This is a genomic window from Bradyrhizobium sp. USDA 4473, from assembly GCF_054063335.1.
In genome coordinates this window covers 4112313-4168808 of the sequence record NZ_JBSSGE010000001.1, presented here as the reverse complement: position 1 = coordinate 4168808, position 56496 = coordinate 4112313, and the positions used below count along the sequence as shown (strand labels likewise).

Below are 56496 nucleotides of genomic sequence, written 5' to 3'. Positions count from 1 at the left end.
GGGAGACGTATCCGGCGGCGTCGGCATCGGCGGGATGCGCCAGCCGTCGTTGTTGCGTGCGGCCTCGCGCATGTTGGCGATCGCCACCTCGTTGAGATCGAACAGCGACTGGCCGTCGCGCGGCACGAAGGCGTCGATATAGATCATCTGCGCGATGCGCTCGCGAACGCGATCGGCGACGCCGGTCGCGACCATGCCGCCATAGGAATGGCCGACCAGCACGATGTCGCGCAGATCTTCATATGAGATGACGTTCAGCATGTCCTGGATATGCGCATCGAGGTCGAGCCCCTGATGCGCGAGATGCGTGCGCTCGCCGAGCCCGGTGTAGCTCGGCGTGATCAGCCGGTGCCCGGCGGCTTGCATCAAGGGATGCATCTTCTTCCACGCCCAGCCCGCCGACCAGGCGCCGTGACAGACCAGAAAGGTTTTGGGCGAATGCGCAGTCATGGTGATGCTTCCATTTCGATTATCGTTGATGAGCCGCGATTTTGAAGTGTACCCACGGCTGTCGTCGTGTAAACGTCCCGGCAAAACACGTCCGTCATTCCGGGGCGATGCGTTAGCATCGAACCAGGAATCTCGAGATTCCCCGGTGCGCAATTGCGCACCTGCGGTCTGGTCCTTCGGACCATCCCGGAATGACGATGAAGGGAGAATGCAACTGACCCCGGCAAGCTACGCGGTCCTGTTCTTCGGCGCGCTTGCCGGCGGTTTCGTCTCCGGCCTTGCCGGCTTCGGCACCGCGCTGATGGCGCTCGGCATCTGGCTCTATGTGCTGCCGCCGACGCTCGCAGTGCCGCTGGTGCTGGTCTGCTCGGTCATCGCGCAGGTCTCGACGCTGCCGTCGATCTGGAACAGCATCGATTTCCGCCTGGTCTGGCCGTTCGTGATCTGCGGCCTCGCCGGCGTGCCGATCGGCATTTGGCTGATCGCCCGCGCCGACCCCGAGGTCTTCAAGCTGACGATCGGCGTCTTCCTGCTGGTGTTTCCGACCCTGCTGTTCCTTCAACGCAAGCCGATGTCGATTTCGTTCGGCGGCAAATGGGCCGACGGCGCGATCGGATTTGCCGGCGGCATCCTCGGCGGCCTCGCCGGACTGTCCGGTCCGCTGCCGATCCTGTGGGCGAGCGTGCGCGGCTGGGGCAAGCAGCAGCGCCGCGGCGTGTTTCAGATCTTCAACTTCACCATCCTGGCGGCCGCATTGCTGGTCCAGATCGCAAGCGGCCTGGTGACGACAGAGCTGATCTGGCTGACTGCGTGCGCCTTTCCGGGAACGTTGCTCGGCGCCTGGCTCGGCTCACGGCTCTATCACGCGCTCAGCGACCGCAATTTCTCCGATGTCGTGCTGGTGCTGCTGTTCCTGTCCGGCGTCGCGCTGGTGTGGAACGGACTGGTGCCGAAATGATGAACCGCCGTCGCCAATTGGCTGAGCCGGTCATCCGACCGGCTCAAGACCAGCGCGTTCCGGCGCGACGTCGCGCGCCGGCGGCGCGAGACGCTTGCTGAGTTCGCGACGCAGCAGCCACACGCTCAGACCGGCCTGCAACGACGTCGATACGATCGACAGGTACCACACATACTCGATCCGGAAGCCGGGCCGCGTCGAGAGCCAGATCACCGGCACCGCATAGGTGACGAGCCGCACAACCGAGCTCAGCAGCACCGGCCTGGTGTTGCCGAGGCCCTGGAACATGCTGTTGCAGGTGAAGACCAACCCCTGCGCGACGAGGTTCATGGAGACGAAGTGCAGGAACTGGGCGGCGACCGCCATGGTCTCGCGATCGTTCGAGAAGCCGTCGAGCAACAACCCGGGTTTCCAATGCGCGAGAACGGTGAAGACGATCATCACGATGGTGCCGATCGACACCGCCTTGATGAAGGTCTCCCGCACGCGGGCGCCGTTGCCGGCGCCGAAATTCTGGCCGGCGATCGGTCCGGCGGCGAGCGCGACCGCCAATGCCGGCATCTGGATCAGGCCGAGCACGCGCGTCCCGATGCCGAACCCGGCCTGGGCTGCCGGCCCGAAATCGCGCAGCACGTAATAGATCACGCCCATCCAGGCAAAGATCAGCGCGAACTCGCCGCCGGCCGGCAGGCCGACATTGAGGATCCGCGTCCATTGCCGCAATTGCGGACGCCATTGCGCGGGATCGAACCCGACATAACGCTCCAGCTTGCGGAAATACACGAACAGCATCAGCACGCCGATCAGAACGGCGATCGAGCTCGCCAGGCCTGCCCCGGCAACCCCGAACGCGTGGCCGGTGCCCCAGCCGGCGATCAGCACCGGCGCCAGTGCGATGTTGATGATGACCGCGACCGCCTGCACCAGCATGCTGGGCCGCACGATGCCGGTCGCCCGCAGCGCGGACGCCATCACCTGAATGAGGAATTGCAGCGCCAGGGCCGGCATGAACCACAACAAATAGGTGGTGCCCGCGTCGATGGTGGCCTGGTCGGCCGCGACCGAGCGCATGTAAGGGCGGGACAGCACGACGCCTGCAACCAGCGTCAACAGGGCGCACAGCACCGACAGTACCATCGACTGGTTGAACACGAGGTTGGCGTCGGCACGATCCGTGCGTCCCACCGCGTGCGCGATCAGCGCGACGGTGCCGACGCCCAGCACCTGCATCAGCGCGTTGACCAGGAAACCGGCGTTGCCGGCCGCAGCCACGCCGGCGACGGCGGCCTCGCCGAGACCGGCGACAAAATACAGGTCGACCAGCTGGCAGATCATGATCGTGATCATGCCGACCACGATCGGGGGAGCCATGGTCAATATGTGACTCACGATGGAGCCGCGCGTAAGATCCTTCATCTCAATTCCATTCTCGAAATCGATTGTCGTATCCATTCCGGCGCGTGGCCGGCGGGACATCGCCCGCCGGCCACGCGCTCTCGCTTACTCCGCCGCCGCCTGACCGAACTCGGTCGCCTGACGCTCGAACAGGCCGCGGTAGATGCCGCCCGGGCGAGCGGCCAGCAACTCATGCGTGCCCTGCTCGACGATCTCGCCGCGATCGAAGACCAGGATGCGGTCCATGCTGCGCACGGTCGACAGCCGGTGCGCGATCACGATCGAGGTGCGGCCCTTCATCAGCCGTTCCATCGCCTGCTGGATCAGCGCCTCGGATTCCGAATCGAGGCTCGAGGTCGCCTCGTCCAGGATCAGGATCGGCGCATCGGCCAGGAAGGCGCGCGCCAGCGCCACGCGCTGCCGCTCGCCGCCCGACAGCTTGACGCCGCGCTCGCCCACCAGCGTGCCGTACCCCTTCGGCAGCCGCATGATGAAGTCGTGCGCATTGGCAAGCCGCGCCGCCTGCTCGATCGCCTCCCCGCTGGCGCCGGGCCGGCCATAGGCGATGTTCTCCGCCAGCGTGCGGTGAAACAGGATCGGCTCCTGCTGCACGATCGCGATCTGGCTGCGCAGCGATTGCTGCGTCGCCTGGGCGATGTCCTGACCGTCGATCAGGATCTTGCCGCCGGTGACGTCGTAGAGCCGCTGCACCAGCTTGACGAACGTCGTCTTGCCGGAGCCGGAGCGCCCGACCAGACCGACGCGCTCGCCGGCATCGATGTCGACCGACAACCCGTCATAGAGCGGCCGGCGATGGCCGCCATAGTGGAAGGTGACGTCGTCGAACACGATGCGGCCACCCTGGATGTCGATCGGCCCGGCATCGACGGCATCGACGATGCCGAGCGGCTCGCCGTGGATCTGCACCAGCTCCTCCATGTCGTTCACCGAACGCTGCAGGTTATTGATATGCATGCCGACATCCCGCAAGTACGCGTGGATGATGTAGTAGCTGGTCAGCACATAGGTGACATCGCCCGGCGTGGCGCGGCCGGCCGCCCACAGCAGGATCGCGCCGCCGATCACCGAGGCACGGAAGCACAGCAGCACCACGAGCTGCGCCGTCGAGGTGTGGTTGTAGCGCAGCCAGGTCCGCCGCACCCGCCGGCGCCAGCGGCTGATGACGCCGTCGAGCCTGACGTCCTCGCGCGTCTCGGCGCCGAACGACTTCACCACCGCGTTGCAGGTCAAGGCATCAGCCAGCGTGCCGCCGACCTTGGTGTCCCACGCATTGGAGACGCGCGCGGCCGGCGCGACATAGCGCACCTGGAACACCATGGTCATCGCGACATAGATCACCGAGCCGACCGCGATCACCGCGCCGAGCTGCGGCCAGTGCACGCCGAGCAGGATCATCGAGCCGAGCAGCACCACGACCGACGGCAACAGCGCCATCAGGATGGTGTCGTTCAGCAAATCGAGCGCCCACATGCCGCGCGTGATCTTGCGCACGGTGGAGCCGGCGAACGAATTGGCGTGCCAGTCGGTCGAGAAGCGCTGCACGCGCATGAAGGCCTGCTGCCCGACATCGGACATCGTCTTCAGCGTGAACGGCACGATGGTCTGGATGCCAACGAGCCGCAGCAGCAGCGACAGCGCTCCGAGCCCGACGATGGCGCCGAACGCCAGCATCGCCGCATGGCGCGCGGCGGCATCCGCCGAACCCGCGGTCAGGGCATCGACCAGATGGCCGGAGAACACCGGCATGAACAGATCGGCCGCGGTCGCGCCGAGGAATCCGGCGGTCACGGCGGTGGCGCGCAGCGGCTGCTCCAGCCAATGGCGGAACACGAATGGCAAGACGATCCGGATCGCGGCCGGCCGCTTGGTCTCGAGAGAGCTCATGACACATTCCGGCCACGCGAACATCGCGCCGGCCGGCTCCATCTGGGGCGACGTGCGGGCGGACTCCGGCCGCGGGTGTCGCGTGAAATTGTCGATAACGTATTGGGAAGTTTGGGTGATCGGGGATCAGGCCCGATCAGCGCTGGGACCTAGTGCGCGAGCGCGTCCAGCAGCATCGAACGCGGGCGCACGGTCTGCGAAACAAACGACATCATGTGCATCTCCCCGGTTCGTGAAACGATGCGCCGCTTATAAATGCATCACGCGCGATTGGCAAGATGACATAAGCGTGAGTGCGTCAATGTGTCGATCAGGCAACGCTGATCACGCCACCGGGCGCACAGCGCGCAAGGCGAAGCCCTCAATGCGCGTCGCCGCCGGCTGCGGTCATCGAGGGCGGCTTGTTGACGAACAGCACCAGCAGGCTGAGCGCGACGTAGAACAGCGACAGCATGAAGAAGGCATCGCCGTAGCTCATCACCTGGGCCTGGCGGTGCACGAGCTGCGACAGCTGCTTCATCGCCATCAGGGTGGAGTCGCCCATGCCCTGCAGGCGCTGGGCGAAGTTGTTGAGGGTCTCGACCGCCGTCGCGTTGCCCCAGGTCACGCGGTCCTGCAATCGCGAGATGTGCAGGTCGGTGCGATCGTTGAGCACCTCGTTGATCACGGCGAGCCCGACCGCGCCGCCGAGGTTGCGCATCAGGTTGAACAGGCCGGAGGCGTTCTTGACGCGATCCTGCGGCAGCGTGGCGAGCGCGATATTGTTGGTCGGCACCATCGCGCACATCATGCCGATGCCGCGCAGCACCTGAGGCAGCAGCAGTTCGTAGAAATCGTACTCGCGGGTGATCCAGGTCATCTGCCAGGAGCCGAGCGCGAAGGTGACGAGGCCGAAGGCGATGATGTAGCGCAGATCGACCTTCTGCATCAGCCGGCCCACCACCGGCGCCATGAAGAACATCGTGATGCCGGAGATGAACATGGTCTCGCCGATCATCAGCGCGCTGTAGCCGCGGATCTCGGCGAGATAGCGCGGATAGACGTAGGTCAGGCCGTACAGACCGATGCCGATGCAGAACTGCAGCACGCAACCGACCGCGAAATTGCGGTTGGAAAAGGCGTAGAGATCGACGATCGGCTCCTCTGCGGTCAAGACCCGCCAGAAGAAGGCGATCGCCGACACGAAACAGATCGCGGCGCAGACCGCCACCGAGGTGTCCTGCAGCCATTCATATTGCGGGCCTTCTTCGAGCACATATTCGAGCGAGCCGAGGAAGCCGCCCATGAAGATCAGGCCCCACCAGTCGAAGCGCTCGAGCAGCGCGAAGTTCGGCTGGTCGAAATCGACCAGGATCAGCACGCCGGTCGTGATGATGACACCGGGCACGATGTTGATGAAGAACAGCCAGTGCCACGACATCAGATCGGTGATGTAGCCGCCGACCGTGGGCCCGACGGTCGGTGCCAGCGTCGCCACCAGGCCGATGATCGGCGCCACGATGTAGAACTTGGAGCGCGGGAAGATGGTGTAGGCCGAGGCGAACACGGTCGGGATCATGCCGGCGCCGAGAAAGCCCTGCAGCGCGCGCCACAGGATCATCTGCTCGATCGAGGAGGCGAAGCCGCACAGCAGGCTGGACGCCGTGAAGCCGAACGCCGAGATCGCAAACAGCAGCCTGGTGCCGAGCGCACGCGACAGGAATCCCGACAAGGGAATCGCGATCACCTCGGCGATCAGATAGGCGGTCTGCACCCACGACACTTCGGTCGACGACGCCGACAGGCCGGCCTGAATCTCGGTGAGCGAGGCCGAGACGATCTGGATGTCCAGGATCGACATGAACATGCCGAACACCATGATGATGAACGCAACCACCCGCCTGGGCTGGAGCCGCTCGGACTCGGAGGCGCCGGTCATCATCGAGGGCGAAGCAGTGGTCGCGTCGGCCATGGGCTCATCAGGCTCCGAGCTTCGGACTGAGTCCGAGGCCGCAAGGCATCACTGCGGATGGATCATCATCGGCGAGTCGAGATCGGTGTCGGCATCGGCCGCACCCTCGCGGGTATCGACCGTGGTGTAGACCGACATGCCGGCGCGCAGCAGGCCTTGCCTGGCGACGCTGGCGGGCACGCGGATGCGGACCGGCAGGCGCTGCACGATCTTGGTGAAGTTGCCGGTGGCATTGTCGGGCGGCAGCAGCGTGAACACCGAGCCCGCCGCCGGCGAGATGCTGTCGACGATGCCGGTGAACTTGCGGAAGCCGTAGGCGTCGACCTTGATCGTCACCCGCTGGCCGGTGCGGATCCGCTTGAGCTGCGTCTCCTTGTAGTTTGCGTCGATGAAGACGCCGTCGAGCGGCACCACATTGCCGAGCCGCTGGCCGACATTGATGTAGTCGCCGGTGTTGACCAGGCGGTTGGAGAAGGTGCCGTCGACCGGTGCGCGCACCTTGGTGAAATCGAGATCGCGCTCGGCCTTGGCGAGCTGGGTCTGCAACTCGGCGAGCTGGGCGCGGGCCTCGGCTTGCTGCGCCTTGGTCACCTCGACATTGTCCTTGGCGGCATCATAGGCCGCCTGCGCGGACCGCACGCTGGCGGCGCCCTGGTCGCGGCCGGCTTCGGACACTTCAAAGGTGGCGCGCGAGGCAAAACCCTTGGTGCTCAGCGCCTGCTGGCGATCGTAATCGAGATCGGCGCGCTTCAGGCCGGCCTGGGCGGAGACCAGCTGGGCCTGCGCCTGCTCGACGGCGCTGACGGCGGCGCCGACCTGGCGGCCGATGCGCTCGATGGTCGCCTGCTGGGTCGCGATCCGGGTCCGCGCGGCATCGACCGCAATCTGATAGTCGCCGTCATCGATCCGGAAGATCACGTCGCCGGCCCGCACCAGCGCGTTGTCGCCGGGCAGGATCGCCGCGATGTGGCCCGCGACGCGCGCGCCGAGCATGGTGTTGTTGGCGCGGACATAGGCGTCGTCGGTCGAGATGTAGAAGCGCCCGACCATCAGGTAGTAGGTGGCATAGCTTGCGGCGGCGAGCGCGAGCAGGCCGACCACGCCCATCATCACGAATCTGCGCTTGCCGGATTTCGGTGCTGCGGCGGCGGGCGCAGCCTTCGGCTGTTCTGGCGCAGCAGCGGGCGGCGCCTCGGCGGGACGCTTGACCTCGTCACCGCGGCCCTGCTCGCCGAGATCGGCGGATGCGTCGCGCGCCTTCGCGTCCTCGGCCATCTCAGGCTCGGAACGAACAATGCGTGCAGCCTGATCCCGTGCTGCGGCCATAGCCGAGGCTCCCCACCAAAAACTCGATGCCCGCGATGGCGGAATAAGGGCCGTGCGGCGCATCGTCACCCCTAGGGATACCATTGACCGAACGGTTCGGTCAATCTACATTCCCATCGGATAGATTATAAGGCTTCGATTCTTCCCTTTCCCGTTCTGGGTTGAGTTCTTTCCCGAGAAGCTAAATCAATGGTTGCAGCGCCCCGCCCCTCCCTCCAGCCCATCGGCGAGGAGGAATCCTCGAAACGCCGCCAGATCCTGGACGGCGCCCGTAAGGTGTTCCTGGAGCTCGGCTTTGACGGCGCCAGCATGGGCGAGATCGCGCGTGCCGCCGGCGTCTCCAAGGGCACGCTCTACGTGTATTTCCCCGACAAGGCCGGGCTGTTCGCGGCGATCGTCGAGGAGGAAAAGCTCGAACAGGGCAAGGTCGCCTTCAACTTCGATCCGGCCCGCGACGTCGACACCACCCTCCCCGAATTCGGCCGCGCCTATGTCGCGCTGCTGTGCCGCCCAGGCGGCGGCTCGGCGATCCGCACCGTGATGGCGATCGCCGAGCGGATGCCCGAGCTCGGCAGCCGGTTCTACACCCATGTGATCGCCCACACCGTCGACCGCTTCGCCGCCTATCTCGAGGCGCGCGCCGCGCTCGGCGAGCTCGTGATCGACGACACCCAGCTCGCGGCCTGGCAATTCATGCAGATGTGTCAGGCGACGTTGTTCCAGGCTTTCATCTTCCAGGCCAATCCGTCGCCCTCGCCGGAGCGGATCGCGACCGTGGTCGACAGCGCGACGCGGGTGTTCTTTGCGGCGTACCGGCCGAAGGCCGGGTGAGGTCGACGCTTTTTTCGCGGACCAGCGTACTCTTCGTCCCGTCATGCTGAGGTGCTCGCGTAGCGAGCCTCGAAGCATGCGCGGCCCGGCTGGTGGCCGTCGCGCTTCGAGACGGCCGCTGTGCGGCCTCCTCAGCATGACGGACTGAGAATTTAAAGCGAGCAGCCTCCCCCACGCCGTCGTCCAGGATGATGCTGAATACATTCACACTCTCAGCATGACGGTGATGGACGTCGGCTCCTTAGACCGCCACGGGGGATTGTTCTCCGGCCGTCGATGTGCACGATCAATAACTCCGGCACGACGAGACCATCGACCATGAGCGACCTCACCATCCGGCATATGCGCCCCGACGAGATCGCGCTTGCGATCGACTGGGCCGCGGCGGAGGGATGGAATCCCGGTCTCGCCGATGCGCCCTGCTTCGCTGCCGAAGACCCGCAGGGCTTCTTGATCGGCGAGCTCGACGGCAAGCCGGCCGCGGTGATCTCCTGCGTCAATTACGGCGCGCGGTTTTCCTTTCTCGGCTTTTACATCGTGCGTCCGGATCTGCGCGGCCGCGGCCATGGCCTGAAGATCTGGAACGCGGCCGTCGCGCATGCGCGCCCGCGCGTGATCGGGCTCGACGGCGTGGCGGCGCAGCAGGCGAACTACCGGAAGTCGGGCTTCACGCTCGCCTACGCCAATGTGCGCTACGGCGGCAGCGTCGCCGCACCGCCCGCGCCGAGCGCGAACATCGTCGCGCTGACCGATCTGCCCATGGCGCTGATCGAGGCCGACGACGCCACGGTGTTTCCGGCACCGCGCCCGGCCTTCCTGCGCGCCTGGATCAATACGCCGGGACATATTGGACGCGCGCTGATGCGCGACGGCGCTCTCGCCGGCTGGGGCGTGATCCGCCCGTGCCGCAGCGGCTGCAAGATCGGTTCGCTGGTCGCCGACGACCGCGCCGGCGCCGAGGCCATTGTCTCTGCATTGCTGGCGAGCGCGGGCGGCGGCGACATCTTCCTCGATGTCCCCGCGGTCAATCGCGACGCCGTTGCGCTGGCGCAAGGCCTCGGGCTGTCACCGGTGTTCGAGACCGCACGGATGTACACCGGCGCGATACCACCGTTACGGATCGGTCGCGTGTTCGGCGTCACCACGTTCGAGCTCGGCTAGCGCCGCCGTTCTGATCCCGCCATCTCTAGTTCGCCGCGGCGTTGACCTGCGGCGCGGCGAAATTGTCCTGCTCCAGCTCCTCGGGCAGTCCGGCGAAGCGGCGCAGCGCCTTCGCCATCTTCACCCGCCCGGCGACGCCGGTGATGATGACGTCGACCATCACGAACGACGAGTGGAAGTGGCCGTTGCCCTTGAGCTGCTCGACCTTGACGCCGGCTTTGGCGAGCGCGTCGCCATAGGCATCCCCCTCGTCGCGCAGCGGATCGAACTCCGCGGTGGCGATGAATGCCGGCGGCAGGCCTTCGAGCTTGCCGCGCAGCGGCGCGACACGCGGATCGGTACGGTCGGCCGGCGAGCAGTACAGGTCCCAGAACCAGAACATCAGGCCGCGGGTCAGGAAATAGCCGGCCGCGTTGTCGATGTAGGACTGCCGGTCGAAGGAGGAGTCGGTGACCGGGCAGATCAGCAGCTGGCCCGCGATCTCCGGCCCGCCGCGATCGCGCGCCAGCTGGCAGGTGACGGCCGCGATGTTGCCGCCGGCACTCCAGCCCGCGACCAGCACGGGCCCTGCCCTGCCGCCGAGTTCGGCGGTGTGGGCCGCGATCCAGCGCGTCGCCGCATAGCCGTCCTCCGCCGCGGCCGGGAAGCGATGCTCCGGCGCGTGGCGATAACCGACGCTGACGATGATCATGCCGGTGCGCCGGCACAGATCGCGGCAGAACGGATCGTCCGACAGCTCGTCGCCGAGCACCCAGCCACCGCCGTGGAAATACACCACGATCGGATGCGGCCCCGGCGTCGCCGGCCGGTACAGTTTGTAGGGCAGCGGACCGTCCGCGCCCTGCAGCATGCCGGTGCCGACCTCGCCGACCGGCCGGCCGAACGGACGGCCCTTGTTGAACTCGGCGAGGAAGTCGCGCGCGCCCTGCGCGCCCATCGTCTCGATCGGCGGCAGGTTCATCTCCGCCAGCATGCCGAGCACCAGCTGCACATCCGGCTGCAGCCGCACCACCTCGCCATCATTGCATTGCTCGGCAACGCCAGGACCCGTGAGCCTGAAGCCGAGCATGCCGCGCCCGACCACCTCGTTGCAGATGCTGCGATACGGACCGACGCCGCCGGTGTAAGGCATCACGCCCTGCGGCTTGCCGGGCACGTTGGCGCCCGTGTACCAGGTGTTGGCGAGCCGGTGCAGCGTCAGCATCGCGCAGTCGGCCATGTGGCGTTCCCAGCCGGCCTGCGCGGTTTCGGTCGCCTCCATCGCGGTGAAGCCGGCGTCGCGCAGCGCCGCGATCCGCTCGACCACCCAGTCGACATGCTGCTCGATCGAAACCGCCATGTTCGACAGCACCGACGGGCTGCCGGGACCGGTGATCATGAACAGGTTGGGAAAACCCGCGACGGTGACGCCGAGATAGGTCTGCGGTCCATGCGCCCAGACATCGGACAGCGACTTGCCGCCGCGGCCGGAGATCGGATGCACCGCCATGATCGCGCCGGTCATCGCGTCGAAGCCGGTGGCGAACACGATGATATCGACATCGAAGCTGCGCTTGTCGGTCGAGATGCCGCCGGCGGTGATCGCCTTGATCGGCTCCTGCCGCAGATTGACCAGCGTGACGTTCGGACGGTTGTAGGTCGCGTAATAGTTGGTATCGAGGCAGGGACGCTTGGCGCCGAACGGATGATCGTGCGGCGCCAGCGCGGCGGCGGTCTCCGGATCCTTGACCACGGCGCCAATCTTCTCGCGGATCAGATCGGCCACCAGTTTGTTGCCGTCGACATCGACCGCCTGGTCGGCCCAGAGCTGGGTCAGGATGTGGACGAGATCGCCCGCCGCCCACGCCTTCTCGAACCGCTCGCGGCGCTCGGCTTCGCTCAATTGCCAGCTCACCACGGTCTGCTGCGGATAGGGCACGCCGGCCATCGACCAGCGCGCCTGCTCGCGATAGGCGGCGCGGTCGGTTTCGAAATAGGTCTTGCGATCCTCCGGCGCCGGGCCGTTGCCGGCAGGCAGGGCGAAGTTCGGCGTGCGCTGGAACACGGTGAGCTGCGCGGCCTGCTCGGCGATCAACGGGATCGACTGGATGCCCGACGATCCGGTGCCGATCACGGCGACGCGCTTGCCCTTGAGATCGACACCCTGGTGCGGCCAGCGGCCGGTGAAATAGATCTCGCCCTTGAAATCCTTGACGCCGTCGATCTCCGGCGGCTTCGGCGACGACAGGCAGCCGGTCGCCATGATGTAGTAGCGGCACGAGACGTTGGCGCCGTTATTGGTCGAGATCAGCCAGCGCGACGTCGCATCATCCCAGGTCGCCTGCGTGACCTTGGTGCCGAAGCGGATATCGCGGCGCAGATCGTAGCGATCGGCGACGAAGCCGAGATAGCGCAGGATCTCCGGCTGGGTCGCGTATTTCTCCGACCAGGTCCAGGCCTGATCGAGCTCGGGATCGAAGGTGTAGCTGTAGTCGATGGTCTGGATGTCGCAGCGCGCCCCCGGATATCGGTTCCAGTACCAGGTGCCGCCGACGTCGCCGCCTTCTTCGAGCGCCACCGCTGAGAAGCCCGCCTTGCGCAACCGATGCAGCAGATAGAGACCGGCGAAACCGGCACCGACCACCGCGACGTCGACCTGCTGCGTGGTTCCGCTCTGCGTTGAGTCCGAAGCGCGTGCTGCAACTGCTGCGTCTGGCATGCAATCCTCCCGGTTGTTTTGATTTGACGGAAGGCTAGCCCTGACCTTTCGGTTTGTCATCACGACAAACGCAATCTGAGGTCGCCGCAATTGTGACGTGCGCGCCCTGGAGCAGGATGCGCAGCGTGTGGACGCAAGTGGTGCGGTTCATGTTGCGGCAACGCATGTCAAAGTCGCGCGCTCGACTTCAGACCCGTCACCCTGAAGAGGCCGCGCAGCGGCCGTCTCGAAGGGTGGGCGGCCCCGACTGCAGCATCGGGGGCCGTGCATCCTTCGAGACGCGCGCAAGAGCGCGCTCCTCAGAGGGTGTGATTTTTTTGGGGTTTCAGCGAGCATTATAGCCGAAAGCCGGCGCGGTGTGATTCTCTGGCGATGATGGATTCGCGGGAGGTGATGTTGGCTGCCGATGAGTTGTTTGGGGACCTGCCGGAGCAGGCGAAGCCACCAGTCGAAGCGGGCTTGCCCGGCGCTCCGCGGCTGCGTGAGCCCCAGCGCGACCAGATTGCGCTGCGAGCGGTTGATATTGAGAGCCTGATCGGGGAAGACCATCCGGTGCGGCTGATCTGGTCTTATGTCGAAGAGCTTGATCTGAGTGAGTTGGAGGACCGGATCAAGGCTCGCGGCGATCGTCCCGGTCACCCCGCGACCTCGCCCCGGCTTTTGCTGGCGCTGTGGCTCTATGCCGCCAGCGAAGGCGTTGGCAGCGCGCGGGCGTTGGAGCGGCTGTGCGAGAGCCACGATGCCTATCGCTGGCTGTGCGGCGGGGTGTCGGTGAACTATCACCTGCTGGCAGACTTCCGGGTCGGCAACGCCGATCTGCTTGACCGACTGCTCAGTGAGCATCTGGCAGCGTTGGCAAAGGCCGGTCTCGTCGATCTGGAGACCTTGGCGCAGGATGGCATGCGGGTCCGGGCCAGCGCCGGGGCCGCCTCGTTCCGGCGCGAGGCGACGCTGGATAAGCATTTGGCGCAGGCTGAGGCCGTGGTGGAAGACCTCAAGCGCGAGGTCGACACACGCTCGGACGCCAGCAATAAGCGTGCCCGGGCAGCCAAGGAGCGGGCCGCGCGGGAACGCAGCGCGCGGGTGAAGGCGGCGCAGACGGCGCTCGCCGAGATCAAGCAGCAGCGCAAGGAGCGCGAAGAAAGTCGCGGCAACGGCAAGACGCCGAAGGAGCCGCGGGCCTCCACGACGGACGCCTATGCACGGGTCATGAAGATGGCGAACGGCGGCTTCCGCCCCGCCTACAACGTGCAGGTGACGAGCGTGGCCGGCGAGCAGATCGTCGTCGACACCAGAATTTGCAACATCGGATCCGATCGCGGCCTGATGCGTCCCATGCTGGAGCGGCAGCGTGCGCGGCCCGGAGGGTTGCCCAAGGACCATCTCGTCGATGGCGGCTTTGGCAGTGCCGAGGACATCGAATGGGCCTATGCCGAGGGCATCGATATCTTTTGTCCGCCCACTCAATCCAAGCACGGTACCGATCCCTATCTACCGCGGCGCGGCGACGGTCCGGGGGTGTTGGCCTGGCGTGCGCGAATGGCGAGCGAAGAGGGCAAGGCCCGATACAGGTCCCGGTCGATCTGCGAGTGCATCCATGCCCGCTGGCGCAATTGGGACCTGCGGCAATTGACCGTGCGCGGCATCGAAAAGGTCCGTGCCGTCGTGCTCTGGTACGCCCTCGTCAACAACATCCTGCAAGGCAACCGCCTCTCCAGAGCCTAAACAACGGGTCATCGCCGAACTCGAACTCAAACCTGCCAATTGCTGCGACGAACAGCCGCCAAAAACTCCGCAGGAGCCGAATCCGTCACAAGCTCTCAGGATGACGGATTCGCAGTCGTGTTTTATATCGACCGCATCAGACCGCCATCGACGCGGATGTTCTGGCCGGTGATGTAGCCGGCGCCGTCGGACACGAGAAAGCTGATGGTCGCGGCGATCTCCTCGGCCTTGCCGTAACGCTTCATCGGCACGCTGTCGCGGCGCGCGTCGGTGGCCGGCAGGCTGTCGATCCAGCCCGGCAGCACATTGTTCATGCGGACATTGTCGGCGGCGTAGCTGTCGGTGAACAGTTTTGTGAACGCGGCGAGCCCGGCGCGGAACACCGCCGAGGTCGGAAACATCGCGCTCGGCTCGAACGCCCAGGCGGTCGAGATGTTGACGATCGCGCCCGATTTCTGCGCCTGCATGTGCAGTGCGACCAGCCGCGTCGGGCGGATCACGTTCATCAGGTAGACGTCGAGGCCGGTGTGCCACTGCTCGTCGGTCAATTCGAGCACGCCGGCACGCGGGCCGTGGCCGGCGCTGTTGACCAGCGCATCGATGCGGCCCCAGCGCGCCATCACCCCGTCGACGGCGCGCTTCAGATCCTCGTTCGAGCGGTTCGAGCCGGTGAAGCCGAGGCCGCCGAGCTCGGCCGCCAGGGCTTCGCCCTTGCCCGACGACGACAGGATCGCAACGTGAAAGCCATCGGCCGCGAGCTTGCGCGCCGCCGCCGCGCCCATGCCGCTGCCGCCTGCGGTGACGAGTGCGACCTTCGCTGCTGCCATGACTTGATATCCCTGTTGATGATCGATCAGACGGCTGGCCGGCGTGATTGCCTGAGCGGCGCGGACGTCAGGCCGGCGCGCCGTTCTTGAGCAGCTTCGCCACCGCCGCAACCAGCTCGTCGGGCGAGAACGGCTTGTTCAGCAGCACGCTGTCGGGCACGCCCCTGGTCGGCCACTCGTCGCCGCCGCCGCCGGTGATGTAGAGCACCGGGAACGACGGATCGATTTCGCGGGCGCCGCGCGCGACGCGCCAGCCGTCGAGCCGGCCGAGCAGGCGGATGTCGGTGACCAGTGCGGAGTATTTGGTGCGGAACGCCTTGAGCAGCGTCAATGCTTCTTCGCCCGAACCCGCGATCGCCGGCTCGTAGCCGCCGTCCTTCAGGGCGTCCTCTACCATCATCTGAAGATCACGATCGTCTTCGATGACGAGAATGATCGGCGCGTCTTGCAAAGCTATCCCCCGGAAATCAGCCGGGAGCGCCCCCGGCTTCGAAGCATATGCAACATAAAAGTGGCCACCGTTTGCACGGTGTCACCCAGTACAAATACGGGTATCAGACGCGTCCTATTCGTCGGCGAATTCGTCTTCTTCGTTGACCCCCGCTTTACCCCGCGGAGCCGGCTTTCTGCCGCCAAGCGATCCTGTGACATAAGGTTCGCGCGTTGCATAGGGGTTACGGCCGCCGGCGCGTGCCGCGACCTCTTCGCCGGAGACGGCGGCAGGCTGGCAGATCAGGCGCCGGCTGGCCCGGCGCATCAGATCCACATGGATGTGGTCGTAGTGATAGACGTTGGAACCCGGCGCCAGCACCGTGGTGAATTGCTGGCAGGCGGCGGCCTGCACATCGCGCAGGAAGCCCTGCTCTTCCGGCAATCCCTTCCAGCCATCCTTCACCGAGATGCGGCGGCCATCGGCGAGCGTGAAGGCTGCGATATCGAGCGCATTGCCGAACGCGTGCTCGGAAATATGCGCGTGCGAATTGCCGTTCATGCCGCGGCAGGAATAGGCCGAGATCTGCTTGATCTCGACCACGCGCGCGCCGAACCAGCGCTGCGCCGCCGGCTGCACGGAATCGGCGAGCCAGCGCTCGAGCACCGAGACGATCGGGCACGCCAGCGTCGCCGCCGGCTTCACCGCGACTGGGCCGACCGTCCCCACCGGATTGCCGCTCGGCGGACCGAGCCGCGGCGGCGGTGCGTCCAGAGGCTGCTGGGAATACGGCGCCGGTGAATAAGGCGCGGCCGCACCCTCACGCTGAGGATTGCGCGGCAGGCCCGGATAATAAGGTCGCTCGCCGCTCGCTTCGGGTGAGCCGTCCGGCGGCAGGTCGATCTCGCCCTGCTGCGGCGGAACGCCGGGCGCGGACAGCGAGACCGGTCCATTGGACTGGCTGCCATAGTTCGGCTGGCCGACGGCCTGATCGGAATACGGCGCCTGCGCGGGCGTCTGGGGCTGACGATTGATCGGCCAGCGCGGCTGGTTGCCGACCGACGCCGGCGGACGCAGGCTGTCGTCGGCAAATCCGTAAGCCGAGCTGGCTTCACCGAGCGCTGCGACCTTGAGCGGGAACTCGGCACCGCAGACGCCGGGGCCCGTGATCGGATCGATGCGGACCAGATCTGGTCCTTCCTTGACCGCGCCCGATTTCAGGCATGCGGCCTCGGCCTCGGCCCGCCACGGTTCGCGCTCGGCGGTCTGGAACAGACCGCGGCCACAACCAGCAAGCGACACAAGGACCAGGGAGCCGACGAGATACAAACGAACTCCACGCGTCATGGCGCGGAGGTTCTGCGAATTTGATTAAAGACTCTTCAACGCGATTCGACTGATTGGTTTGAGGCGTTCTTAACCATGCGCTGGAACCTGGAAGGGCAGCGCGCTTCCGAGTTGCGCTTGACGTGTGACCGAGCGACTGCGCTCGCGACTGAGCGAGGTGATCCATCCTTGCTTCGCGCTCATCGAGATTCTCATCGTGATTGAGAATGCCCCAGGCGTTTCGACATCCCGCATCCGCCCCATCGAATCAACTCCAGATCGTATTGATGAACGGCGTAATCGTATTTGTGGCTGATCGGATCGAATGCGGGAGCAGCGACGCAACCCCATTCGCGCCGCCCGCGAATATATTTGCGGGCGCTTCAACGTCTTGATTCGGCGCCTGTTTGAGCCGCGCACCGCAATGCGGCATCGCTCGGGAACTTGGGGCCGGACAGCAGCGCTGACTTTTTCACTCGGAAACCCCTTGCTAGCTTCGGCGTTAATGCGGGCAGCGTTGTGAACCGAGGGAGTTTCCCAATGGACTTCGCGAGTCCTCTGCTGAGCAAGCTGAGCATTGTGGCCGCGTACATCGCGTTAGCCTTCGTCGGCGCCATCATTCTCGGCGTGTTCTAGACCAAACGACAGGCAATGAGTTCAGCGCCCGGCGGAGGCACGCCGGGCGCTTTGCTTTCAAGGACAACCTCCGTTGTCCAAACCGTCACCCCCGCGCAAAGGCTTCGCCTTTGTCGCTGGAGGAGCGCGCATCGCGCGCGTCTCGAAGGGTCGACGGCGACGATTTTGCAGCTCGGCCGTCGATCCTTCGAGACGGCGCTGCGCGCCTCCTCAGGATGACGGGTCAGGCAGAGCGCCGTGCCGATCTCAAAACTTCGAGGAGCTCGATCCGGCAATCACACGCGCCCGCGAATGCGAGACGCGCACTCAATCGGCGCCGGTGCAGTAGAAGCGGCCGATCGCGCAGGCCTCGACCCGCATGCTGACCGCGCCTTTCAATTCGACCGTCCCGTAGCGGATGCGGCGGCTGTCTTCGCTATAGATGCGGCCGTTCCAGCGCATCCTGACGGCGCAGTGATCTCGGTCACCGTGGCAGGCCAGCCGCCTGCGCCGTCAACGTGATGCAGGTCACTGAACAGGCTCCCGAGGCCGCGTAGCGTCCGGGTCCATCGCTGCACCCCGCCCAAATGCCAGGGAGATTTCAGATGAAGAAGCTCGTTGCGATCGCCGCGCTGCTGATGGCCACCACCGCGGCGCATGCCGGCGGCACCGGCATCACCTTCGAGATCGATGGCCAGCGCGTCCATGTCGAGGCGCCGCGCAATTGCAGCGCGCTGTCCTGCATCCGCGTCTCCGCGCCGGGCTATAGCGGCACGATCGGCGGCATCAGCAAGAATCTCGGCTCGAAATCCGATGATGATGACGATGTCGCGTCGTCAAACACACCGCCCCCGGCGCCGCCGCCCGCTCCCGCACCGGTTCAGGCCGCCGCACCGCGGCCGCAGCCAGCCACTGCCGCCGTCCCGCCGCCTCCTGCGCCCCCGGCGGCACCGGCCAATGTTGCGACCGCGGCCCCGACACCGGTCGACGCGGCCCCCGTTGCGCCCGCACCGGCCCCGGTCGCCGCACAGCCTGCACTGCCTCCGCAAACCGCGCCAGTTGCCGCCGCACCGGCACCGGCGACCGGACCGATCGGCGTCTGGGCCACCGAGGAGAACAAGGGCAATGTCCGCGTCGAAGCCTGCGGCGCCAATCTCTGCGGCTATTCGGAGAAGAGCAACGAGCGCATCCTGATCAACATGAAGCCCGACGGCAGCAAATGGAGCGGCCGCATCCACGATCCCGACTCCGGCCGCAACTACGACTCGACGATCGCGATGAAGGGCCCGAATGCGATGCGCGTGCAGGGCTGCGCCTTCGGCGGCATGTTCTGCGACGGCCAGACCTGGAAGCGAGTCAGCTAGGGTTTCGATCTCTGAGATCGACCCGCTTGGCATAACTCATCACAACTGTCGTCCCTGGAAAGCAGGAACCATAATCACGAATGGGCATTGTTGCGCGATGCTGGAACGACGAGTCTTGTTCATCACATCCGCCGCAGGGTATGGGTCCCTGCTTTCGCAGGGACGACACCGAGTATGCTGCGTGGCGGTGCCCAGTTGATTGTCATCCGGTGGTCGCTTCATGCGGATCGCCGGACGCGCTATAAGCGTCGCACGGTTGATTTGAACCTGCGGGCGGCTTGCGATGGCAATGATGGCTCTTGAACTCGGTCTCCGCGGCGCGGTGGTCGCGCTGTTCCTGGTGGCTTGCGCGGTGCTGTTGCTGCGCTACGCGGCAGTGCATCGCGCCGCGAACCTCGGCGCAAGCATGGGCGTGGCCGGCGCGGCCTACGCGATCAGCACCGCACCGTTTTTTCCCGCATCGACATTCGGCTGGAGCTCGCCAATCGTCGCCTTCGCGATGGGCTCGCCGGTGATTTTCTGGCTGTGGGCGCGCACGATGTTCGACGAGCGCTTTACCCTGCGCCCCTGGCATGCGGCCGCGTGGACGATCCTCGCCGTTCTTGGCGTCGTGAGCCACAATTGCTGGACGATCTGGCCTGATCTCGCGCGGAGCTGCGGCCGGGGGCTGGCACTGGCGACGATCGTCTTCGCCGTGCTGGGGATCACGCAAATCAGCAAGGGATGGCGGATCGCCGCGACAACGGCACGCGGCCGGATGTTGATCGCACTGGTGATCGGCATCGGCCTCCAGATGACCCTTGCGGCCGTGGCCGGGCTCGCCGCGATTCCGACCCGGTCCATCGGACTGAGCGGAGCACTCGGCCTTGCCGCATTCGCGCTGCTGTCGATCTGGACGATGCTGTTCGATCCGCCGGAGAACCAGCCGGCCGTCGCCGGACCGGATTCCGGCGGTCAAGCCAGCCGAGTGTCTGCATCGCTCGCGCCGGCCGACCTGCCGGCTCCGGACCGTGCCCTGCTCCACCGTCTCAAGCACCTCATGACGACCGAGCGGGCCTACCGACAGGAAGGGCTGACCATCGGCCTCCTGGCCGTCAGGCTTGGCATGCCGGAATACCGGTTGCGGACGCTGATCAATGACGGGCTCGGCCACCGCAACTTCAACGCCTTCGTCAACCGTTACCGGCTCGACGAGGCCAAGGCAGCGCTCGGCGACCCCGATCAGGCCGAGGTGCCGGTGCTGACGATCGCGCTCGATGCCGGGTTCCAGTCGCTGGCGCCGTTCAACCGCGCCTTCAAGGCGGACACCGGACTGACGCCGACCGAGTATCGGCGACAGGCGATGGCCACGCAAAAGGCTGCGAACGAGGTGGCAATCACCCGTTCGAGCTGAGAATTTGCTCCTCGATTTCGAAATTCGATGAGCCGGCGCCGATGCAATCTGCCTGATTGTGCCGATGCGGGCGCTGGTCGCGCCCTGAGATGGCAAGCGGAGTGCAACGACCGATGAAGAGTTTCCTCACTGCGGCCAGGCTGCTGGTCCTCGACCTGGCATCGACCCTTGTCTTTCTCGGTCTGTTCCTGCTCACACACAACACCGCGCTCGCGGTCGGCGTCGGCATCGCCTTCGGCGTCGCGCGGATCGGCATCCAGATCGTGCGCGGAAAGCGGATCGACACCATGGAATGGCTCAGCCTGTTCCTGGTGGTCACCGCCGGCACCGCGACCCTGCTCACGAATGACCCGCGCTTCGTGCTGTTCAAGCCGAGCGTGATCTACGCGATCGTCGGCGTCGTGATGCTGAAGCCGGGCTGGCTCAACCGCTATCTGCCCGAGATCGCGCGGACGGTCGTGCCCGATGTCGCCATCAAGGTCGGCTATGCCTGGGCGGCGTTGATGTTCGTCTCCGCCGCCGTCAACGCCTTCGTCGCGCTGACCTGCGCCATCACGACATGGGCCGTCGTGATGCCGATCTTCGGCATCGTCAGCAAGATCGTGGTGTTCGTCGGCGGCTTTGCCGCGATGCGCCTCACCGCGCGGCGCCGCATCCGCGCCATGCCCGAGGCCCAGCGTGCGGCCGTGCTCGCGCTGGAGGGCGGTCCGGCGCCGTTGGCCACAGCGCAGGGGTTACCGTCCGCGAGTGGTTCATGAAACAAACCGGCGCGCGACGAAACCATTTTGCCATGGCGACGAAGAATTGGCGAAACCAAGCCCCCCTAGTGATGGCTTCGACAACGCGCTGCTTCGGCGCGATCACCGCAAGGGGGACATCATGGCTTTCATCGCTTCCGCATTTCGTCACGGCAAACTGCTGGCCGCCACCGCGTTCACGCTCGGTCTGTTGACCTCGGCATCCTATGCCTACACCGACGAGCAGCAGCAGATGTGCACCGGCGATGCGATGCGGCTGTGCAGCTCGGAAATCCCCGACGTCGATCGCGTCACCGCCTGCATGGTCCGCCAGCGCGCGCTGCTCAGCGACGGCTGCAAGGCGGTGTTCCACTACGTGCCGCCGGCAACGGCTCCGCAGCCCGCAAGCTATGCGCCCGCGGCCAAGCCGACGAAACCGCTCAACATCGCCCCTCACAAGCGCGGCTGACAAAACCCCGACGGCGACCAAGCACCGCGCTTCCGGCAACGGGGGCGCGGTGCTTGCTTGTATCCGCGGGCCATGACAACAAGGCAGGACCGTTCATTCGGCATTCAGCCTGACGCGGCTCAATTGCCGGTCCCCAATGCCTCCCGGGAATCGATGGTGATGCGCGGCACCTTGCTCTTTGCGCTCCTGCTTGGAGCCGGCGTCACGATGGGTTGGCATGCAACGGCCAATGCCGCGCCGGACCTGACGCAGCTCGCGCAAGCGCAGACTGCGCCCTCGCCGGCCCCGGCGCCGGGCGCGACACCGGCGGCGCCTGCAACATCGACGGCTGCAACACCTGCGCCCGCGGCCCCGGCCGCGGCGCCCGAGCCGATCGGCAACGTCGCGACGCTGACCGGAACCGCCACGGTGACGCGCAACAACACCACGACGCCGCTGCAGATCCGCGACGACATCTTTGCCAATGACGACGTCGCGACAGCGGCGACCTCCTCGCTCGGCATCACCTTCAACGACGGCACCACGTTCAACCTGCGCGCCAACGCCAGGATCACGATCGACAATTATGTCTACGAGGATGGCGGCCAGCAGAACAGCGCGCTGTTCAACGTCGCCAGGGGAACGGCGGCCTTCGTCGCCGCCGCGGTCGCCAAGACCGGCAACATGAAGATCGCGACGCCGACCGCAACGCTTGGCATCCGCGGCACCACCGGCCTCGTCGAAGTGCCGGAAGGCGCCACCGCGACCAGCGACAATGTCGGCATCAAGCTCTATCCCGACGCCGACGGGCATGTCGGCCGCATCGAGGTCAATGATCGCAGCGGCGCCTCGCTCGGCGTGCTGACGCGCGGCGCGAGCGGCTTTGCGATTCGTCCAGGCAGCGGCGGCGCGCGCTTTGCGGCGGTGCCGCTCACGATCTCCCCGCAACAGGTCGCGCGCGACCAAGGCTTTGTGCGCGCGGTGCATTCGGCGCAGACGCTGGGCCGTCAGGTTGTCACCGAGCAGCGCGACTTCCGCCGCGCCAATCCGGATTTCCGCAGGACCAATCCGACGGCGCCCTATCCGAACCGCGGCCAGCCGGTGCAGCCGAACCCGCAACGCCAGAACGGCCTGCCGGGCCAGAACCGCAACGCCCCGCAGCAGCCGGGTCAGCAGCAGAACCGCCCGGGCCAGTTGCCGCAGCCCGGCCAGCAAAACCGTCCCGGCCAGCCGCAGCAACCGGGCACGCCCGGTCGGCAGGGGTCGCAACAGCCGGGCCCGCAACAGCAAGGCGGCGCACAGCACGCGCTGCCCGGCCAGCCCGGCGGCACCACCTTGCCGCACGCACCCGGTTTGCAGACGCCGGCCGGACAACAGCCCGCGGGACAGCAACAGCCTGCACGACAGGGCGGCGCGACGCAGCCCGGCGGACAGCAGCCGGCACGTCAAGGCGGTCTGCAGCCCGGACGCACGCCAGCGCCAGGCGGCGTGCGCCAGCCGGGACAACCAGCGGCTCAACCCGGCGTGCCGCGACAGGGCACGGCGGAGCCGGTGCCCCAGGCACCCGGCGAGGTGCGGCCCCGCATCCAGCAGGCCGCACCGGGCGCGCGTCCCGGCATGCAGCGGCCCGTCGTGCAGGTACGCCCCGGCTTGACGCAACGGCGCGCACCGCCGCCGCGCGCGGCCAAGCCGCCGCCCAGGGATAAGCGACATTACTGAGCGATCGCGTCGATAAACGAATGTGGCGCCGATCGACGAACAGCGGCAGGTCAGCCCCGCCTGGTGATCACCGCCTCCAGATATTCGCTTGGAATGACCAGCGTCCCGTCCTTGGCGACATTGAACTGATCCATCAGGGCGAACATGTCGGTGGCGAGCAATTGCTGCTTGACCGTGTCGATCGCGCCGAAGGCCTTCAGCACCGGACCGTAATAGGTGCGGAAGATCTCGAGGAAATGCTCCCGCGACCTGTAGCGGAAGTTGAAGTGCCTGCGCTTGGCATCGACCGCCGCCTGCGGGCCGAACAGCATGCCGAGATGCGCCTCGGTGCCCCACAGGGCGGGAGACTTCACGCCCGGGGCCGGCGGCACATATTTGCCGATGGTCCTGAACACCTGGCCGATGAACCCTTCCGGCGTCCAGTTCGCAAGGCCGATCTTGCCACTGACGCGGCAGACCCGGCGCAGTTCATTGGCGGCCTGCTGCTGATCGGCGGCGAACATGACGCCGAAGGTCGACAACACGACGTCGAAGCTTGCATCGGCAAACGGCAGCTTCTCCGCATCCGCTTCCTGGAAGGTGACGGGCAGACGCTCCGCCGCCGCCCGCTCGCGCCCGCGCTCGAGCAGCGCGCCGACATAGTCGGTCGAGACCACATCGGCAAAGCGCCGCGCCGCGGCCAGCGTCGCGTTGCCGTTGCCGGCGGCGACGTCGAGCACCATCTGATTGCTGCGCAGGTCGACGGCCTCGCAGAGCGTCTCGCCGACGATCTGAAGCGTGGTGCCGACGATCGCGTAGTCCCCCGAACTCCAGGTGGCCTGCTGGCGCGCCTTGACCGCGGCGAGATCGACGACGGGCATTTCGGCTTGAACGTTCATTGTGCATCTCCTTTGAAAATGTCGTGCGGCTCACGGCTTCACCGAAAATCCGCGACCTGCGTTGGAAAGCATCGTGTCAGTGCAATGACTTCAAGGTGCTGCGAGCTAGGTGCGATAGCCGAGAAGGACCGGGATGCTGGATGCGGCGACAACGGTCCAATCCGAGCGATGCCTGCAGCCACGCTTGCTCCGCTCAGACCAAACGGCCTGCTGCGCCAGGGTTGGACTGTTTTTCCGAACGACAGGCTGCTCTGCTCGCGTGAACACGGGTGAGGACAAACCCGCGATCATCAGCCCGAGCACTGCGCTTCGAATGATCGGCCGGGCGCAGCTTTTGCCTGCGGCCTTCGACCTTCGGCCGCCGGGCTCGCGCGGCATCAAACGGTCGGCTTGCCGTTCGCGATGTTCGAGCATGCCTGCGACCGATCGATTGACGAGCCGGCGGATGCGCAAGAGCAGGAAGGAAAAATGCTTTCGCACCGGACTAGAAATGGACTCCATGAATGAAATCGACATCATCGTTTCCTTGATCGAAGTGTGATGGCGCCCCGGATCGTGCTTCGGCCGAGATGCACCATGCGACGCCCGCGCGGGCGTCATTCGGCTGCAATGGGCGGTTCGACCGGATCGCCACGCACCACGACGGTTGCCGCGACCTTGTAGAATTCCTCGCCCGGCATGCCGACGCAGCGCGCATGGTCCCGGATCGAGTCGCCGTCGCGCGCCTCGTAGATGCAGAATGTGCCGATGCGACCATCTGCCTCATGCACCACATAGCTGCGGATCCAGCGGACACGGTCCGGCATCTGCTCGTCGCCGATCCTGGCGGACGTAGCGCCGGCGCGCTCGAGCTCGCTCATGTCTGTCCAGGCGCTCGGACGGCGAATGACATAGAGTTCCATCGAAATCTCCCTCGGTTGGGACGGTTGAACAGCAGGCGGCGGTGATCGCGGCCATGCTCAGCTATAGGCGCGGTCAACGCCAACTGTCCTTACCGCGGGCTGATCATTGTCTGATCTTTGCCTGAACCTTTTCCGGAAACCCCGGACCTATACACATGGCATTCTCATTTGGACTGTTCGAGCTTGATGAAGCTGGACGCGTGCTGCTGTGCGCGCGTCAAGAGGTCGCTTTGCAGCCACGTGTGTTCGACCTGCTGGTCTATCTCGTTCGACACCGCGACCGCGTCATCTCCAAGGACGAACTCCTCGACGCCGTGTGGCCCGATGTAACGGTCACCGACAACTCGCTGCAGCGTGCGGTGAGTTCGTTGCGCGCCGCGCTGCGCAAAGGTGGCATGGACGGCGCGATCCGGAACCTGCCGGGCAAAGGCTATCGGTTCTTCGTCGAGTCCGAGATCAGGCCGCCGGAACGCATCGACCACGCGGGCGCCGATGCCGCCGTCGGTGCAATCGGTGCAATCGGCCTTGCCCGCCGCGCAGCCGCCGGACAAATGTGGCTGCAAGCCGCAACCCTGTTCGCGAGCGCAGATGAAAACGGCGGGCTGAACGCCGACGATTTGCACAATTGGGCGCTTGCCCTGCAATGCCTCGGCAAGACCACGGCCGCCATTCCGATTCTGGTTCGCGCGGTCGCCGCGCGCAGCGAGGCCGGCGACGCTGCCGGCGCCGCGGTCGACGCGATCGCGCTCTCGGGCCTGCATTTCGAGAGCGGTCAGGCCGCGATCGGAAAGGGCTGGCTTGCGCGCGCCGAAGATTGGGCCTCGCGGATCGACGATCCTGCAACGACGGCCCTGCTGCTATGGATGAAGTCGAAACTGGCTGCGTTCGACGGCGAGCCGGAACAGGCGCTCGCATTGGCCGACGCGGCCTATTCGTCGGTCAAATACAAGGACGCGCTCAACATCGAGGCGCTGAGCCTGGCCTATCGCGGCTTCTATCGGCTCTGTCTCGGCGACACGCATGGCGGACTTGCCGATCAGGATCATGCTGCGGCCGTTGCGCTGTCCAGCACCAATTTGGACCCGATCATGGGCGGCAGCCTCTACTGCAACATACTCTGGGCAGCCCGGATGTTCGGAGATTGGGCACGGGCCGACCAGTGGACACGGAGCTACCAGAATTTCTGCTCGGGCAGCGGCATGGAACTGACGGGTTCATGCCAGCTGCACCGCTCCGAGGTGCTCGGCATCCGGGGCTCGCTCGACGAGGCGCTGGCGCGCATCCAGGACGCGCTCGCGCGGCTGACCAGCGATGCGCCGTGGTCGATGGGCGATGCCAATCGGGTGCTGGGCGATATCCTGGCTGCGATCGGTGACGATGACGCAGCACTTGAAGCCTATGACCGGGCCTACACGCTGGGCTGGTGTCCGGAGCCGGGCCGCGCCATGCTGCTGCTCGCAAGAGGCGAAGCCGAAGCCGCCTATGCAAGCCTCGAACGGAGCTTGATCGGCAAGACCTGGTGGACATTGCAACGCCGGGGAATCCTGCTCGCGCATCTGGCGCTGGTTGCCGCACACACCAATCGGAGCGGTCGGGCGAAGGCATTGATCTGCGAGCTTTCGGGAAATCCCGATCGCTGGCCGATGCCCTCGATCCGCGCACTCACCAACGAAGCGCAGGCGATCCTCGCGCTGTCCCGGCAGGATCATGAAGCGGCGATGCGGCATCTGCATCTCGCCCGCCAATTGTGGTCGAGCATTGAGGGGCGAGTTCAGATCGTACGGCTGAGATTGCAGATTTCCAGGCTCCAGCTCGAGCGTGGCGACACGCGCGGCGCCATGGCCGAGGTTCATGCGGCGCGGCTTCTGGCCGGTGAACTGGGCTCGCCCCGGCGGGTTGCCGACTGCGTGGCCTTGCAGCGTGACATTGACGCCTGGCGGCCAACCGCACGACGTCAGATGTGCGGCTGATCACGCCGCGCGGCGCAGCCAGTCGCGCACGCGCTCGATCAGGTTCTTGCGCGGGGTCGGTTGGACGGCGGTGACAGCCGGCGCGATCGTGCGCGCGGATGGCGGCAGCGCTTCGGGTGCCGCCGGCTCCACGACAGGCTCGGGCTCGACTGCCTTGCCGGCCTCGGCAGCGGTGTGCGCGGGCGCCATGACCGGCTGATCCGATGCGGCATCCGCCGCCGGCATCTCCACCAGATGGGACGTATCCGCCGTGACCGGCAGCTCTGCAGCCGCTTCGGCGTCCACGGGCGCTTGCGCGGCAACATCGGCGACGGCAGGCGTCTCGCCGGCCTCGGGCACGTCAACGATCGGCTCGTCGGCGCCAAGGCGTGCGCGGCGGCGCTCGGCAGCCGCAAGCCGCAGGCGCGCGCGCCGTTCGCGCTCGGCGTTTGCCGCGGCCTGCAAGGCGATCGGACCGACATTTTCCAGGAACACGCGCTCATAGCCGCGCGACAGGCGATCGAGCGCGTCGTCGAGCGGCAGCCAGTCCACCTCCCTGACGTCGCTCATCAACGCGCGCACCGGCTTGCCGCCGGCATCCATGCGCCAGTAGTGCACCACCTTGGAGCGCCCACCTGAATCATAGACCAGCGTGCCGAGGAATTCATGCACGTCGACGGCATGACCGGTTTCCTCCAGCACCTCGCGCTCGGCCGCGGCGCGCGCGGTCTCACCGTCGTCGAGCTTGCCCTTCGGCAACACCCATTCATTGCGCTTGCGCAGGCGCACGACGGCGAAGCGCGGCGGCGACTCCCGCCGCAGCACAATGCCTCCCGCCGCCAGAACAGGCGTCCGCGCCATCTCGTGTCCATCAGGTTTGCGATTTAGGATCGTCGCACGACGATCCCGGACATTCTAAAGCATGATCTCGAAAAGTGGAAATCGGTTTTCATGCTCAAACATTGAGCCGATGCGCGCGTGCGATCAGATTGCGGGCTTGCGCAACAAAGGTTCGCCGCATTTGATCCGCGTTCCTTCCGCGACATTGTCGCAGAACTCGAAATGATCCGGCGCCAGCACGATGATGGTCGAGCCGTGCTCGAACCAGCCGAGCTCATCACCCTTCTTCACATGCACGTCACAGGGGAAATCCACCGGGCCGCGCGACTGCGCGTTCAGCGTGACGTCGAGGAAGTGCAGGCGGAGGCTGGCCACCAGGATCGCCGCCACCGGAACCAGCGTCAGTGCCTCGCCGGTCGGCAGCTTTCCGCGCAACACCGCGCGTTCGTTCTTGCAGAACAGCCGCTCGATCCGCTTCAGCGCGATCGGATTGACGTTCCAGACGTCGCCATGAATGAATGTCACCTTGTCGATCGCGAGGTCATAGGGCGCGTGGAAGCGGTGATACATGCTGGACGTCAGCCGCAGCGTGACGAAGCGGCCGTTTTTGTGCTGCTCCACCAATGCGGGATCGCCGAGCAGGTCGAGCAGCGAATAGGGCGCGCCCTTGACCTGGAACAACTGCCCGTCCTCGATCCGGCCATGCGCGCCGATGATCGCGTCCGACGGGCTCGCGATGATGGCGGGATCGGCCGCCGCCGGGCGCAGGCCGGGCTTGAGCTCGCGGGTGAAGCAATCGTGCAGGCTCCTGAACTCGGTCTTCTTCGCCTCCGACAGATCGAGGTCGGAGAACAGCTTCCAGCAGGCGATCGAGGCGTCGCGCACCAGGGGGTTCTCGAGCTTGGAGAACCAGCCCATGAAACGGGTCAGCGCCGCCCGCGGAATCCGGTTGGTGAGCAGGAAATTGAGGTCTTCCTGCTGGGTGAATGCCGAGATCAGGCCCTTGACTGTCATGAATCTGTTAGGTGCCGAGGCTAGCGCTTCTGTCATGGAAACATCCCTTCCGATTCTCTCGCTGTCCGCCGCCGCGCTTGCCGGCGCCGCCGCAGCTTTCCCCAAAATCCAGGCCCGCCTCGCGCTGTCGCGGGCCAAGCACCGCTCCCTGACCGGACATTCCAAAATGTCCAAGATGGTCGCGCGCATGGTGCCGCACTACGAATTCGACATCGACGCGTTCTTCTGCTCCGACGGAGCGCCGAAGGACATCGCGATGCAGCGACAGGACGGCTTCTTCCGCCTCGCCGGCCTCTACCAGGACCGCTACTCGAAGGGCCGCGCGCTTACCGCAGAGGTGACCGAGCGGATCTCCGACCTGCAATTCACCGAAACCTACCGGGTGCCGTTCCAGTATAGCCGCCTGGTGCGCGAGCATCTGCGGCACCTCGGCCTTCGTGCAGGCCTCCAGCGGCGTCACCGTGACCGACGTCGACGGCAATGTGGCCTACGACCTGACCGGCTCCTACGGCGTCAACATCTTCGGCAACGACTTCTACAAGGAGTGCATCGCCGAGGGTGAGAAGCGGGCGCAGGGGCTCGGCCCGGTGCTCGGCCCCTACCATCCGATCATTGCCGACAATGTGAAGCGGCTGTGCGAGCTCTCCGGCCTCGACGAGGTCTCGTTCCACATGTCCGGCACCGAGGCGGTGATGCAGGCGGTGAGGCTTGCGCGCTACCACACCAGGCGGACCCATCTGGTTCGCTTCGCCGGCAGCTATCACGGCTGGTGGGGCGAGGTGCAGCCCGGCGTCGGCAATCCGGTGTCGCCGCACGAGACCTACACGCTCGCCGACATGTCGGAGAAGACCCTGCATGTGCTGCGCACCCGCAAGGATATCGCCTGCGTGCTGGTCAATCCGTTGCAGGCGCTGCATCCGAACTCCAACGCGCCCGGCGATTCCGCGCTGGTCGATTCCTCGCGCTCCTCCAAATACGACCGCGCCGCCTACACCGATTGGCTGAAAAAGCTGCGCGAAGTCTGCACCGAGCGCGGCATCGTGCTGATCTTCGACGAGGTGTTCGTCGGCTTCCGCCTCGCCGCCGGCGGCGCCCAGGACTATTTCGGCGTCAAGGCCGACATGGCGACCTACGGCAAGAGCCTGGCCGGCGGATTGCCGATCGGCGTGGTCTGCGGCCGCAAGGACCTGATGCGGCGCTTCCGCGACGACCGTCCGGCCGACATCTGCTTTGCCCGCGGCACCTTCAACTCGCATCCCTATGTGATGACGGCGATGGACGAATTCCTGAGCCGGCTCGCCAGCCCGAACTTCCGCTCGATCTACAACGGGCTCGACGAGACCTGGAACGGCCGCGCCAAGGCGCTCAACGACCGCCTCACGGCCGCAGGCCTGCCGGTTCGCGTCGGCAACATCTCGTCGATCTGGACCGTCTATTACACCGAGCCGTCCCGCTACAACTGGATGCTGCAATACTATCTGCGCGCCGAGGGGCTGGCGCTGAGCTGGGTCGGCACCGGCCGCCTGATCTTCACCCTGAACTACACCGACGCCGATTTCGCCGAGGTTGCCAACCGTTTCGTCGCCGCGTCCGAAAAGATGAAGCGCGACGGCTGGTGGTGGCACAAGGAAGGTCTCACCAACAAGACCATCAAGCGGCAGATCCTCAAGGAGATGGTCGCCGTGAGGCTTGGGCGCTGAGCATACTGCGCCTTTCAGGCCGTTCCGCACTGTGCCGGCCAGAAAACGCAGAACAACCCCATGCAAAGTAGCCCCGTCGCCCGGATGGAGCGAAGCGAAATCCGGGATCAGTCGCGGAGACGGTGAGAGTTGCCCCGGATTGCGCTGCGCTCCATCCGGGCTACAAGCTGAGGCCACCCAGTCTGCTTTCGTTGACATTGTTAGCACCGTCATTCCGGGATGGTCCGAAGGACCAGACCACAGATGCGCACTGCGCATCGGGGAATCTCGAGATCCCGCGTTCGATGCTGCGCATCGCCCCGGAATGACGATGCTCTTAAGACGGAGATGCCCGGGACAAGCCCGGGCATGACGCAAGTTTGCTGACGCTGGGAGCAACGATCAGGCGTGCTTGACGTGCTTCTCGAGACCCGGATCGATCAGCTCGCCCTTCATCAGGAACAGCGGCGCCTTGTGATAGAGCTTCAGGTCGTTGAACGGGTCGGTGACGATCTTGGTCATCCAGACGAGGCCGGTCTCGACGTCGCGGATGAAGAACAGATGGATGGTGCGGAACAACAGGCCGCCGATGCCGACCACGAGCCAGATCTTGGCGACCTGACGGGTGAAGTCGCCCATCGTGACCCAGGGCTTGAACAGGCCGAACAGGGTCGGATCGAAGTACAGCACCATCGGCGATAGCGCCCAGATCGCCATCAGCACGACCTTGCGCTGCAGATTGTAGCCGACCTTGATGTCTTCCTTGTGCTCGTGGGTCGCCTGGTTGACGTGGTCATAGCCTTTCGGCTCGAAGAAGAAGTGACCGGCCTGGCGCGAGGTCATCGAGACCAGCCAGCCGACCAGCGCCGACACGACCGGATCGAAGAACAGCATCACATAGGCGAACAGGAAGCTCAGCGCGCTGACGAAGTGCAGGCTCTGGTTGATCCGGCTGTGATGGTAGAAGCGATGGTCATCCCAACGCTGGGTACGCAGCTCTTGCAGGAAGTTCTTGATCATTGGTTCCCCCAACATCTTTCGGGACAGGATTTACAGGGATTCGATGTATCGCGTGTGACATCATCATAATGACATATGACAATGCGGAGCGACGCCTTGACGCAACCGGAGCAGGGTTTCGCCTCATCCCGGCGAAATTTGCGGGATAAGGCGGAGAGGATCGTAGCCTCCCGGTTTTGCGGCGCACTGTGCGACCTCATCCGGGAGGACCGGCGGGCCGGGGCCCGCCTGCCGCTCAGGCGGCCTTGGCGACGTCCGCCTTGCGGAAGCGGACCAGCGAGAAATGGCCGAGCGGCGGGATCAGGCGGCGCTCCGCGAGCTCCATGCCGCGCGCGCCGGCCAGCCACTTGGTGTAGCGCGACCAGGCGAATTCGGCGGTCCGGAACCCGAGCGGGCGCACCACCGGCTGCAGCTTCTGCTCGATGAAGCGGCGGACGCCGGCATCGGCGCTGACGCGGGTCAGGATGATCAATTCGCCGCCCGGACGAACCACGCGGGCGAATTCGTCGAGCGCGGCTTCCGGGTTCGGCACCGCCGACAGCACGTACTGCGCCATCACCACGTCGAACGAATTCTCGGGGAATTCGAGCTTCTCGGCGTCCATCACCGCGAGGCCCTCGACATTCTTCAGGCCCTGCCCGGCAACCCGCTTCCGGGCCTTCTCGAGCATGGCTTCCGAGATGTCGGTGCCGAAGATGCGCACGTTCGGGCTATAGAGCGGCAGCGAGATGCCGGTGCCGACGCCGACCTCGAGCACGCGGCCGCCGATCTTGTTGGTGGCCTGGATCGCAGCCTGCCGGCCCTTGCTGAACACGCCGCCGAACACGAGGTCGTAGATCGGCGCCCAGCGGTCGTAGGCCTGCTCGACCGTCTCGCGGTCGAAGTCCATGGAACGGTCGGCGCCCAGCTTGATGATTTCAGCCATAGAGAGTCTCTCGTCTTTCGTTCGATTGAGCTGTTAATTCGGAACCGCACTGCGGCCGGCGACGCGGCGTGCGGGCCGCGGCGCGCGGCTCGGCTGCAACGTGGCCAGATTGCCGATGAACTGACGCGCACTGTTTTCCCAGGAACGCTCCAACGCGAAATTGCGGCAGTCGGCGCGCGACATGTTCAGCGCGCGCAGGCAGGCGGCGCGCAGATCGTTGTCGATCGCGCCGATCGGATGGTTGGCAATCACGTCTTTCGGGCCGGTGACCGGGAACGCCGCCACCGGCGTGCCGCAGGCCAGCGCCTCGAGCTGCACGACGCCGAAGGTGTCGGTCAGGCTGGGAAACACGAAGACGTCGGCAGCGGCGAGGTGCGAGGTCAGGTCCTGGCCCTTCTTCTCGCCGAGGAAAATCGCGTCGGGATGTTTCTGTTGCAGGGCCGCCCGTTGCGGCCCGTCGCCGACCACGACCTTGGAGCCCGGCAGGTCGAGCGACAGGAAGGCGTCGAGATTCTTCTCCACCGCGACGCGGCCCATCGTCATGAAGATCGGCCGCGGCAGGTCGAGCAGCGCCGGCTGGTCGGGATTGAAGATCCTGGTGTCGACGCCGCGGGTCCAGAAGCCGAGCCGGCGGAAGCCGCGCTCGGCAAGCTCTGAGCGCAGCGAGTCGGTCGCGACCATCGTCATCGAGCCGGCGGCATGGAAGTGCCGCAGCACCGCGTAGCCGACGCTGTCCGGAATGCCGGTGCGCACGGAAACATATTCCGGAAAGCGCGTTGTGTAGGATGTGGTGAAGGCGAGCTTGTTGCGCCGGCAATAGCCGCGCACCGACCAGCCGATCGGTCCTTCGGTGGCGATGTGGATCGCCTCGGGCGCGGCCTCCTCGATCCGGCGCGCGATCTCGCGGCGGTTCGGCAGCGCCATTCGCAGGCCGGGATATGTCGGCACGCCGACCGAGCGGAAGCCGTCGGGAGTGAGGAATTCGATCTCGGCGCCGAGCGTCTCGGCGCTGCGCGCAAGCGACGTCAGCGTCCGGACCACGCCGTTGACTTGCGGATGCCAGGCATCGGTCGCAACGAGTATGCGCATTGCAGGAGATCCAAATCGTTAATCTTGATTCTGCTCGCACGACGTTCTGACATGGATGTTTCAAACGTATGACGTCATCGAAATGTTAGGTTGTTTTTCCCGGTGGGCCGCCGGTTTTTCGTGTAAGATGACAATCAGATGTCAGAGCAGAGTGAAAATCCCGGTACGGTGCGCCGCAGGCTCAGACGGCGAAACTCGTCGCTCCTGATCCTCGCGACCGGGATGCTCGTGTTCGCGATCGCCGCCGGCACGCTGTACTACGCGCTGCGTCCGGTGACGCTGTCGATCGCGGTCGGCCCGACCGGCAGTGAGGACGTCAAGCTGGTCCAGGGCTTCGCCCAGGCGTTTGCGCATGGCGGCAGCTCGGTGCGGCTGAAGCCGGTGACCACGCAGGGCGCGGCCGAAAGCATCGCGCTGTTCACTGCGAACAAGGTCGACCTCGCGGTGGTGCGCGGCGATCTCGATCTGCCGGCGAGCGCCGAGTCGGTTGCGATCCTGCGCAAGAATGTCGTCGTGCTGTGGGCGCCCGCGGGGGCGAAGGGCAAGCGGCGGTCCGCGAAGATCAAGACCATCGACGATCTCGCCGGCCACAAGGTCGGCGTGGTCGGCAGCACCCAGGCCAACGTCACGCTGCTGCGCGTGATCCTGAGCGAGTCCGGCGTCAATCCCGACAAGGTCACGATCAGCCAGTTCGCCGTCAACAAGGTCGCCGACCTCGCACGCGATCCGTCGCTCGACGCCTACATGACCGTCGGCCCGCTCGACAGCAAGGTGACGGCGGAAGCGATCGCGGCGACGGCGGCCGCGCGCGGCGAACCGGTGTTCCTCCCGATCGACGTCTCGGAAGCGATCGCGCAGAAGCATCCGCGCTATGAGTCCGAGGAGATCGCCGGCAGCATCTTCTCGTCGTCGCCGGCACGGCCCGAGGACAAGGTCGAGACCGTCGGCGTCAATCACCTCATCATCGCGCAGCACGCGCTGGAGGAATCGACCGTCGGCGCGCTCGACCGGCAATTGTTCACGCAGCGGCTCCAGGTCGCGCGCGACCTGCCGGCGGCCGCCAAGATCGAGAAGCCGGACACCGACAAGGACGCAGCACTTCCGGCGCATCAGGGCGCCGCGGCCTATATCGACGGCACCGAGCGTACCTTCCTGGAGAAATACTCCGATTACATCTGGGGCGGCATCCTGCTGATCTCCGGCCTCGGTTCGGCCGGCGCCTGGCTGCGACACTACATGAAGCGCAACGAACGCGAGCACTACATCGTCCATCGCGACAATCTGCTGAAACTGATCTCGCGGGTGCGCGGCGCCGAGACAGTGGAGGAGCTCGCGGCGATGCAGGGCGACGCGGACGCGCTGCTGCGCGAGGCGCTCGATTGCTACGACGACGGCGCGATCGAGGAAGGCGACCTCTCGGTGATCGGGCTGACGCTCGAGCAATTCCACCACGCCGTCTCCGATCGCCGCGCGGTGATCAACAGCGAGAAGCCGGGCCTGCCGCGGATGCGCGCCGGCTAGGCGCGCGCACGCCGATTGCACCGAGAGCAATGTGTACCGAGAGCAATGTTTGGATTGCGCCTGGATGCGCGCGTGGCCATGTATGAGTACGACCACAACGCCGCGCGCGACACCATGATCACGTCCATCACCGCCGACCTGCCCGCGCCCTTCGTGCTCGCGATCGCGCTGGCCGGCGTCTTCCTGATCGCCTTCATGAAGGGCGCATTCGGCGGCGGCTTTGCCATCGTCGGCATCCCGCTGCTGTCGCTGGCGATGGATCCGATCGCGGCGGGCGCGCTGCTGGCGCCGCTGTTCGTCGTCATGGACATCACCGCGCTGCGGTTCTGGCGGCCCAACACCTGGTCGCGCGTCGACCTCGCGATGCTGCTGCCGGCGCTCGTGATCGGCATCGGCCTCGGCTATTTCGTGCTGCGCGACCTCGACCGGCACGCGGTCGAGATCGTGATGGGCGCGGTGACGCTGGTGTTCGCCGCGCTGTGGTTCATCGGCGGCGGCGAGATCAAGCCGCGTCCGCGCTCGACGATCAAGGCGACGTTCGCCGGCCTCTCCTCCGGCGTCACCACGATGGTGGCGCATTCGGGCGGGCCGCCGCTTGCGATCTATCTATTGCCGCTCGGCATGTCGAAGGCGCTCTATGCCGGCACCACCAGCCTGTTCTTCACGGTCGGCAACTTGCTTAAGGCAGGTCCCTGGCTCGTGCTCGGCACTCCGTCACGCAGCCTGTGGCTGCTGATGGCGCTCTGCGTGCCGGCGGTGCCGGTCGGCGTCTGGGCCGGATGGCGGCTGCACGAACGCCTCGACCAGCGCGCGCTGTACCGGACCTGCTACGCCATTCTGGTGATCACCGCGGCCAAGCTGCTGTGGGACGGGCTAGCCGGATACGTCCACCCCTGAGCGGTCGCGCCGCGTGCCGGCAACCCGCTTTTAACCCTGCGACGAAACACGGACGAAACAAAACCCTAACGGCACGAAACCATTTTGGCGATTTGGTGCAAACGTCCTGAAACGCCTCCCCTGTACTGCTTTGATCCAACGACGCGCCGGAACTGGCGCGCAGGGCGCAAACAACAGGGGTCGACAATGTTCAATTCCGTCAAGCTGAACGCACGTCTCGCTGCCGCCGCCTTCGGTGCGCTGGCGATTGGATCAGTCGCTTTCGCGAACTCCGCCGCGGCTGCGCCGCTGCCGATGTTTCCCTTCATCCTGACGCCGCCGACCGAGGCCGTGCAGCCGCCGGTGCAGTCGATGCCGCAGGCGCAGGAAGAAGACCGCTCCGTCGAACTGCCCGCCCGGCTGCGTCGCCAGGTCGTCGCCTATCCGACGCGCGAGGCGCCCGGCACCATCATCATCGACACCCCGCACACTTATCTCTATCTCGTGCTCGGAGGCGGCCAGGCGATGCGCTACGGCATCGGCGTCGGCCGCGACGGCTTCACCTGGTCGGGCACCCAGACCATCACCAAGAAGGCGGAGTGGCCGGATTGGACCCCGCCGCCGGAAATGATCGCCCGCCAGCCCTATTTGCCGCGCCACATGGCCGGCGGCCCCGGCAACCCGCTCGGCGCCCGCGCCATGTATCTCGGCGGCACCGTGTACCGCATCCACGGCACCAACGCGCCGGAGACGATCGGCACCCACGTCTCCTCCGGCTGCCTGCGGCTCACCAATGAGGACGTCAGCGACCTCTATTCGCGGGTCAGCGTCGGCACCAAGGTGATCGTGCTGCCGATGACCGACCGCCGCGCCGACCTCGGTTCGGCCGTCCGCTAACAAGACCGACTTCCCCAAGCCCCCTCCAAGGGCTCAGGCAACGGCTCCGGCACCCCACCGGGGCCGTTGCCGCGTTCACAATCGTTAACGTCCAGGTGACCCGGACATTCGGGCTGCTTCCGCCCCTGAAGCAGCTTGATCCCGCCACACTGGCGCCCTCGTCGGCGGGCCTGTACAACCCGTCAAAATTGATTTTCATCCGGGGGAATGATGCGTCTACCGATGCATCCGAGAACGATCGCACTCGGCATCACCGTCGTGCTGATCTCGTTCGCAATCAGTCTCAAGGCCATGGACTGGCTCGCGCCGAGCGCCACCCTGCAGAAGCCGCAGCTCGCCGAGCTGCCGCCGCTGCCGCAGGCGCCGCGGTCCTCGACGATCGTGGCGCAGGTCTCGGTCGCGCTGTCGGCGATCCGCGACGCCGCCGAGCGCGGCGCGCCGAAGACGTTCGGCGGCAAGGCCGACAATCCGGTGCAACAGATCCTGCAAAATGCCGACATCGGCTGGACCGCGTCGCGCGGGCCGATCGCGGCCACCGGCGCGCAGGACGTGCTGACGCTGACGACCCCGATCAACGGCACGCTCAAGGTCACCGGCTCGCTGTCGGCGAAGGCGACGGGCGCCGTCAGTAACGCACTCGGCAGCCTGCTCGGCGGCAACGTCGCCAAGCAGATCGGCGCGGTGAACATCAAGAACATCGACGCCAATGCCGACATCAAGGGCAACGTCACCCTGACCGCACGGCCGAAGCTCGGCGCGTCCTGGCGGATCGAGCCGAACCTGCAGGCGCAGGTCAATCTCGGCGACACCAGCCTGTCGGCCGCCGGCGTCCGCATCAACGTGCCGGCCCAGGTCAAGCCGGTGATCGACAAGGCGGTGGCCGACCAGATCTCCGCGGTCGAGGCACGATTGCGCAACGACCCGGTGTTCCAGAACAACGCCCGCGCGCAATGGGCCAAGGCCTGCCGCTCGCTCCCGCTGCAAGGCACCGGCGGCACCGCATCGATGCCGCCGATGTGGCTCGAGCTGCGGCCGATCCGCGCGATCGCGGCGCAGCCCAAGGTCGATGCGTCCTCGATGATCCTGACGATGGGGATCGAGGCCGAGACGCGGATCACCGAAACACAGACCACGCCCAACTGCCCGTTCCCCGACAAGCTCTCGATCGTGCCGCCGATGTCGAGCCAGATCGCGATCGGCCTGCCGGTCGACATGTCCTTCACCACGCTGACGCAGCTGGTCGAGGCGCAGCTGAAGGGCAAGACCTTCCCCGAGGACGGTTCCGGCCCGGTCGACGTCACCGTCAAGAGCGCGAGCATCGCGGCCTCCGGCGACCGGCTTTTGATCTCGCTTCTGGTGCATGCCAAGGAGAAGAAGAGCTTCTTCGGGCTCGGCGCCGAGGCGACCGTGCATATCTGGGGCCGGCCCCGGCTCGACCAGGCGGCGCAGACGCTGCGGCTCGCCGACGTCGAGCTGGCGGTGGAATCCGAGGCGGCGTTCGGCCTGCTCGGCGCCGCCGCGCGCGCGGCGGTCCCGCACATGCAGCAGGCGCTGGCCGACCGGCTGGTCGTCGACCTGAAGCCGTTCGCGGCCAACGCCCAGCGCAAGATCGCCGCCGCCATCGCCGACCTGCAGAAGAACGAGGAAGGCATCCGCGTCGACGCCGACGTCAACAGCATCCGCCTGGCCGACATCGCGTTCGATTCGAAGACGCTGCGGGTGATCGTGGAGACCGACGGCACCATCAAGGCCGCCGTCACCGCATTGCCGGCACTGTAGCCTTGCCCTCTCCGCGCCAGCGGGGCGAGGGCAACAGCTTTCCGCTCATCGAGTAGCGGCAGCCCATATGCCCAAAAAGTCGTCTTTGCGACAGGTTGCCGCACCGGATAGAAGGTGCCCCGTGGAAGCAACCAACGAAAAGTCAGGGAGACAAACTCGATGAAATCGCTCTTGGCCGCAGCGGCGGCCGGCTTCGCGCTCGCGGTCTCCGGCACCGCAGCCAACGCCCAGATCTCCGACGACGTCGTCAAGCTCGGCGTGCTCACCGACATGTCGAGCCTCTATGCCGACGCCACCGGCAAGGGCTCGGTCGCCGCCGTCGAGATGGCGGTCGCCGATTACGGCGGCAAGGTCAAGGGCAAGCCGATCCAGGTCGTGGTGGCCGACCACCAGAACAAGCCCGACGTCGGCGTCGGCATTGCGCGCAACTGGTACGACAACGACAAGGTCGATGCGATCCTCGACGTGCCGACCTCATCGGTCGCGCTGCCGATCTCGGCGCTGACGCGCGAGAAGAACAAGATCCACATCAATTCCGGCGGCGGCTCCTCCGACATCACCGGCACCGCATGCTCGCCCAACACCGTGCACTGGACCTACGACACCTATGCGCTGTCGAACGTCGCGGGCAAGGCGATGGTCAAGCGCGGCGAGGACACCTGGTTCTTCGTCACCGCCGACTATGCCTTCGGCATGGCACTGGAGCGCGATGCCGCCAACGTCGTCAAGGAGAGCGGCGGCAAGGTGCTCGGCGACGTGCGCCATCCGCTCAACTCGTCGGACTTCTCGTCCTTCCTGCTGCAGGCGCAGGCCTCCAAGGCCAAGGTCGTGGCGCTGGCCAATGCCGGCGGCGACACCACCACCGCGCTGAAGCAGGCCGCCGAGTTCGGCCTGGCGCAGGGTGGCCAGAAGCTGATCGCGCTGCTGATGGAAATCACCGACACCCACGCACTGGGCCTGAAGGCGACGCAGGGCCTGATCGTCACCGACGCCTTCTACTGGGACATGAACGACGAGACCCGCGCCTTCTCGAAGCGCTTCAACGAGAAGGTCGGCCACATGCCGACCATGATCCAGGCCGGCCTCTATTCGGCAACCATGCATTACCTGAAGGCGATCGAAGCCATCGGCACCGACGAGGCGCCGAAGGTGATGGAGCAGATGCGCAAGACGCCGATCAACGACTTCTTCGCCAAGAACGGCCATATCCGAATCGACGGCCGCATGGTGCACGACATGTACCTGTTCGAAACCAAGAAGCCCGAGGAATCCAAGGGCGAGTGGGACCTCTACAAGCTGATCGCCACCGTGCCCGGCGACGAAGCCTTCCGCCCGCTCGACAAGGGCGGCTGCCCGCTGGTGAAGTCGAACTGACGCGCGCGCCGCTGCGCTCCCTCTCCCCGTTCTTACCGGGAGAGGGTTGGGGTGAGGGGCTGTCTCCGCGTACACGTCGATAACCGCGCTCGCGGAGGCTCCCCCTCACCCGGAATGCATCTAACGATGCATTCCGACCTCTCCCCGCACGCGGGGCGAGGTGAAGCGGTGCCCGCTGCTCGATCCGGCGCAAGGTCCTCTTCTTGTCCCAGGTGCCGCACCGTCGACGCATTCGATTGCGCACGGCGACCTCAGAAAATCGAGCTTGGAAGATCGATCGATCCACATCCTCTTTCGTTTGGATCGCGCTTCCCCTCAGTCATCCGCTTGTCAGGAGATTGAGACAAGAAGACAACAGCGTCAGCCCTGGTCGGTTCGGGCGCTCGTGGCATCAACCCGATGCCAGGCTGGAGATGGAGACTTGGCCGTGAAGCAGTTTTGTTCGCGACGAAAGATGCATGTTGGAGCGATGCTGCTCGGCGCGACGGCCCTGGCGATCCTGCTGCCGTCGATCGCGTCGGCGCAAACCGGCCCGGCACCTTCAGGCGCCAAACCGTTCCTGACCGTCGACGGCAAGCTGCCGCTGGTGATCGGGCATCGCGGTGTGCCGGGCCTGGTGCCCGAGGAGACCGAAGCCTCGTACGAGCTCGCCGCCGACCTCGGCACCGACTCGCTCGAAGAAGACCTGCATCTGACCAAGGATTGCGTGCTGGTGGCGCGCCACAATCCATGGCTCGGCGACAACACCAACGTTGCCGAAGTGGCGAAGACCAATGCGGACGTCGCCAAACGCAAACGCACGACGCCGGGCGTCCGCGTCAAGGTGAAATGGGTGCAAACCCAGACCAGCGGCCCGGCTGAATATCCCACCGACCTCCTCGATCCGGCCGATCCGAAGTCGGTGCTGAAGGCGCTGATCGTCGACAGCGATGATCACACCAACGACTGGTCGATCACCGATTTCACCATGGCCGAGCTGAGAACCTGGATCGCCGGCACCACCTATGATGCAGCCAACGAGCGGCCGAAACTGTTCAACGGCAAGTTTCCGATCATCAGCTTCCAGGACATCATCGACATCGCCAAGGCCAAGAGCAAGGCGACCGGACGTTCGATCTCGGTCTATCCGGAAACCAAGAACCCGACCTGGAACAATGCCCAGGCGATCGCCAATGGCTGCGGCGCGCCCGGCAGCCGTCCGCTCGAGGACGCCCTGATCAAGATCATCAAGGAGAACGGCCTCAATTCAAAGGACGCGCCGATCATCGTGCAGAGCTTCGAGCCCGGCAGCCTGAAATACATGCGCAGCCACGGACTGGAAACACGGCAGGTCCAGCTGATCGACGGCAACGGCGTCGACTTCAGGACGGGTAAGGTGCTGCTCAACAATATCGCCAATTCCCGCCCCTACGACTGGACGGTTGCGGGCGACAGCCGCACCTTCGATACGATGCTGACGCCGGAAGGCCTCGCCGAGATCAAGACCTATGCCGACGGCATCGGTCCGTGGAAGGCCTATATCGTGCCGTACAAGATCTCGCCCTGGACGGACGAGAGCGCCGACGGCAAGCCGACCAAGGGTTCGACGGCGGACGCCAGGACGCAGGACGCAACCAGCGTGATCGCCGACGCGCACAGGCTCGGCCTGTTCGTGCATGTCTTCACGTTCCGCAACGAGAAGAAATATCTCGCCGCCGACTACCACGGCGATCCGGCCCTTGAATATCTGAAGTTCTTCCGTCTCGGCGTCGACGGGGTGTTCACGGATTTCACCCACACCGGCGTCGCCGCCCGCGCGGCTTACCTGCGCGAGCTCGGCCGGTGAAGCCTGCGCAACAAAAGCGCGCCCGGCATCACCGGGCGCGCTTGTCTTTCACGTCATGCGCTATGCGTCAGTCGGTCGAGTACTTGAACTCGGGCATCGCCTTCAGCTCATCCTTGGTCGCGCTGAACACCGCGTGATCCGGATACCAGGGATTCGGCTTCGAGGACGATGCCGCAGGGGCCGCGCCCGTTGTGGTCGTCGACTTGTTCGTGCTGCCGGTGTTCGCAGCACCGGTATAGGCGACCGGCTCGTTGACGAACTTCACCTTGTCGATCGGCACCGCGACCAGGTGCTCGCCGACACCCAGGAAACCGCCGACGCCGATCACGACCGCCTTAATGGCACCGCCCTTGTCCATCAGGAGATCATTGATCGAGCCGACGCTCTCGTTACTGTCGTTGTAGACGCTAAGGCCGACGACCTTCGACGCGCGCCAGTCACCCTTGTAGGTGTTCGGCGAGGTGGCCGCCGTCGATGCCGGCGGTGACATCTTGTTGTCGGTCTTGTCGGCGGGCGTTTGCGCGACCGCGACGGTCGCAAGCAAAGCCGAGCCGGCAACGCCGGCGATGATTGATTTGATCAACATGGTTGCGCTCTCCTCAGTTCGCACAATCGATGCTGGGAGAACCCGTGATGTCAGCGACCGTTCCTATTGCGCCTGCGCTCAAAAGCCGCTCCGGTATGACGGAACACGGTCACGGTGCAGCATGCACCGGCAACTTTTCGATAGACGGGACGTTGCAGTGCTTGACGAAAGCGATCGCCGCATCTCAACTAGGCTGCGGTTGAGCCTCACGACTGCGCCGGACGCGCAGTCCCTGATGTGACGATGTTTGGCTCACTAAGTCGTCCCGGCGAACCGCGCGGCATGCACGCGCGCCCGAGCGGGCATCAGCGATCGACATCCGTCGATCCCGCGCGCGCCGGTCGCCGTGCGATCAGAAGCCGCCCCAATAGGGCGGCACGCCATAGAAGCGATGCAGCTCGACTTCCTGCGAGCGATCGCCCCAGTCGAAATCCTTGTCGGCGCGAAACGACGGCGCCCGCTTCAACTCGTCATCCTCGATGTCGAGTTCATAGGCCTCGAACTTCGGGTTATAGTGCAACCGGCCCCACGGCAGCGGAATCAGGTTGGTTCCGATCCCGAGGAAACCGCCGAAGCTCAGCACCGCGTATGACACCTTGCCCGAGATCTTGTCGATCATCAGCCGCTCGATGTGGCCGATCATGTCGCCATTGGCGCGGCGCACCGCGGTCCCCTCAACCCGGTCGCTTGCAATCAGCTGATGCGGCCTTGTCCTGACCTCGACAGCCATTTCACCCTCCTCAACCTGAGCCCTTATCTGAGCCCTTGCCCGAAACTTGGCCCGGACCATGGCCCGGACCTTGGCTTGAAAGAGAAATAACGCGTCGCCGGGCAAACGGGTTCCGGCCCCGATATGACAGCGAGCCTTGCCTTTTTCCGGCTGCCCTGGCCGTCACGCCTCCCGGTCCGAGCCGGTTGGAGTTCGGCCCGGATATCAACGCGTTAGCTTGATGACAGAACGCTAACTTTTCTCCCCGCCGGGGACCTGTTTAACTCGATCGGCTGGGCAAGACTTAGAAACACACTGAAACAAAATTCCTGAGCCGCTTTCCCCGAATCACGGACAAAAGATCGGTATGACCCAGGCTGCGCCCAATATCCTAGTCGTCGAGGACGATCGCGAGACGCGGTCCCTCATCGCAAAATATCTCCGCACCAATTCCTGCCACGTCACGACCGCCTCCGACGGCCGCGAGATGGCCAAGGCGATGACCGATCACCGCGTCGATCTGCTGGTGCTCGATGTCATGCTGCCCGGCGAGGACGGCCTCAGCCTGTGCCGCAAGGTGCGCGCGGAGTCGCAGACGCCGATCATCATGCTGACCGCGCGCGGTGAGGACGTCGACCGCATCCTCGGCCTCGAGATGGGCGCCGACGATTATTTGGCAAAGCCGTTCAACCCGCGCGAGCTGTTGGCGCGGATCAACGCGGTGCTGCGCCGGCAGGCCGCCGCGCGCAACGCCAGCGCGATCGAGGGCGCGACCACGCTGACTTTCCTCGGCTGGCGCATCGACATCCGCTTGCGCGAGCTGCGCAACCCCGACGGCGCGCGCGTCGCCATGACCAGCGCCGAGTTCGACCTGCTGCGGACCTTCTGCGAACGGCCCGGCCGCGTGCTGTCGCGCGACAGCCTGCTCGACCTGACGCAGGGCCGCAGCGCCGGCTCGTTCGAGCGTTCGATCGACGTGCTGGTCAGCCGTATCCGGCGCAAGATCGAGCCCGATCCGCAGGAAGCCACCATGATCAAGACGGTGCGTTCCGGCGGCTATGTGTTCACTCCGAGGGTGGAGGCGGTTGCCGCCACGAGCAACTGACCATGAAGCTGCTGCGCGTGCTGAGTCTGCGGGGGATCGGCGCCCAGATGGCGGCGCTGGTCGTCGTCTCGATCGTCGCGCTGCATCTGATCATCACCGCCACCTTCCTGATCCATCGCCCGGATCGGCCCGATGCGTCGGATCGCTGGCACACCCAACTCGCCGCCGCCGCGCAACTGCTCGGGCATGCTCCGGCATCGGAGCGGCCGCGGCTCCAGGCCGACATCGCCCGCGCATTCCCGCAGCTTGCGGTCGGCGACCTGCCGGCCGACGCCGGCGCGCTCGCCGAGACGGACGCGCCGAGCCTGCACGCGCTGCGCCGGCTCGGGGCCGGCTATCGCGTCTTCTCGCTGCCGCGCGAGGCGGGTTCTGCGCCGCATGACAGCGAGATCCGCCGCGTCGCGATCCGCCTGCCCGACGGCGCGATGTTCGCCGCCAACCTGATGCCGGATCAGCACATGCGGCCGTTCTGGGGCGGTCCGTGGATGATGACGGTGCTGTTCGCCGTCATCAGCGTCACCCTGCTCGGCCTGTGGGCGGCATGGGCGCTGACCGCGCCGCTGTCGTCGTTCGTCAAGGCGGCCGAGACCTTCAGCCTGAACGGCGCCGAAGCTCCGCTGCCCGAGCGCGGGCCAGAGGAGATCCGCTCGCTCGCCAAGGCGCTGAACCGGATGCGCGAGCGGATCACCGCATTGATCGACGACCGCACCAAGATGCTGGCCGCGATCAGCCACGATCTGCGCACGCCGATCACGCGGATGCGACTGCGCGCCGAATTCATCGAGGACGAGACCAATCGCCACCGCATGCTGCGCGACCTCGACCAGATGCGCTCGATGCTGGAATCGGTGCTGTCGTTCCTGCGCAACGACCGCAAGCTCGAGGAGATGACGCTGGTCGACATCGCGAGCACGCTGCACCTCGTCACCGACCAGTTCGTCGACATGGGACACAAGGTCAATTACGAGGGCCCGCAGCACGCGATGGCGACCGCGCGGCCCGCCGATTTGCATCGCTGCATCACCAATCTGGTGGACAATGCTGCGCGCTTCGGCGGCGAGGTGACCGTTCGCCTCGACGTCAGGCCCGACCGCCTCGTCGTCGACATCGAGGACGACGGCCCCGGCATCTCGGATGCGCACAAGTCGACCGTGATGGAGCCTTTCGTGCGCGGCGACCAGGCGCGCAACATGGACGAAGCCGAAGGCTTCGGCCTCGGCCTGTCGATCGCCAACGCCATCGTGCTCGCGCATGGCGGCACGCTGTCGCTGCACGATCGCACTCCGCACGGGCTGGTGGTCCGGATCGAATTGCCGGCGCATCAGCAACCGTTGCAGCCGCCGCAGCGAACCGCAGCCTGATCAGGCGAGGCGAGCAGCGTTCAGGCGGCGAGCGGCGTGAGTTGCGTGTGGTCGTAGATCGCGACCGCCTCGAAGCGGTAATTGCAGGCGCGACAATTCCACAGATAAGACGTGCGGCCTTCGCTGTGCTCGACCCAATCGGGGCGGGCGATCGGCTTGCCGCATTGCGCGCAGGGATTTTCGCGAGGCATATAGCCAATGTCCTGACGGACTGAATCTTGACGATTCATGGCGCATCTCCCGAATGTTGTTTCTTGCGTGCTCTGGAATGGACAGACGTGCTGACTCAACACGCGCGCTGCCTTGCCGAGAAGTGTAAACCTTCGTCGAGTCGTTTGCACGACAAACTGCTGTGGATAGCGTGCGGCATAACGCGATCGGGAAAATCGGAAGAAAAACAATTCTCGGCTGAGTCGATCGAAGCAGACAATTTGAAGCATCCGCCGCGCACGCGCGCCGTCCGCCTCGCCCACATCCGGACAATCACCGACGCAGATCGTCCGCTGATGCGAAGGTTTTGCCACATTCCTGCCCGTTCGCCGTACCAATGAGACCGCAGAACCGACGCGCGTTTGACCCACCCGAGCGTATCAGAGATGAAGACCGTTCAGACCTTCAGCCGCCTTGCCGTCAGCAGCCTTGCTGTCAGCAGCCTTGCCGCCGTTGCGTGGCTTGCGTCCTGCGCCGGCGCGAGTGCGCAATCGCGCGCGCAATACGAGGCGATGGTGGCGGCCGAGGCGCAGGCCAATCTGGTGCCGGAAGAGCTGGTCCATCGCGTCATCGTCCGCGAGAGCAAGTACCAGCCGCATTTGATCGGGCGCGGCGGCGCCATCGGCATGATGCAGATCAAGCTCGCGACCGCCCGCGGGGTCGGCTACACCGGTACCGCCGAAGGTCTGCGCGACGCCGCGACCAACCTCCGATACGGCGTCAGATACCTCGCCGGCGCCTATCGTGCCGCCAACGGCGATTTCGATCGAGCCGTGCGTTATTTCGCGGGCGGGTATTACTATGTCGCAAAGCGGCAGCGCGGCGGTCACCTCAAAGAGGCGATGCATGGCGCCGCCGGTGCACCGCCGAAGGAGCTCGCGAAGCAGGATCAGGTGACGGCCGATACCGCCGAGCCGAGGCCGGAACAGGCCGAAAAGTAAGCCTGTCGCGGCGCTGACGCGCTTGGCGCGGCTGCGGGCCCTCCCCGCGGCGAGATCACGCGTTCCTACGGCTGTAACCTCGTGTGAGGAGCTGCGGCACCACGGCGCGCCCGCTCGTGGCATACAAGTTGACACAGAGGCCCATCCGCCTACATTAGAGCCGTTCCGAGGGGTGCTCCGAAGGAGGAGCTGAGATACCGCAAGCTTGGGCGTCGCCGTCAGGCGATCAGTTCGGGACCGCGGTGACCCTTTGAACCTGATCCGGGTCATGCCGGCGAAGGGACAGGGATGTACCAGACGTCAAGACCGCGGGGGGATTCCCCCGTCTCCATCATCGGCGCAGGGATAGCCGGCGCCTGGCATGCGTTGTTGCTCGCAGCGGCCGGACGTGCCGTCACCCTGCATGAGCGCAGTGACGCTGGGATGACGGACTCCACAAGCCATTGGGCCGGCGGCATGCTGGCGCCGTGGTGCGAAGCGGAGGCCTCCGAGCCGGTGATCTCGCGGCTTGGCATCCGCTCGCTCGATTTGTGGCGCGACCATTTTCCGCAAACCGCGTTCAACGGCTCGCTGGTGGTGGCGCATCCGCGCGACCGCACCGATTTCGAGCGCTTCGCCCGTCTCACCACCGGCTACCGCAGGCTGGACGCGCAGGCCGTGAGTGCGCTCGAGCCGTCGCTCGAGGGCCGCTTCCGCGAGGGACTGTTCTATCCCGAGGAAGGCCATGTCGAGCCGCGCCGCGTGCTGCCGCAGCTCCATGCGGCGATCGCCAAGGCCGGCGGCACCATCAGGTTCGGCAGCGCCGTGGAAGCCGATGATCTCGACGGCCTCGTGATCGACTGCCGCGGGCTTGCCGCGCGCGACCGCGAGCCGAGCCTGCGCGGCGTCAAGGGCGAGATGATCATCATCGAGACGTCCGAGGTCGAGCTGTTGCGCCCGGTGCGGCTGATCCATCCGCGCTGGCCGCTCTACGTGATCCCGCGCGGCGACGGCCGCTTCATGCTGGGCGCGACCTCGATCGAGGCCGAGGATAACGGCGTCAGCGTGCGCTCGGCGCTGGAATTGCTCGGCGCCGCCTATGTGGTGCACCCGGCGTTCGGCGAGGCGCGCATCGTCGAATTCGGCGCCGGGCTCAGGCCCGCCTTCCCGGACAATCTGCCGAAAATCAGGATCGAGCAGGAACGCATCACGGTGAACGGACTCTACCGCCATGGCTTCCTGCTGGCGCCCGCGCTGGCCGAGCTGACGCTCGCCTATCTCGCGCGCGGCGAAATCGACAATGAGGTGATGCAATGCGTGTGATCGTCCAATGCGTGTAATTGTCAACGGCGAGCAGCGGGAGATCAACGCAGCCAGCGTCGACGCGCTCTTGGCCGAGCTCGACTACGAGGGCAGCCATTTCGCGATCGCGCTGAATTACGACGTGGTGCCGAAGAGCCGCTGGGCCGAGACGCGGCTTCAAGCCGGCGACGAGATCGAGATCATCACGCCGCGGCAGGGAGGGTGATGTGACGCGCAATCGCGCCCTTTACTCCGCCGTCATCGCCCGGCTTGACCGGGCGATCCAGTACGCCGCGGCTCCTCGGTTGACGGCAGGGCCTCTGGAATACTGGATCCCCGCATGCGCGGGGATGACGACCACATTTGAGGAGACGCCTCGAACATGGTGAACTTCTACGGCAAATCCTTCCCCTCCCGCTTGCTGATCGGCACGGCGCTGTATCCCTCGCCCGCGATCATGCAGAACGCGATCCGCGCGTCCGGCGCCAGCATCGTCACGGTGTCGCTGCGGCGCGAGGCCGCGGGCGGCAAGACCGGCGATGCGTTCTGGGCGCTGATCCGCGAGCTCGGCGTCACCGTGCTGCCGAACACCGCGGGCTGCCGCAGCGTGCGCGAAGCGGTAACGACTGCAAAGCTGGCGCGCGAATTGTTCGGCACGCCCTGGATCAAGCTCGAGGTGATCGCCGACAACGACACACTGCAGCCCGACGTGGTCGGCCTTGTCGAGGCCGCTACCATCCTGGTCAAGGACGGCTTTGAGGTGTTTCCCTACTGCACCGAAGATTTCTCGGTCGCCTCGCGCCTGGTCGAGGCCGGCTGCAAGGTGGTGATGCCGTGGGCCGCGCCGATCGGAAGTGCAAAAGGCATCACCAACCGCGATGCACTCAAACTGCTGCGCGATCGCCTGCCCGACATCACCCTGGTGGTCGACGCCGGGCTCGGCGCACCTTCGCACGCCGCCGAAGCGCTCGAGCTCGGCTATGACGCCGTGCTGCTCAACACCGCGATCGCAAAAGCCGACGATCCCGTGGCGATGGCCAATGCCTTCCGCTTCGGCGTCGAGGCCGGCCGCACCGCCTACGAAGCCGGGCTGATGCAAGCGCGCGACTTCGCCTCCCCCTCCACCCCTGTCGTTGGGACCCCGTTCTGGCATGCCGTATCCTGATCCATTCTATCCCGTCGTCGACAGCGTCCAATGGGTCGAGCGACTGACAAAACTCGGCGTCGGCACCATCCAGCTGCGCGCGAAAGAGCTCGACGATTCCGGGGCGTTGCAGATCGTCACCGACGCGCTCGTGGTGACCAGGGGCACGGGCACAAAACTCGTCGTCAACGACTACTGGCGCGCGGCGATCGTTGCCGGCGCCGAGCACCTGCATCTCGGCCAGGAAGACCTCGCGGCAGCCGACCTCGCCGAGATCCGCAAAGCCAAGCTCACGCTCGGTATCTCGACCCATGACGATGCCGAGCTCGCCACCGCGCTCGCCGCCAAGCCGGACTATGTCGCGCTCGGCCCGATCTTCTTCACGACGCTGAAATCGATGCGCTTCGCGCCGCAGGGCATTGCGAAGATCACCGAGTGGAAGAAACGGATCGGCGCCATTCCCCTTGTCGCGATCGGCGGCATCAAGTTCGAGCAATCAGCCGAGATCTTCGCCGCCGGCGCCTCGTCGATCGCCGTCGTCAGTGACGTCACCCAGAACGCGGACCCCGACGCGCGGGTGCGGCAATGGCTCGGCCTTAGCGCGGAGGCCGCGTGATGCACACTCTCGTTCCACACCCCCTGCCGTCATCGCCCGGCTTGACCGGGCGATCCAGCACGCCGCGGCTTCACCGTATCCCACCGCGGCCTCTGGAATACTGGATCCCCGCTTTCGCGGGGATGACAGCGGTACTCAACTCGCGCGCAGCGCTGCCAACGAACTAACGGAGAATCCCTCATGAACATCCGCTCCAACCCCGACACCACTCGCCCCGCCGTCACCACAGGCGCGCTGCCCGCCTCGCGCAAGATCTTCGCGACGCCCGCAAGCGCACCCGATCTCCGCGTGCCGCTGCGCGAGATCATCCTGTCGGAAGGCGCCGGCGAGCCCAACCTGCCGGTCTACGACACCTCGGGCCCCTACACCGATCCCGACGTCACGATCGACGTCAATGCCGGCCTGCCGCGCAATCGGCTGGCCTGGGTTAGGGAACGCGGCGGCGTCGAGGAGTATGAGGGCCGCACCATCAAGCCGGAGGACAACGGCAATGTCGGTGCAGCCCACGCCGCCAAGGCGTTCACCGCGCACCACACGCCGCTGCGCGGCCTCGACGGCCACAAGATCACCCAGCTCGAATTCGCCCGCGCCGGCATCATCACCAAGGAGATGATCTACGTCGCCGAACGCGAGAATCTCGGCCGCAAGCAGCAGCTCGAACGCGCCGAGGCAGCCCTTGCCGACGGTGAAAGTTTTGGCGCCGCGGTGCCTGCCTTCATCACGCCGGAATTCGTCCGCGACGAGATCGCGCGCGGCCGCGCCATCATCCCCTCCAACATCAACCATGCCGAGCTCGAGCCGATGATCATCGGCCGCAACTTCCTGACCAAGATCAACGCCAATATCGGCAACTCGGCGGTGACCTCATCAGTGGAGGAGGAGGTCGACAAGATGGTGTGGGCGATCCGCTGGGGCGCCGACACCGTGATGGACCTCTCGACCGGCCGCAACATCCACACCACCCGCGAATGGATTTTGCGCAACTCGCCGGTGCCGATCGGCACCGTTCCGATCTATCAGGCGCTGGAGAAGTGCGACGGCGATCCCGTCAAGCTGACCTGGGAGCTCTACAAGGACACCCTGATCGAGCAGTGCGAACAGGGCGTCGACTATTTCACGATCCATGCCGGCGTGCGCCTCGCCTATATCCACCTCACCGCCAACCGCGTCACCGGCATCGTGTCGCGCGGCGGCTCGATCATGGCGAAGTGGTGCCTCGCGCATCACAAGGAGAGCTTCCTCTACACCCATTTCGACGAGATCTGCGACCTGATGCGGAAATACGATGTCTCGTTCTCGCTCGGCGACGGCCTGCGCCCGGGCTCGATCGCCGACGCCAACGACCGCGCCCAGTTCGCCGAACTGGAGACGCTCGGCGAGTTGACGAAGATCGCGTGGGACAAGGGCTGCCAGGTCATGATCGAGGGCCCCGGCCACGTGCCGATGCACAAGATCAAGATCAACATGGACAAGCAGCTCAAGGAATGCGGCGAGGCGCCGTTCTACACCCTCGGGCCGCTGACCACCGACATCGCGCCGGGCTATGACCACATCACCTCGGGCATCGGTGCCGCGATGATCGGCTGGTTCGGCTGCGCCATGCTCTGCTATGTCACGCCGAAGGAGCATCTCGGCCTGCCCGATCGCAACGACGTCAAGGTCGGCGTCATCACCTACAAGATCGCGGCCCACGCCTCAGACCTCGCCAAGGGCCACCCCGCTGCACAACTCCGCGACGACGCGCTGTCACGTGCTCGCTTCGACTTCCGCTGGCAGGACCAGTTCAACCTCGGCCTCGACCCCGAGACCGCGAAGAACTTCCACGACGAGACCCTGCCGAAGGAAGCCCACAAGGTCGCGCATTTCTGTTCGATGTGCGGCCCGAAATTCTGCTCGATGAAGATCACCCAGGACGTCCGCGACTACGCCGCGACGCTCAACGACCCGACCGGCGTCGGAGCGTCGATGTCAGGCACCATCGAGGACGGCATGGCGACGATGAGCGCCAAGTTCAAGGAGATGGGCGAGAACCTGTATCTCGACGCGGACAAAGTGAAGGAGAGCAATCGGGTGTTGTGAGGCTTCGACCTCACCGCTCGTCATGCCCGGGCCTGACCCGGGCATCCATCTGCGAATGAGAAGCCGGGCGAAAGCCCGGCTTTTTTGTCAATGGAGCCTGGATGCGAAGCGACATCCTGGATTCCTATTCGCCCCACGTACCACTGCAGCATGCAGGCCAAATGCTACCGCGCCTCATCTTGGAACGGTCGCAGACTACAATTCATGCGGTAAAGCTTCCAAGATCTAATCGTAAGAAACGAAAAGGCGAGAAACATCACGAATACAATCGCACCAACGACCTGATTTTCGTAAAGATAGCAAAGGAGCGCTATGCCGAGCGCAGCGAAGCAAGAGCCCACTTGGGATTGCACATAGTCTGCCTGCGTCGGCAAAGGCGTCGTTGGCCTAAGAATGTACTCCGAAAAGGCAAACTTCGAATTCAACCCATCCTGAAATTGCGAAGGCAACACGTCAATGAGCGCGACGTAAGCTGTCTGGAATTTGTAAGCTGACCAGAGGACCGCAATAGTCGTCGCAATTGCCAGAATCGGGACAACAATCATCTTGCTCCGCCTTGCTAACGCTCGTTAGCCGATTTTGGTGTCTCAGCTTCTGGCTGCGACGTCAGTCAGCGACCCGGTCAAGTTAAGCTTGGTGCTGGGCATTGCGACAGAGCTTACTGCGACCGAGTTGCATAAACCACTATGGTAGGCGGGCACGATGGGAGGGCTCTCTCCCCCCCTTGCGGGGGAGAGTTGGAGAGAGGGGTACCACGGACGCCGGCGTATGCCCCTCTCGCTAGCCCGCCCCCGCAAGGGGGGGGGAACCCATCTGCCGATGCTTCCCTTACGAACAATGACACTACGCAGACGCGCTAAGCGCTGTCTGCGCGCCGTGCCTCGCCCCCGTGCCAAACTCAATCTCCTGATACCCCTTCTCCGCCACGCCGTTGATGATCCCCAAGAACTTCGGCGTGCCACCGTTGTAGACGAAGTACCGCACCGTCCCCTCTTCATGCCCCGGGACGTTGGAGTTGTAGCCGGTGAACCAGCCCTTGGCTTTGCGCATCAGCATGATCTCGTACATCTTGACGACATGCGCGGTCCAGCGCTCTTGCGCTTCCAGCGTGGCGTCGGCGCGGGTCAGGCCGCGGTCCCACATGTATTGCAGCAGATTGGTGCACCAGTTGACGCCGTTCTCGATGCCGCGCGGGAAGTTAGTCGAAGCCGACGCGCTTTGCGGGCCGGTCGGCATCAAGAGGTTCGGGAAGCCGTGCACGAGCATGCCGAGGAAGGTCGACGGCGCGTGCTTCCATTTGTCGGCGAGCTTCTCGCCGCCGGCGCCGCGGATATCGATCAGGTCGTAGGCGCCGGTGATGGCGTCGAATCCGGTGGCGTAGACGATGATGTCGAAGGCATAGTCGCGCGCCGTGGTGCGCAAACCGGTCTCGGTGACGCGGACCAGCGGCGTCTCGGAGAGGTCGACGAGGTGGACGTTGTCGCGGTTATAGGCCTCGAAATAGCGGGTCTCCAGCGGCAGGCGCTGCACGCCGAAGCCGTGATCCCGCGGGATCAGCTTCTCCGCGACCTTCGGATCGTTGACGCGCTGGCGGATGCGGCCTGCGATGTACTCGGACAATTCCGCATTGGCGGCTTCATCCATGAAAATCTCGCGGAAATTCGCGAGCCAGATGCCGAAGCCGGGCTCGTCGTAGAGCTTGTCCCACAGCTTCAGCCGCTCCTCGCGGCTCACCTCGTAGAAGCCGCGCTTGTCGGGGCCATGGACGAAACTGCCCGGCGTCAGCGCGCAGGCGGCGAAGATCTCGTCGTAGCGGGCGCGGATGTCGGCCATCTCCGCTTCCGAGATCGCAGAGTTGTTGAGCGGCGCGCTCCAGTTCGGCCGGCGCTGGAACACGGTGAGCTGGCCGACCTTGTCGGCGATCTCGCCGATCACCTGAATGCCGGTGGCGCCGGTGCCGATCACGGCGACCTTCTTGCCGGCGAGATCGACCGGCTCGTGCGGCCAATAGTAAGTGTGGAAAGAAAGTCCCTTGAAGTCCTCGATCCCGGGCAACCGCGGCATGGTCGGCGCCGACAGCAGCCCGATCGCGAGCACCACGAAGCGGCAGGTCAGCTCGCGGCCGTCACTGATCCTCAATCGCCAGAGATCGCGCGTCTCGTCGAAGACCATGGTCTCGACCTTGCGGTTGAACTGCATGTGCTGGCGCAGGTCGAACTTGTCGGCGACGTAGTGGAGGTAGCGCAGATTTTCGGGCTGGCCGGAGAAGCGCTCCTTCCAGTGCCATTCGTCGAGCAGCTCGCGCGAGAACGAGAAGCCGTAGGTATAGCTCTCCGAGTCGAAACGGCAGCCGGGATAGCGGTTCCAGTACCAGGTGCCGCCGAGATCGGGCGCGGCTTCCAGCACGGTGGCATCGATGCCGAGATCGGCGAGCCGCTTGATCTGGTAGATGCCCGCGACGCCGGCGCCGACCACGATCACCTCGAAATGGGTTTTCGCCTCTCCCGTCATGGATCGCTCCAATAGTCTTCTTGATCTGTTTGAAGGGATTACAGACCGTTTTGCCTGTGCAGGCAACCGCGACGCGGCGCATGCGACTTGCGTTGAGACGCTGCAAGCGCCACATCGATCCCTGCCTTTCAACGCGCGGGAAATTCGGACGAGCGACATGGACGACAACCTCACCGGCGTCTGGGACGGCAGCTATGTGCAGCCGAGCGGCATGGTCACGTTCCTGGCGACGCTGATCGACGCCGGCGGCGCGCTCGGCGGCAGCGTGACCGAACCTTGCGTCGCGCCGGGCTGCCCGATCAGCACCCACAACGCTTCGCTGTCCGGTCACCGCTCCGGCAGCGCTGTCACGTTCGTCAAGCGCTACGAGCCGGCTGGTTACGGCTATGACACCGTCCACTATGAAGGCGCGGTCAATGCCGACGCGACCGAGATCGACGGTCGCTGGAGCATCCGCGGCACGGCGTTCTCGGGACGGTTCCTGATGGTGCGTGCGACCGGGCCGGCGCAGGCGGTCGCGGCCGAGGACGAGATCAAGGAGCCGGTGCGTTAAAGCGCGATGAGATTTGGTTGAATCGTTATCGCGCTTTAGCTTCTCTGTTTGAGCATGATCTTTTCGGAAAACCGCTTCGCACTTTTCCGGATCATGCTTTGGCATCGCGGCAAGCTTGCAGGATCGATCATGCCCCAGCGCAGCGCCGGTCTCCTGATGTTTCGCCGCAGGCACGGCCTCGAGGTGCTGCTGGTGCATCCCGGCGGCCCGTTCTGGGCGAGGAAGGACGACGGCGCATGGTCCACCCCCAAGGGCCTCCACGAGGAAGGCGAAGATCCGCTGATCGCCGCGCAACGCGAATTCGAGGAGGAAACGGGACAGCGGCCGGTCGGCACCTTCATCGCGCTTGGCAGCTTCAGGCAGCCCAGCGGCAAGCATGTCAGCGCCTGGGCCTTCGAAGGCGACTTCGACCTTGCGGCGTTCAGGAGCAACACCTTCAAAATGGAGTGGCCGCCACGGTCGGGCCGGCTGGCGGAGTTTCCCGAGGCGGATCGCGCCGGCTGGTTTGCGTTGAACGAGGCGTTCAGAAAAATCACCAGGGGGCAGCTTGCGCTGTTGCATAGCCTGGTCGAGAAGCTGGGTTTGCCGAAGGACGAGTTCGACTAAGCAAGGCCACTGGTACCGCGCTGCGATGCCCGACAGCAATCTTCACCGCCTCCCCGACCAGCTCCGCGCCGATCTGCGCCTGGTGTTCGTCGGCACCGCGGCGAGCACGCGCTCGGCCGCAGTCGGACATTACTACGCGCATCCCGGCAACCGGTTCTGGCGCGCGCTGCATGAGGCGGGAATCACGCCGCGGCGTTATCGGCCGGACGAGTTCGCGGCTTTGCTCGCACTCGGCATCGGCTTCACCGATCTCTGCAAGACCGGCGCCGGGATGGATCATGAGATCGCGCGGGACGCGTTCGATGTGATCGGCTTCAGGACGAAGATCGAGACATATCGGCCGAAGACCATCGCCTTCACCAGCAGAAAGGCGGCGAGCCTGTTTTATGGCAAACCGACCAGCGCGCTTGCGCTCGGGAGGCAGCCGGCGATGAATGGATTTCCCGATGTGTTCGTGCTGCCGTCGCCATCGGGCGCGGCGTCCGGCCATTGGAGCTTGCAGCCGTGGCGCGAACTCGCCGAATGGATCGCGTAGATATCCGGATGGAACGGCGCAGACTTCTCCGTCATTCCCCGGTGCGCAATTGCGCACCTGAGGGCGCGCCGCTTGGCGCGAGCCCGGAATCCATTGGGCTGCACAGTTAGTGGATGAATGGATTCCGGGCTCTCGCTCCGCGAGCCCCGGAATGACGAAGCGGCGGGCGGCGTCCTACTCCTTCAACGTGATCGCCAACCCGCTGAGATCGACATTGGCCATCAGGCCGACCTGCTTGCCGCTCAGTTCGAGCACCGCGCCGTTCTGGTTGGTGAGCAGGATGCCGCGCATCCCGGCGCCGAGCGCGACGCCCACGCCGGCCGCGGCATAGACGCCGGCGATATCCTGGGCGCGGCGGATGTTGCGCACCCGGCCCTGCAACGTGGTCTGCGAGCCGCCGAACACGAGGCCGTAGTCCAGCCCGCCGGCCGT

Annotated in this window: 50 protein-coding genes, 1 pseudogene and 1 riboswitch (2 of these 52 running past the window's edge); of the genes and pseudogenes, 28 read left to right on the top strand and 23 right to left on the bottom strand. The window is 65.5% G+C overall.

Annotation, left to right across the window (positions count from 1 at the left end; all coding sequences use genetic code 11):
• Window positions 1–450: the 5' portion of an alpha/beta fold hydrolase gene (locus tag ACVW17_RS19325; protein WP_456797800.1), read on the bottom strand. It extends 267 nt beyond the left edge of the window; only the first 450 of its 717 coding nucleotides appear in the window; the start codon lies at window positions 448–450; its stop codon lies off the left edge, out of view.
• Between the two features lie 208 nt (window positions 451–658).
• Here ACVW17_RS19325 and ACVW17_RS19320 point away from each other — a divergent pair, with 208 nt between their 5' ends.
• Window positions 659–1408: a sulfite exporter TauE/SafE family protein gene (locus ACVW17_RS19320; RefSeq protein ID WP_456797799.1), complete on the top strand. Its 750-nt coding sequence runs from the start codon at window positions 659–661 to the stop codon at window positions 1406–1408.
• A gap of 30 nt (window positions 1409–1438) precedes the next feature.
• Here ACVW17_RS19320 and ACVW17_RS19315 read toward each other — a convergent pair whose 3' ends face one another.
• From ACVW17_RS19315 to ACVW17_RS19300, 4 genes are all read right to left on the bottom strand, one after another.
• Window positions 1439–2824: an MATE family efflux transporter gene (locus ACVW17_RS19315; protein ID WP_456797798.1), complete on the bottom strand. Its 1386-nt coding sequence runs from the start codon at window positions 2822–2824 to the stop codon at window positions 1439–1441.
• Between the two features lie 84 nt (window positions 2825–2908).
• Entirely contained in the window at window positions 2909–4708 is a 1800-nt protein-coding gene (locus ACVW17_RS19310; RefSeq protein ID WP_456797797.1) for an ABC transporter ATP-binding protein, read from the bottom strand.
• 361 nt (window positions 4709–5069) lie between these two features.
• On the bottom strand, window positions 5070–6659 hold the full coding sequence (locus tag ACVW17_RS19305; protein ID WP_456797796.1) for a DHA2 family efflux MFS transporter permease subunit: 1590 nt from the start codon (window positions 6657–6659) through the stop codon (window positions 5070–5072).
• A gap of 48 nt (window positions 6660–6707) precedes the next feature.
• On the bottom strand, window positions 6708–7934 hold the full coding sequence (locus tag ACVW17_RS19300; RefSeq protein WP_456797795.1) for an HlyD family secretion protein: 1227 nt from the start codon (window positions 7932–7934) through the stop codon (window positions 6708–6710).
• A gap of 240 nt (window positions 7935–8174) precedes the next feature.
• Between ACVW17_RS19300 and ACVW17_RS19295 the strand changes: the two genes are divergently transcribed.
• Both ACVW17_RS19295 and ACVW17_RS19290 read left to right on the top strand, forming a co-directional pair.
• Window positions 8175–8816 carry a TetR/AcrR family transcriptional regulator gene (locus ACVW17_RS19295; RefSeq protein WP_456753339.1) on the top strand — a complete coding sequence of 214 codons (642 nt, stop codon included), beginning with the start codon at window positions 8175–8177 and terminating at the stop codon, window positions 8814–8816.
• A gap of 318 nt (window positions 8817–9134) precedes the next feature.
• On the top strand, window positions 9135–9977 hold the full coding sequence (locus ACVW17_RS19290) for a GNAT family N-acetyltransferase (protein WP_456753338.1): 843 nt from the start codon (window positions 9135–9137) through the stop codon (window positions 9975–9977).
• A gap of 25 nt (window positions 9978–10002) precedes the next feature.
• Here ACVW17_RS19290 and ACVW17_RS19285 read toward each other — a convergent pair whose 3' ends face one another.
• On the bottom strand, window positions 10003–12675 hold the full coding sequence (locus ACVW17_RS19285; RefSeq protein WP_456753337.1) for a flavin-containing monooxygenase: 2673 nt from the start codon (window positions 12673–12675) through the stop codon (window positions 10003–10005).
• A 393-nt stretch (window positions 12676–13068) separates the two neighbouring features.
• Between ACVW17_RS19285 and ACVW17_RS19280 the strand changes: the two genes are divergently transcribed.
• Window positions 13069–14400, top strand: a complete 1332-nt coding sequence (locus ACVW17_RS19280) for an IS1182 family transposase (RefSeq protein WP_456756305.1) — start codon at window positions 13069–13071, stop codon at window positions 14398–14400.
• 122 nt (window positions 14401–14522) lie between these two features.
• Here ACVW17_RS19280 and ACVW17_RS19275 read toward each other — a convergent pair whose 3' ends face one another.
• The 4 genes from ACVW17_RS19275 to ACVW17_RS19260 form a co-directional block, all read right to left on the bottom strand.
• On the bottom strand, window positions 14523–15227 hold the full coding sequence (locus tag ACVW17_RS19275) for an SDR family oxidoreductase (RefSeq protein ID WP_456753336.1): 705 nt from the start codon (window positions 15225–15227) through the stop codon (window positions 14523–14525).
• A gap of 67 nt (window positions 15228–15294) precedes the next feature.
• The gene (locus ACVW17_RS19270) at window positions 15295–15678 is read right to left on the bottom strand and encodes a response regulator (protein ID WP_456753335.1); all 384 of its coding nucleotides are present in this window, start codon (window positions 15676–15678) and stop codon (window positions 15295–15297) included.
• 114 nt (window positions 15679–15792) lie between these two features.
• The gene (locus ACVW17_RS19265) at window positions 15793–17004 is read right to left on the bottom strand and encodes an extensin family protein (protein ID WP_456753334.1); all 1212 of its coding nucleotides are present in this window, start codon (window positions 17002–17004) and stop codon (window positions 15793–15795) included.
• A gap of 921 nt (window positions 17005–17925) precedes the next feature.
• Window positions 17926–18060, bottom strand: coding sequence for a hypothetical protein (locus ACVW17_RS19260; protein WP_456753333.1), 135 nt, complete (start codon window positions 18058–18060; stop codon window positions 17926–17928).
• Between the two features lie 143 nt (window positions 18061–18203).
• Between ACVW17_RS19260 and ACVW17_RS19255 the strand changes: the two genes are divergently transcribed.
• From ACVW17_RS19255 to ACVW17_RS19235, 5 genes are all read left to right on the top strand, one after another.
• Window positions 18204–18962: a DUF2147 domain-containing protein gene (locus tag ACVW17_RS19255; RefSeq protein ID WP_456753332.1), complete on the top strand. Its 759-nt coding sequence runs from the start codon at window positions 18204–18206 to the stop codon at window positions 18960–18962.
• Between the two features lie 322 nt (window positions 18963–19284).
• A complete protein-coding gene (locus ACVW17_RS19250) occupies window positions 19285–20355 on the top strand; it encodes a helix-turn-helix domain-containing protein (protein ID WP_456753331.1) in 1071 nt (356 codons plus the stop codon).
• Window positions 20356–20468: 113 nt separating this feature from the next.
• Entirely contained in the window at window positions 20469–21113 is a 645-nt protein-coding gene (locus ACVW17_RS19245; RefSeq protein ID WP_456753330.1) for an inner membrane-spanning protein YciB, read from the top strand.
• Window positions 21114–21234: 121 nt separating this feature from the next.
• Window positions 21235–21561 (top strand): hypothetical protein, encoded by a 327-nt coding sequence (locus tag ACVW17_RS19240; RefSeq protein WP_456753329.1) that lies wholly within the window; start codon window positions 21235–21237, stop codon window positions 21559–21561.
• 159 nt (window positions 21562–21720) lie between these two features.
• Window positions 21721–23259, top strand: coding sequence for a FecR domain-containing protein (locus ACVW17_RS19235; protein WP_456797794.1), 1539 nt, complete (start codon window positions 21721–21723; stop codon window positions 23257–23259).
• 50 nt (window positions 23260–23309) lie between these two features.
• Here ACVW17_RS19235 and ACVW17_RS19230 read toward each other — a convergent pair whose 3' ends face one another.
• The 3 genes from ACVW17_RS19230 to ACVW17_RS19220 form a co-directional block, all read right to left on the bottom strand.
• On the bottom strand, window positions 23310–24137 hold the full coding sequence (locus ACVW17_RS19230) for a class I SAM-dependent methyltransferase (RefSeq protein WP_456753327.1): 828 nt from the start codon (window positions 24135–24137) through the stop codon (window positions 23310–23312).
• Window positions 24138–24242: 105 nt separating this feature from the next.
• Window positions 24243–24653 carry a hypothetical protein gene (locus ACVW17_RS19225; RefSeq protein WP_456753326.1) on the bottom strand — a complete coding sequence of 137 codons (411 nt, stop codon included), beginning with the start codon at window positions 24651–24653 and terminating at the stop codon, window positions 24243–24245.
• Window positions 24654–24733: 80 nt separating this feature from the next.
• A complete protein-coding gene (locus ACVW17_RS19220) occupies window positions 24734–25039 on the bottom strand; it encodes a nickel-binding protein (RefSeq protein WP_456753325.1) in 306 nt (101 codons plus the stop codon).
• Between the two features lie 155 nt (window positions 25040–25194).
• On the opposite strand from ACVW17_RS19220, the gene ACVW17_RS19215 reads away from it, so the two are divergent.
• On the top strand, window positions 25195–27009 hold the full coding sequence (locus ACVW17_RS19215) for a winged helix-turn-helix domain-containing protein (RefSeq protein WP_456753324.1): 1815 nt from the start codon (window positions 25195–25197) through the stop codon (window positions 27007–27009).
• Here ACVW17_RS19215 and ACVW17_RS19210 read toward each other — a convergent pair whose 3' ends face one another.
• Both ACVW17_RS19210 and asd read right to left on the bottom strand, forming a co-directional pair.
• Complete coding sequence (locus ACVW17_RS19210) at window positions 27010–27849, bottom strand: NUDIX domain-containing protein (RefSeq protein WP_456753323.1); 840 nt, start codon at window positions 27847–27849, stop codon at window positions 27010–27012.
• 123 nt (window positions 27850–27972) lie between these two features.
• Complete coding sequence (asd, locus tag ACVW17_RS19205) at window positions 27973–28842, bottom strand: archaetidylserine decarboxylase (protein WP_456753322.1); 870 nt, start codon at window positions 28840–28842, stop codon at window positions 27973–27975.
• Between the two features lie 34 nt (window positions 28843–28876).
• Between asd and ACVW17_RS19200 the strand changes: the two are divergent.
• Window positions 28877–30542, top strand: a pseudogene (locus tag ACVW17_RS19200) (aminotransferase class III-fold pyridoxal phosphate-dependent enzyme).
• A 381-nt stretch (window positions 30543–30923) separates the two neighbouring features.
• Here ACVW17_RS19200 and ACVW17_RS19195 read toward each other — a convergent pair.
• The 3 genes from ACVW17_RS19195 to ACVW17_RS19185 form a co-directional block, all read right to left on the bottom strand.
• Complete coding sequence (locus ACVW17_RS19195; protein ID WP_057014961.1) at window positions 30924–31541, bottom strand: hypothetical protein; 618 nt, start codon at window positions 31539–31541, stop codon at window positions 30924–30926.
• 235 nt (window positions 31542–31776) lie between these two features.
• On the bottom strand, window positions 31777–32466 hold the full coding sequence (locus tag ACVW17_RS19190; protein ID WP_456753320.1) for a class I SAM-dependent methyltransferase: 690 nt from the start codon (window positions 32464–32466) through the stop codon (window positions 31777–31779).
• 33 nt (window positions 32467–32499) lie between these two features.
• Window positions 32500–33555, bottom strand: a complete 1056-nt coding sequence (locus ACVW17_RS19185; RefSeq protein WP_456753319.1) for a glycosyltransferase family 4 protein — start codon at window positions 33553–33555, stop codon at window positions 32500–32502.
• A 138-nt stretch (window positions 33556–33693) separates the two neighbouring features.
• Between ACVW17_RS19185 and ACVW17_RS19180 the strand changes: the two genes are divergently transcribed.
• The 6 genes from ACVW17_RS19180 to ACVW17_RS19155 all read left to right on the top strand — a co-directional run bounded on the left by ACVW17_RS19180 (window position 33694) and on the right by ACVW17_RS19155 (window position 41827).
• On the top strand, window positions 33694–35076 hold the full coding sequence (locus tag ACVW17_RS19180; protein ID WP_456753318.1) for a TAXI family TRAP transporter solute-binding subunit: 1383 nt from the start codon (window positions 33694–33696) through the stop codon (window positions 35074–35076).
• 114 nt (window positions 35077–35190) lie between these two features.
• Window positions 35191–35973: a sulfite exporter TauE/SafE family protein gene (locus ACVW17_RS19175; protein WP_456756474.1), complete on the top strand. Its 783-nt coding sequence runs from the start codon at window positions 35191–35193 to the stop codon at window positions 35971–35973.
• Window positions 35974–36159: 186 nt separating this feature from the next.
• Entirely contained in the window at window positions 36160–36849 is a 690-nt protein-coding gene (locus ACVW17_RS19170; RefSeq protein WP_456753317.1) for a L,D-transpeptidase, read from the top strand.
• A gap of 210 nt (window positions 36850–37059) precedes the next feature.
• A complete protein-coding gene (locus ACVW17_RS19165; RefSeq protein ID WP_456753316.1) occupies window positions 37060–38628 on the top strand; it encodes a DUF4403 family protein in 1569 nt (522 codons plus the stop codon).
• Window positions 38629–38787: 159 nt separating this feature from the next.
• A complete protein-coding gene (locus tag ACVW17_RS19160) occupies window positions 38788–40002 on the top strand; it encodes an ABC transporter substrate-binding protein (protein WP_456753315.1) in 1215 nt (404 codons plus the stop codon).
• Window positions 40003–40429: 427 nt separating this feature from the next.
• Window positions 40430–41827: a glycerophosphodiester phosphodiesterase family protein gene (locus ACVW17_RS19155; protein WP_456753314.1), complete on the top strand. Its 1398-nt coding sequence runs from the start codon at window positions 40430–40432 to the stop codon at window positions 41825–41827.
• Between the two features lie 67 nt (window positions 41828–41894).
• Here ACVW17_RS19155 and ACVW17_RS19150 read toward each other — a convergent pair whose 3' ends face one another.
• Together ACVW17_RS19150 and ACVW17_RS19145 are read right to left on the bottom strand one after the other, a co-directional pair.
• Window positions 41895–42413: a PRC-barrel domain-containing protein gene (locus ACVW17_RS19150; protein WP_456753313.1), complete on the bottom strand. Its 519-nt coding sequence runs from the start codon at window positions 42411–42413 to the stop codon at window positions 41895–41897.
• 352 nt (window positions 42414–42765) lie between these two features.
• On the bottom strand, window positions 42766–43143 hold the full coding sequence (locus tag ACVW17_RS19145) for a PRC-barrel domain-containing protein (RefSeq protein ID WP_021079972.1): 378 nt from the start codon (window positions 43141–43143) through the stop codon (window positions 42766–42768).
• 346 nt (window positions 43144–43489) lie between these two features.
• Between ACVW17_RS19145 and ACVW17_RS19140 the strand changes: the two genes are divergently transcribed.
• Window positions 43490–44227, top strand: a complete 738-nt coding sequence (locus tag ACVW17_RS19140; RefSeq protein ID WP_409902747.1) for a response regulator — start codon at window positions 43490–43492, stop codon at window positions 44225–44227.
• Between the two features lie 2 nt (window positions 44228–44229).
• A complete protein-coding gene (locus tag ACVW17_RS19135; protein ID WP_456753312.1) occupies window positions 44230–45588 on the top strand; it encodes an ATP-binding protein in 1359 nt (452 codons plus the stop codon).
• A 20-nt stretch (window positions 45589–45608) separates the two neighbouring features.
• Here the strand turns inward: ACVW17_RS19135 and ACVW17_RS19130 are convergent, their stop codons facing one another.
• Entirely contained in the window at window positions 45609–45818 is a 210-nt protein-coding gene (locus tag ACVW17_RS19130; protein ID WP_456756473.1) for a hypothetical protein, read from the bottom strand.
• A gap of 366 nt (window positions 45819–46184) precedes the next feature.
• On the opposite strand from ACVW17_RS19130, the gene ACVW17_RS19125 reads away from it, so the two are divergent.
• The 6 genes from ACVW17_RS19125 (at window position 46185) to thiC (ending at window position 51859) form a co-directional block, all read left to right on the top strand.
• Window positions 46185–46739, top strand: coding sequence for a transglycosylase SLT domain-containing protein (locus ACVW17_RS19125; protein WP_456753311.1), 555 nt, complete (start codon window positions 46185–46187; stop codon window positions 46737–46739).
• 158 nt (window positions 46740–46897) lie between these two features.
• Window positions 46898–47040: riboswitch (TPP riboswitch) on the top strand.
• Window positions 47028–48041, top strand: a complete 1014-nt coding sequence (locus ACVW17_RS19120; protein WP_456753310.1) for an FAD-dependent oxidoreductase — start codon at window positions 47028–47030, stop codon at window positions 48039–48041. (Overlaps the previous riboswitch by 13 nt.)
• A gap of 7 nt (window positions 48042–48048) precedes the next feature.
• The gene (gene thiS / locus ACVW17_RS19115) at window positions 48049–48246 is read left to right on the top strand and encodes a sulfur carrier protein ThiS (protein ID WP_456753309.1); all 198 of its coding nucleotides are present in this window, start codon (window positions 48049–48051) and stop codon (window positions 48244–48246) included.
• Between the two features lie 156 nt (window positions 48247–48402).
• Window positions 48403–49185: a thiazole synthase gene (locus ACVW17_RS19110; protein ID WP_456753308.1), complete on the top strand. Its 783-nt coding sequence runs from the start codon at window positions 48403–48405 to the stop codon at window positions 49183–49185.
• Window positions 49172–49780 (top strand): thiamine phosphate synthase, encoded by a 609-nt coding sequence (gene thiE, locus ACVW17_RS19105; protein ID WP_456753307.1) that lies wholly within the window; start codon window positions 49172–49174, stop codon window positions 49778–49780. Before ACVW17_RS19110 ends, thiE begins: the two co-directional genes overlap by 14 nt.
• A gap of 180 nt (window positions 49781–49960) precedes the next feature.
• Window positions 49961–51859: a phosphomethylpyrimidine synthase ThiC gene (gene thiC, locus ACVW17_RS19100; protein ID WP_456753306.1), complete on the top strand. Its 1899-nt coding sequence runs from the start codon at window positions 49961–49963 to the stop codon at window positions 51857–51859.
• A gap of 843 nt (window positions 51860–52702) precedes the next feature.
• Here thiC and ACVW17_RS19095 read toward each other — a convergent pair.
• Window positions 52703–54370, bottom strand: coding sequence for a flavin-containing monooxygenase (locus tag ACVW17_RS19095; RefSeq protein ID WP_456753305.1), 1668 nt, complete (start codon window positions 54368–54370; stop codon window positions 52703–52705).
• Between the two features lie 157 nt (window positions 54371–54527).
• On the opposite strand from ACVW17_RS19095, the gene ACVW17_RS19090 reads away from it, so the two are divergent.
• The 3 genes from ACVW17_RS19090 (at window position 54528) to ACVW17_RS19080 (ending at window position 56064) form a co-directional block, all read left to right on the top strand.
• Window positions 54528–54923, top strand: a complete 396-nt coding sequence (locus tag ACVW17_RS19090) for a hypothetical protein (RefSeq protein WP_456753304.1) — start codon at window positions 54528–54530, stop codon at window positions 54921–54923.
• Window positions 54924–55052: 129 nt separating this feature from the next.
• Entirely contained in the window at window positions 55053–55529 is a 477-nt protein-coding gene (locus ACVW17_RS19085) for an NUDIX domain-containing protein (RefSeq protein ID WP_456753303.1), read from the top strand.
• A gap of 25 nt (window positions 55530–55554) precedes the next feature.
• Window positions 55555–56064: a mismatch-specific DNA-glycosylase gene (locus ACVW17_RS19080; protein ID WP_456753302.1), complete on the top strand. Its 510-nt coding sequence runs from the start codon at window positions 55555–55557 to the stop codon at window positions 56062–56064.
• Between the two features lie 174 nt (window positions 56065–56238).
• Here ACVW17_RS19080 and ACVW17_RS19075 read toward each other — a convergent pair whose 3' ends face one another.
• Window positions 56239–56496, bottom strand: partial view of a hypothetical protein gene (locus ACVW17_RS19075; RefSeq protein ID WP_456753301.1) — the 3' portion only. 177 nt of this gene lie beyond the right edge of the window; 258 of the gene's 435 nt are visible here — the last part of the coding sequence; its start codon lies beyond the right edge, outside the window — the gene reads right to left on this strand; it ends in the stop codon at window positions 56239–56241.

What these genes read in the sequence shown, in the direction of transcription:
- ACVW17_RS19320 (WP_456797799.1), top strand. Translation starts at nt 659, where the DNA reads ATGCAACTGACCCCGGCAAGCTACGCGGTCCTGTTCTTCGGCGCGCTT.
- ACVW17_RS19315 (WP_456797798.1), bottom strand. Translation starts at nt 2,824, where the DNA reads ATGAAGGATCTTACGCGCGGCTCCATCGTGAGTCACATATTGACCATG.
- ACVW17_RS19310 (WP_456797797.1), bottom strand. Translation starts at nt 4,708, where the DNA reads ATGAGCTCTCTCGAGACCAAGCGGCCGGCCGCGATCCGGATCGTCTTG.
- ACVW17_RS19305 (WP_456797796.1), bottom strand. Translation starts at nt 6,659, where the DNA reads ATGGCCGACGCGACCACTGCTTCGCCCTCGATGATGACCGGCGCCTCC.
- ACVW17_RS19300 (WP_456797795.1), bottom strand. Translation starts at nt 7,934, where the DNA reads ATGGCCGAGGACGCGAAGGCGCGCGACGCATCCGCCGATCTCGGCGAG.
- ACVW17_RS19295 (WP_456753339.1), top strand. Translation starts at nt 8,175, where the DNA reads ATGGTTGCAGCGCCCCGCCCCTCCCTCCAGCCCATCGGCGAGGAGGAA.
- ACVW17_RS19290 (WP_456753338.1), top strand. Translation starts at nt 9,135, where the DNA reads ATGAGCGACCTCACCATCCGGCATATGCGCCCCGACGAGATCGCGCTT.
- ACVW17_RS19285 (WP_456753337.1), bottom strand. Translation starts at nt 12,675, where the DNA reads ATGCCAGACGCAGCAGTTGCAGCACGCGCTTCGGACTCAACGCAGAGC.
- ACVW17_RS19280 (WP_456756305.1), top strand. Translation starts at nt 13,069, where the DNA reads ATGTTGGCTGCCGATGAGTTGTTTGGGGACCTGCCGGAGCAGGCGAAG.
- ACVW17_RS19275 (WP_456753336.1), bottom strand. Translation starts at nt 15,227, where the DNA reads ATGGCAGCAGCGAAGGTCGCACTCGTCACCGCAGGCGGCAGCGGCATG.
- ACVW17_RS19265 (WP_456753334.1), bottom strand. Translation starts at nt 17,004, where the DNA reads ATGACGCGTGGAGTTCGTTTGTATCTCGTCGGCTCCCTGGTCCTTGTG.
- ACVW17_RS19260 (WP_456753333.1), bottom strand. Translation starts at nt 18,060, where the DNA reads ATGCGCTGGAACGGCCGCATCTATAGCGAAGACAGCCGCCGCATCCGC.
- ACVW17_RS19255 (WP_456753332.1), top strand. Translation starts at nt 18,204, where the DNA reads ATGAAGAAGCTCGTTGCGATCGCCGCGCTGCTGATGGCCACCACCGCG.
- ACVW17_RS19245 (WP_456753330.1), top strand. Translation starts at nt 20,469, where the DNA reads ATGAAGAGTTTCCTCACTGCGGCCAGGCTGCTGGTCCTCGACCTGGCA.
- ACVW17_RS19240 (WP_456753329.1), top strand. Translation starts at nt 21,235, where the DNA reads ATGGCTTTCATCGCTTCCGCATTTCGTCACGGCAAACTGCTGGCCGCC.
- ACVW17_RS19235 (WP_456797794.1), top strand. Translation starts at nt 21,721, where the DNA reads ATGCGCGGCACCTTGCTCTTTGCGCTCCTGCTTGGAGCCGGCGTCACG.
- ACVW17_RS19230 (WP_456753327.1), bottom strand. Translation starts at nt 24,137, where the DNA reads ATGAACGTTCAAGCCGAAATGCCCGTCGTCGATCTCGCCGCGGTCAAG.
- ACVW17_RS19225 (WP_456753326.1), bottom strand. Translation starts at nt 24,653, where the DNA reads ATGTCGATTTCATTCATGGAGTCCATTTCTAGTCCGGTGCGAAAGCAT.
- ACVW17_RS19220 (WP_456753325.1), bottom strand. Translation starts at nt 25,039, where the DNA reads ATGGAACTCTATGTCATTCGCCGTCCGAGCGCCTGGACAGACATGAGC.
- ACVW17_RS19215 (WP_456753324.1), top strand. Translation starts at nt 25,195, where the DNA reads ATGGCATTCTCATTTGGACTGTTCGAGCTTGATGAAGCTGGACGCGTG.
- ACVW17_RS19210 (WP_456753323.1), bottom strand. Translation starts at nt 27,849, where the DNA reads ATGGCGCGGACGCCTGTTCTGGCGGCGGGAGGCATTGTGCTGCGGCGG.
- asd (WP_456753322.1), bottom strand. Translation starts at nt 28,842, where the DNA reads ATGACAGTCAAGGGCCTGATCTCGGCATTCACCCAGCAGGAAGACCTC.
- ACVW17_RS19195 (WP_057014961.1), bottom strand. Translation starts at nt 31,541, where the DNA reads ATGATCAAGAACTTCCTGCAAGAGCTGCGTACCCAGCGTTGGGATGAC.
- ACVW17_RS19190 (WP_456753320.1), bottom strand. Translation starts at nt 32,466, where the DNA reads ATGGCTGAAATCATCAAGCTGGGCGCCGACCGTTCCATGGACTTCGAC.
- ACVW17_RS19185 (WP_456753319.1), bottom strand. Translation starts at nt 33,555, where the DNA reads ATGCGCATACTCGTTGCGACCGATGCCTGGCATCCGCAAGTCAACGGC.
- ACVW17_RS19180 (WP_456753318.1), top strand. Translation starts at nt 33,694, where the DNA reads ATGTCAGAGCAGAGTGAAAATCCCGGTACGGTGCGCCGCAGGCTCAGA.
- ACVW17_RS19175 (WP_456756474.1), top strand. Translation starts at nt 35,191, where the DNA reads ATGATCACGTCCATCACCGCCGACCTGCCCGCGCCCTTCGTGCTCGCG.
- ACVW17_RS19170 (WP_456753317.1), top strand. Translation starts at nt 36,160, where the DNA reads ATGTTCAATTCCGTCAAGCTGAACGCACGTCTCGCTGCCGCCGCCTTC.
- ACVW17_RS19165 (WP_456753316.1), top strand. Translation starts at nt 37,060, where the DNA reads ATGCGTCTACCGATGCATCCGAGAACGATCGCACTCGGCATCACCGTC.
- ACVW17_RS19160 (WP_456753315.1), top strand. Translation starts at nt 38,788, where the DNA reads ATGAAATCGCTCTTGGCCGCAGCGGCGGCCGGCTTCGCGCTCGCGGTC.
- ACVW17_RS19150 (WP_456753313.1), bottom strand. Translation starts at nt 42,413, where the DNA reads ATGTTGATCAAATCAATCATCGCCGGCGTTGCCGGCTCGGCTTTGCTT.
- ACVW17_RS19145 (WP_021079972.1), bottom strand. Translation starts at nt 43,143, where the DNA reads ATGGCTGTCGAGGTCAGGACAAGGCCGCATCAGCTGATTGCAAGCGAC.
- ACVW17_RS19140 (WP_409902747.1), top strand. Translation starts at nt 43,490, where the DNA reads ATGACCCAGGCTGCGCCCAATATCCTAGTCGTCGAGGACGATCGCGAG.
- ACVW17_RS19135 (WP_456753312.1), top strand. Translation starts at nt 44,230, where the DNA reads ATGAAGCTGCTGCGCGTGCTGAGTCTGCGGGGGATCGGCGCCCAGATG.
- ACVW17_RS19130 (WP_456756473.1), bottom strand. Translation starts at nt 45,818, where the DNA reads ATGAATCGTCAAGATTCAGTCCGTCAGGACATTGGCTATATGCCTCGC.
- ACVW17_RS19125 (WP_456753311.1), top strand. Translation starts at nt 46,185, where the DNA reads ATGAAGACCGTTCAGACCTTCAGCCGCCTTGCCGTCAGCAGCCTTGCT.
- ACVW17_RS19120 (WP_456753310.1), top strand. Translation starts at nt 47,028, where the DNA reads ATGTACCAGACGTCAAGACCGCGGGGGGATTCCCCCGTCTCCATCATC.
- thiS (WP_456753309.1), top strand. Translation starts at nt 48,049, where the DNA reads ATGCGTGTAATTGTCAACGGCGAGCAGCGGGAGATCAACGCAGCCAGC.
- ACVW17_RS19110 (WP_456753308.1), top strand. Translation starts at nt 48,403, where the DNA reads ATGGTGAACTTCTACGGCAAATCCTTCCCCTCCCGCTTGCTGATCGGC.
- thiE (WP_456753307.1), top strand. Translation starts at nt 49,172, where the DNA reads ATGCCGTATCCTGATCCATTCTATCCCGTCGTCGACAGCGTCCAATGG.
- thiC (WP_456753306.1), top strand. Translation starts at nt 49,961, where the DNA reads ATGAACATCCGCTCCAACCCCGACACCACTCGCCCCGCCGTCACCACA.
- ACVW17_RS19095 (WP_456753305.1), bottom strand. Translation starts at nt 54,370, where the DNA reads ATGACGGGAGAGGCGAAAACCCATTTCGAGGTGATCGTGGTCGGCGCC.
- ACVW17_RS19090 (WP_456753304.1), top strand. Translation starts at nt 54,528, where the DNA reads ATGGACGACAACCTCACCGGCGTCTGGGACGGCAGCTATGTGCAGCCG.
- ACVW17_RS19085 (WP_456753303.1), top strand. Translation starts at nt 55,053, where the DNA reads ATGCCCCAGCGCAGCGCCGGTCTCCTGATGTTTCGCCGCAGGCACGGC.
- ACVW17_RS19080 (WP_456753302.1), top strand. Translation starts at nt 55,555, where the DNA reads ATGCCCGACAGCAATCTTCACCGCCTCCCCGACCAGCTCCGCGCCGAT.